This is a genomic window from Symbiobacterium turbinis, from assembly GCF_055383075.1.
The window spans coordinates 3,717,305-3,774,975 of sequence record NZ_AP042433.1; the positions used below are offsets into that span (position 1 = coordinate 3,717,305).

Genomic DNA, 57,671 nt, shown 5'->3' on the forward strand with positions numbered 1-57,671 from the left:
CGTGTCCGGGCGAGGGTCAGGTCCTCCAGGTAGCCGCCGAGCACGTACAGGTAGGTGACGGCGGCGGCCTCCCAGGGCTCGCCGATCCAGATGGCGCCCACCGACGCGATGGTGACGAGCAGGGGAATGGAGAGCTGCCGGTCCATCAGGCCGTTCCACGCCAGCCTGACCACCGGGATGCCGGTGAGGATGGCCGCCAGGGTCATCAAGAGGAAATGCTGCGACCTGATCGTCCAGCCGGCGATGATCAGCAGCGTGGCGGCCGCCAGCACGATCAGCTTGCGGTGCCGGTACAGCCTTGTGTGGAGCGTGGTGTGAACTGCGTTCATGTGGCTTTCCTCCTCGGGCCTCCGGGACGAGGCGCTCCGTGCTTGACTCGACTCCAGCATACCGCTTCGGCCCCGCCCGACGCCTTGACGCGCGTCAAGAGCGCGGAAAGGCCCGTACTAAATTCGCGGCAGATCGCTGAAACGGCGCGGACGTGTGCTCCGTCTGTCTCAGTGAAAAGGAGGTAAGCACCATGAAGCGTTGGAAGAAAACCGCTGCACTCAGCGCTCTGTTGATGACCGTGTCTGCTGCCCCCGCCCTGGCGGGCGATGCCGAACTGCCGGTGGAGATGCCGGTCGATGCGATTCCGATTTCCGCTCCGGCAGACGTTCTGCCGATTCTCGCCCCCGACGAGGCCCGGAACTTCCTGAGGCTGGTCGGCGTGGTGGAGTGGGTGGACCTGGAAGGCGGCTATTGGGCCGTGGCCGGCATGCGACTGATCGGCGACCAGGATGAGTTCGAGAAGCTGGCCGGCCAGGAAGTCGTTGTCGAGGGCACGGAGTTCACCGGGATATCCATCCAGATGGTCCCCGCGATTGAGGTGATGAGCATCCGGCCGGCCGGCGAGGTCGAGGCCATGGCCCCGGTGCTCTGGGATGTGGGCGCCGACGCCCCGGTGCCGAAGGAGATCCGGGTGTACGGCGAGCCCGTCTCCGGCGACCTGGGCGGCCCGGTGGTGGCCGACGGCGTGCTGTTCGTCCCCCTGCGGGCGATCGCTGAGGCGATGGGCGCCGAGGTGACCTGGGATGGCGAGCAGCGCCAGGTGCAGGTGGACCTGCCTGACCGCACGGTCATCTTCCACATCGGCCTGCAGGAGGCGGAGGTGCTCGACGCCGCGGCGAAGTCCGACGACAGCAGCCGGGTCGCCATGGCGCAGCCGGCGCAGATCATCGGCGACCGGACCATGATCTCCGCCGACGCCATCACCACCGTACTGGGCCTGCGCCAGACGGAGGCGGAGGAGGGCGTCATGAACCTGGTCTCCGGCGCTGTGACCCACGTGAACGTCCCCGAGGAGCTCACCGCCCCCGACGAGGCGATGCAGGGGGAGCGGCTGGTCGGGACGATCAGCCAGGTGGAGGACGGGCGCTTCCTCCTGGAGGGGCCGCTCATGTCCAACGGCGATCCGATGCTGATCTGGCTCACCATCTCGGATGAGACGCAGATCACCGTCGGCGAGGGCGCCGGCACGGCCGCCGACCTGGAGGTGGGCCGAGAGGTGGTCGTGGAGCTCTCCGGCCCCATCCTGGAGTCGTACCCGGCCCAGGGCGGCGCGGCGAGCATCCTGGTCATGCCGGCCCCCAAGGCCGACATCCTCACCGGCGTGATCAAGGAAATCGCTGACGGGCGCATTCTGCTGGAGGGCGCGCCGATGGCCAGCGGTGAGCCCTTCCTGGCGTGGCTGGCGGTGGGCGAGGAGACGCCCATCACGGTCGGCGACGCCGAGGGCACGCTGGAGGACCTGAAGGTGGGCGTCCGCGTTGAGGTCGAGCTTTCCGGCCCCATGCTGATGTCCTACCCGGCCCAGGGCGGCGCGAACGCCGTTCGGGTGCTGCCGGCGACGGAGGTCGAGCCTGGCGACGCGGAGACGGCTCCCGACGAGGGGAAGGTCAGCGGCACGATCACCGAGGTGGGCGACGACCGCATCCTGGTGAAGGGCGGCGAGTTCCCGCTCTACCTCATCATCGGTGAGGAGACCGAGATCGTGAAGCGGACCGCCGACGCCGAGGAGGCGGCCACGGCGGCGGATCTGCAGCTGGGGCTGCAGGTGGAGGCCTTCTACTCCGGCCCGATGCTGAAGTCCTACCCCGGCCGGGTGGGGGCCGACAAGATCGTCATCCTGGCCGAGCGGCCGGCGCAGCTGTTCCGGGGCGAGATTGAGGAGATGGAGGAGGGCCGGATCCTGGTGGCGGGAGCCCCCATGGAGAACGGCGAGCCCGAGCGGCTCTACCTCTTCATCACCGAGGAGACCCGGATCGTGAAGGTGGTCGACGGCGCTGAGGAGCCGGCCACCGCGGCCGACCTGGCGGTGGGTCAGCAGGTGGAGGCGGTCTACTCCGGTCCCATGCTGCTCTCCTACCCGGGCCAGGTGGGTGCGGACACGGTGCGGATCCTGAAGTAGCGCCACAGCGGGCATAACCGCATACGAGAAGCCATCGGGGCCGGGGAGCACTTCTCCGGCACTCGATGGCTTCTCTTGCTGTATGCGGTCCTGGGAGCGATGCCGCCAGGCTGTCAAACGGGCAGGCCCTGGGTTCGGGTCACCGCCGGGTTGACCAAAGGCCAGATCCGGGCACCCGAACGGGGTGCCCGGATCTGGCCAGGCTGCTGCGTCCTGCGTGGCTGACCGCTCTAGCAGGTGCTCATGCCGTTGTCGACGTTCAGGATGGCGCCGTTGATGTGCCTGGCGTCGTCGCTGCAGAGGAACAGGGCCGCCCGGGCGATGTCCTCCGTCTCGCCGTAGGCGTTGCATGGGAACTTGCCGGTGATGTCGATCAGGAGGCCCATGCCCTCCGGATGGTACTTGCCGCCCGAGTTCGTCTCGATGTCGGTCTTGATGCCCCCGGGGTTGATCTGGTTGCAGCGGATGCCCATCTTCGCGCAGCCGCAGGCGATGCTCATGGTGAGGCCGGTGAGGCCGTGCTTCGCCGCGCTGTAGGACGGGCCGTGGTTGCCGCGCAGGGCGGCGTAGGAGCCGATGTTCAGGATGACGCCCTTCACGTTCCGCTCCACCATACCCTTAATGGCCCGGCGGCTGATGCGGAACGGGGCCTTCAGGTCGATGTCGTGCACCCGGTCCCACATCTCGTCGCTGGTATCGAGCAGCGGGTAGCAGAGATCGTTGATGTCGGCGATGTTGCAGACGATGTCCAGCTTGCCGAACCGATTCTCCGCCTCGGCGATCATGCGCTCGATGTCCTCTTCCTTCGTGATATCCGCGTGGATGGGGGTCACCCGCTCGACGCCTTCCCACTTCGCCAGGCCCTTCTCGTCGATGTCAACGGCGATCACTTCGGCCCCTTCCTCGGCGAACAGCTTGGCGGTGGCATAGCCCATTCCGTTGGCGGCCCCGGTGATCAGCGCGACCTTCCCGCTCAACTTGCCCTTCGTCATCTATCTCGTACCCCACTATCCGCTTGTGAACGTGAAAACATGCACAAACTAGCTTTTGGCTATAAGATAACATGTGTGTTACAGACCATAGCGAGGAGGTACTTTCCTGGTTGGGGACAAGTGCCCACGAGCAAGTAGGACGAGCACTCTAGACGGGCGTGGGATTGGCGGTGAGCATCGTGTAAAATGTATGACGAACCCGCACCGCTCCGACATACGTCTCATATTTAATAGGCCATGAGACGGACCAGAACAGGAGGACCCGGATGTACAAGAGCGTAGTGAAGATGCTGGAGGACCGCGGCGTCACGCTCAGGGAGATCGCCGAGGTCGTTCATGAGATTCAGAAGGGGTACTACGATTCGCTTCCGCTGGAGGAGTGCCTCGAGAGCGTGGAGGCGGTGGTGAAGAAGCGGGAGGTCCAGAACGCCATCCTGACCGGACTGGCGCTGGATATGCTCGCGGAGCAGGGGAAGCTGCCCGAGCCGCTGCAGTCCATCGTGGCCGGAGACGACTTCCTCTTCGGCGTCGATGAGATCGTGGCGCTCTCGATCACAAATATCTACGGCTCCATCGGACTCACCAACTTCGGCTACCTGGACAAGACCAAGCCGCTGGTCATCGGCCGGCTCAACTCCAGCAAGAACGGCCAGTGCCACACGTTCCTGGACGACCTGGTCGCGGCCATCGCCGCGGCGGCCGCCAGCCGCATCGCCCACGCCCGGCGGCCGGCCAACAACGAGGACTGACATGCCTACGACAACATGAGCCACCGGGAGAGCCCGCCTTCCGGTGGCTTCTGCGCGCGGCCTGCCTACTGCCGGCCCGCCCGCGCCTTCCACTCCCGGATCTTCCGCGCGGCTGTCGTCTGGTGGATCCCCAGCACCCGGCCCACCTTCACCGAGCTGCCGAACCGCCGGTACGCCTCCCCGACCAGCTCCAGCTCCAGCGCGGCCACGGCCTCCTTCAGCGGCACGATCTCCCGCACCTGCACCGGCGACCCCCCGGCGGCGGGCAGGGGCAGGTGCTCGGGCCGGATCTCCCGGTCGTCCAGGGTCACCACCAGCCGCTCCACCAGGTTCTCCAGCTCCCGCACGTTGCCCGGCCAGCTGTAGGCCACCAGCCGCGAGACCGCCTCCGGCGTGAGGGTGCGCTCCACCCGGTACCGGGCGCAGAACTTGTCCAGGAAGGCCCGGGCCAGGACGGGGATGTCTTCGGGCCGTTCCCGGAGGGGCGGGATCGTGACCGGCACCACGTTGAGCCGGTAGTAGAGGTCCGCCCGGAAGCGGCCCTCGGCCACCATGGCCTCCAGGTCCCGGTGCGTGGCGGCGACGATGCGGATGTCGACCGACTTGGGAGTGACCGCCCCCAGCCGGATGATGCGCCGCTCCTGGATAACGTGCAGCAGCTTCACCTGCAGCTCCAGGGGCACGTCGCCGATCTCGTCGATGAAGAGCGTGCCGCCGTGCGCCTGCTCGATAAGCCCCGGCTTGCCCTCCCGCCGTGCGCCGGTGAAGGAGCCCGGCGAGTAGCCGAACAGCTCCGATTCCAGCAGGCTCTCGGGCAGCGCCGCACAGTCGATGCGGACGAAGGGCCGCCCGCGGCGCCGGCTCAGCCGGTGGATCTCGGCCGCCAGCACCCCCTTGCCGACCCCTGACTCCCCCAGCAGCAGGATGGTGGAGTCCACCGGCGCGACCCGGCGGATGAGGTCCAGCACCCGCTGCATGGCCAGGGAGGAGCTGACCACCTCGGTGCGCCCCGCCTGCACCGCCCGCAGCCCGGCCAGCTCGTGGTGGTACCGCTCCCGCTCCTGGGTCATGCGCTCCACCTGGCGTTCCAGCCGGTCCAGCTCCGTGATGTCACGGGCCGTGGCGACCACCCAGCCCTCCGGCAGCGGGAGGGCCGTGAGGGCCAGCCGCCGCCCCGCCCGCTCCAGGATCATGGCCTGCCTCTCCCCGGTCTCCAGGCACCGGCGCAGCACGGGAGGGAGCCAGGTCTCGCCGGCCTCCAGCTCCGCCGGCATGCGGTTCAGCAGCTCGGCCTGGGGCCTGCCCAGCAGCTGCGCCATCGTGCCGTTTGCCAGCCGGATCCGCCCGTCCGGCGAGACGGCCAGGACGCCCTCGGCCAGCCCGTCCAGCATGGCGCTGATCATCGCTTCAGGCAGCGGAGCCATGCGCATCCCTCCTACGCGAAACACTAATCATAATTCTCTGGAATGCAAACTATTCCTGCTTACCTGCCTAAGCAAGATTGCTTTGGCCCCGCATCCCGTCCCTGGTGCGGCCCGGGGGGCCATCGGCGCGCCTTGGGGCGCCCACCGGGGTAAGCGGGGGCGCTTAGGTTCTGTACCCGATGGGCGCATCCGCTCTGTGCCTCCCTGAATGGTTCAGGGAGGCACAAGCCTTTCAGGGAGCGGGCTGCCGCCGGCCGGCCGGCCTTTTTCCAGGCAGCCGGAGGGGAAGCGGCCCGGGCTGGCACGCCCCTTGCGTAAAGAGGGCCTGCAGGAAGGAGGAGTGCGATGCAGATCGAGCTTGACCGGCCCCAGTGGCGGCCGGACATCGAGCGCATCGATCGGGAGGAGCTGGCGCGGCTGCAGGCCGGGCGGCTCCGGGCGCAGGTGGAACGGGCCCTGGCATCGCCGTTCTACCGTCGGCTCTGGCAGGGGGCCGGCCCTGTCGACCCGCTGGACTTCCGGACGCCCGCCGATGTGGCCCGGCTGCCCTTCCTCCACAAGTCTGACCTGGTGGACGCGCAGCTCCGGGAGCCGCCGCTGGGCGACCTGCCCATGAGCCCGGCCGAGGAGCGGCGGGAGGTCTACCCGGTGCACGTGGTTGGCGGGTCGCTCTACACCGTGTACGGTGAGCGGGACCTGGCCCGCACGGCCGAGATTGGCGCCCGCATCATGTGGGGGCTGGGGCTCCGGCCCGGCGAGCTGATCCACAACGCCTTCGGCTACGGCCTCTTCGCGGGCGGCATTTCGTGGCACCGGGCTGCGCGGGCCATGGGGGCGGCGCTCATCCCCATCGGCACCGACTCGGTGAAGCGCCAGGTGGAGATGCTGTTCAACTTCAAGCCCGTGATGCTGATCGGCGCGCCGTCCCACTGCCTCTACCTGGCCGAGCGCATCCAGGAGCGGGGCCTCTCGCCCCGTGACATCGGGCTGCGCTACGGGCTGTTCGGCGGCGAGCCAGGCGCCGGGGAGCCGGTCACCCGGGACCGGCTGGAGCGGCTCTACGGCTGTGCGGCCTTCGACTTCTACGGCATCACCGAGGTCGGCCCGCTGCTGGCGGGCGAGTGCCGGCTGCAGCAGGGGCTGCACTGGGCTGAGGACCACGTGCTGGTGGAGGTGATCAATCCGAACACGATGCTGCCGTGCGCGGAGGGCGAGACCGGCGTGCTGGTGCTGACCGACCTGACCCGGGAGGACCTGCCGCTGCTGCGGTACTGGACCGGGGACATGGCGACGCTGGTCACCGAGCCCTGCGGCTGCGGCCGGACGCTGGCCCGCTCCCCCGGCGGGGTGCGGGGCCGGCTGGATGAACTGGTCATGATCCGCGGGGCCAAGTTCTACCCGGTGCAGGTGGAGCGGGTGCTGTCGAGCTACGGCAGCCTGGGGGACGAGTACCGGATCGTGCTGGAGCGGGACCCGGTGACCTGGCTGGACCGCTGCAGGGTCGAGGTGGAGGCGGCGCCGGGGGAGCCGCCGTCCCCGGCCCTGGAGGAGCGGATCAGCCGGCGGCTCACCGATGAGCTGACCGTGGACGTGTCGGTCCGCGTTCTGCCCTTCGGCACGCTCGAGCGGTCGCCCCGCCGGGTGCGGATCGTCGACCGCCGGGCCGAGGCCGGGGGGCTGTGACGACGACGGCCTGCGCGGTGGGGGACGGTGAAGGCGCAGGCCTGCGAAGTCAGGGGTTGCAAAAGGAGGTGGCTCAGGGTGAGCGAGGTGCATCTGGCCGTCGAGGACGTGGCCATCGGATTCGGCGGGGTGAAGGCCCTCGACGGCGTCTCGCTGACCGTGCGCAAGGGCTCGATCACCAGCATCATCGGGCCCAACGGGGCGGGGAAGACCAGCCTGATCAACTGCATCTCGGGGCGCTACATTCCCCAGCAGGGACGGATTCTGTTTGAGGGGCGCGACATCACCCGGATGCCGCCCGCCAGGCGGGCCGAGCTGCGCATTGCCCGCACGTTCCAGAACATCGCCCTCTTCAAGCACATGACCGTGCTCGACAACCTGATGGCCGGCCGCCACGCCCTCATGCGCTCGGGCCTCCTGGCCTGCGGGCTCTGGTGGGGCCCCGCCCGGCGGGAGGAGATCGAGCACCGCAAGGCGGTGGAGGAGATCATCGACTTCCTGGAGATCGCGCACGTCCGGCGCAAGCCCGTCGGGATGCTCTCCTACGGCATGCAGAAGCGGGTGGAGCTGGGCAGGGCCCTGGCGCTGGAGCCCCGGCTGCTGCTCCTGGACGAGCCCATGGCCGGCATGAACACCGAGGAGAAGGAGGACATGGTCCGCTTCATCCTCGACATCAACCAGGAGCGCGGGGTCACCTGTGTGCTGATCGAGCACGACATGGGCGTGGTGATGGACATCTCAGACTGGGTGACGGTGCTGGACTTCGGCCGCAAGATCGGCGAGGGGACGCCGGACGAGGTGCGCCGGAACCCGGACGTGATCCGGGCCTACCTGGGCGACAAGGACCTGGCGGTTTGACAGGGGGTGGTGGGGTGAGCGCAGAGCGCTTGGATACGCTGCCGAAGCGGCTGCAGGCGATGGCCGCGAAGTACGGCCACAGCCGGGTGGCCCTCCGGGAGAAAGACTACGGCATCTGGCAGGAGTACACGTGGCAGGACTACCTGGACCGGGTGCGCGACTTCTGCCTGGGCCTCGTCTCCCTGGGGTTCCGGCGGGGCGACAAGATCGCCATCGTGGGGGACAACCGGCCGGAGTGGGTCATCGCCGAGCTGGCCGCGCAGTCGGCAGGCGGCACGTCGGTGGGCATCTACCAGGACTCGCTGGCCCGGGAGATGGCCTACGTCATCGACCATTCCGACGCCACCTTTCTGGTGGTGGAGGATCAGGAGCAGGTGGACAAGATCCTCGAGGTCCGCGACCTCATCCCCAAGGTGCGGTACCTGATCTACTACGACCCCAAGGGGCTCCGCACGTACACCGACCCGTGGCTGCTGTACTTTCCCAGGGTGCTGGAGATGGGCCGGGAGTACGGCCGGGAGCATCCGGGGCTGTTTGAGGAGATGGTGGCCGCGGGCGACGGCGAGGACACGGCGATCATCTGCTACACCTCGGGCACCACGGGCAACCCGAAGGGGGCGATGCTGAGTCACCGGAACCTGCTGGCGATGGGCGACACGATCCAGACGGTGGATCCGCTCTCGCCCGACGACGACTTCCTCTCGTTCCTGCCCCTGGCCTGGATCGGCGAGCAGATGACCGCCCTGGCGATGCACCTCTCCATCGGGTTCACGGTGAACTTCCCCGAGGAGCCCGACACGGTGCAGGAGAACATGCGGGAGATCGGCCCGCACGTGATGTTCTCGCCGCCGCGCATCTACGAGGACATGGTGACCCGGGTGCAGGTGAAGATCCAGGACGCGGGCTGGCTGAAGCGGAAGCTCTGGGAGTTCTTCCAGCCCATCGGCCTCCGGGTGGCCGACCTCCGGTTTGCCCACAAGCCGGTCCCGCTGATGGTCCGCGTGCTCTACGCCCTGGGCGAGCTCCTGGTCTTCAGCGCCATCAAGGACCACCTGGGCCTCTCCCGTCTGAAGCGGGCGTACACCGGCGGCGCGGCCCTGGGTCCCGACGTGTTCCGGTTCTACCACGCCCTGGGCGTGAACCTGAAGCAGATCTACGGGCAGACGGAGATCGTGGGCATCGCCGTGCTGCACCGGGACGACGACATCCGCTTCCACACGGTGGGCACGCCCCTGCCGGGTGGCGAGATGGCCATCTCGCCGGAGGGGGAGATCCTGCTCCGGAGCCGGGCGGTCTTCCAGGGCTACTACAAGATGCCCGAGGAGAGCGCGAAGACCCTGGCCGGCGGGTGGCTGCACACCGGCGACGCCGGGTACATCGAGGAGGAGTCGGGTCAGCTGGTGGTCATCGACCGGCTGAAGGACGTCATGCGGCTCAGCACCGGGGAGATCTTCTCGCCGAACTTCCTGGAGAACAAGCTGAAGTTCTCCCCTTACATCAAGGAAGCGGTGGCGGTGGGCAACGGCCGCACCCACGTGGTGGCCATGATCAACATCGACCTGCAGTCGGTGGGCCACTGGGCGGAGAGCCAGGGCATCCCCTACACCACCTACCAGGACCTGTCGCAGAAGGGGCCGGTGCTGGACCTGATCGCCGGCGAGATCGAACGGGTCAACGCCGACCTGCCCGAGGCCGCCCGCATCCGGTCGTTCGTCATCCTCCACAAGGAGCTGGACGCCGACGACGAGGAGCTGACCCGCACCCGCAAGCTGCGGCGGGGCTTCGTCTACGAGAAGTACGCCCCCGTAATTCAGGGGCTCTACGACCGGGTGCAGGAGATTCCGGTGCAGAGCCGGGTGCGCTATCGGGATGGCCGGGAGGCCGTCATCGAGACGGTGCTGCAGGTGCGCGAGCTTCTGCCCGCGCCGGAGCAGCCGCAGCCGTCTGAGGAGCCCGAACCGCGGGCGGCGGGAGGAGGTGGAGCGGGATGAGCAGCGACTTCGGCTTCTTTCTCAACCTGCTGGTGAACGGCATCGTCGTCGGGGCCCTGTACGCCCTGGTGGCCCTGGGCTTCGTGCTGATCTATAAGGCCAGCGGCGTGATCAACCTCGCCCAGGGCGAGCTGGTGCTGCTGGGGGCATACATCGGCCTCACATTCACCACCGAACTGAAGATTCCGTTCGCCCTGGCCCTCCTGCTCACCATCGGTGTCAGCGCGCTGGTGGGCGTGGGCATCGAGCGGGCGGTGCTCCGGCCGTTCATCGGCGAGCCCCCCATCTCGATCATCATGGTGACGATGGGGATCTCCTTCCTCGTCAAGGCGCTCATCAACGCGATCTGGGGCACCGACATGCGCTCGTTCCAGGGGCTTTTCCGCAGCCAGCCCATCATCATCGGGCCGGTGGCCATCTCCGAGGTCTTCCTCTGGGGCCTGGTGGCGGCCCTGATCCTGCTCCTGCTGCTCAACGCCTTCTTCAAGTACAGCATGCTGGGCATCGCCATGCGGGCCACCGCGGACGACGAGCAGGCGGCGCTCTCGATGGGCATCTCGGTGAAGCGGGTCCTGGCGGCCACGTGGGCCGTGGCGGCCATGGTGGCCGCGGTGGGCGGCATCTTCCTGGGGAACATCGCGGGCGTCAACCCCCTGCTCACCTCGTACGGCCTGAAGGTGCTGCCGGTGGCGATTCTCGGCGGGCTGGACTCCATTCCCGGCGCCATCCTGGGCGGCTTCATCATCGGCATCCTGGAGGCGCTGACCGGCGGCTACCTCGACCAGTACCTGACCGGCGTGAAGGAAGTGGTGCCGTTCGTGGCCATGATCATCATCCTGCTGATCAAGCCTTACGGCCTGTTCGGCAAGGAAATCATCGAAAGGGTGTAGGTCTGTGCTGAAACTCTTGCGCTACCCCTTTGCCATGGAGTGCGGGGTCTACATCACCACCTATGAACAGGACCACGCCCTGCACCAGACGCCGCTGGCCGTGGCCCGGGGCTGGCTCCTGGTGGCCCTGCTCTACGCGGTGCCGCTCGTCCTGCCCAACTACTACCTCTCCATCCTCAACATGGTGGCCATCTACACCATCGCTGCGCTGGGGCTGAACCTGCTCACCGGCGTGACCGGGCAGATCTCGGTGGGCCACGGCGCCTTCACCGGGATGGGCGCCTTCACGGTGGGCTACCTGATGAAGCAGGGGCTCTCGTTCTGGATCGCGATGCCGCTGGCCGGGCTGGCGGCCGCCGCGGTGGGGGCGTTCTTCGGGCTGCCCTCCGCCCGGCTGAAGGGGCTGTACCTCGCCATCGCCTCGTTGGCGGCGCAGGTGATCCTCTCGTTCTTCTTCGTGCGGGCCGACTGGTTCACGGGCGGCATCCACTCGATGTCGGTCAGGCGGCCCAGCCTCTTTGGCTACACCCTCTCGGGTGAGCTGAGCTACTTCTACCTGGGCCTCACGGTGGCCCTGCTGCTGGGGCTCTTCGCCCAGAACCTGCTCCGGACCCGGATGGGGCGGGCCTTCATGGCGGTGCGGGACCGGGACCTGGCCGCCGAGGTGATGGGCGTCGACCTGTTCCGCACCAAGGTGACGGCCTTTGCGCTTTCGGCCTTCTACGCCGGCATCGCCGGGGCGATCTGGGCGCCGTACGTGATGATTATCTCGCCGGAGCAGTTCGAGATCCACCTCTCCATCGAGCTGCTGGCGATGATCATCATCGGCGGCATGGGCTCGGTGATGGGTTCGGTGTACGGCGCCGCCTTCATGACGGTGCTGCCGATCGTGGTGCGCGAGCTCTCGATGGCCCTGGGGCCGATCTTCCCGTCCATCGGCACCAAGGTGCTGCTGTTCCGGGACGCCGCATTCGGCGCCGCGATCGTGCTCTTCCTGGTCTTCGAGTCTGAGGGGCTGGCGAAGCTGTGGCGGAACGTCAAGGATTACTTCCGGCTGTGGCCCTTCGGATACAGCAGGTGAAATGGGTCGTGAGCGGTGAGATGTGAGCTGTGAGGTAGGTCGTGGGCTGTGAGATGTGCGCGGTGAGACGGGTCGTTGGTCGTGAGGTGTGAGCTGTGAGATGGATTGTGGGCTGTGAGATGTGAGCTGTGAGGTAGGTCGTGGGTCGTGAGATGTGAGCTGTGAGGTAGGTCGTGGGTCGTGAGATGTGAGCGGTGAGATGGGTCGTGAGCGGTGAGATGTGAGCGGTGAGGTGGGTCGTGGGCTGTGAGATGTGCGCGGTGAGACGGGGCGTTGGTCGTGAGGTGTGAGCTGTGAGATGGATTGTGGGCTGTGAGATGTGCGCGGTGAGATGGGTTGTGGGCTGTGAGATGTGAGCAGTGAGGTAGGTCGTGGGTCGTGAGATGTGAGCTGTGAGATGGGTCGTGAGCGGTGAGATGTGAGCGGAGAGATGGCTCATGGTCTATGAGATGTGAGCGGTGAGAGGCCGACGGTTTGGGGCAGAGGGCACCGGCGAGTCGTCCGACGGGGCCGTGGCGCCGGGCCCCGCGGCCGGTGGGGCGTGCGACCTGAGCTGCCGGCAGTGGGCGAGCGAGGGGAGACAGGGCCCCGGCAGCCGCCCGGATACCGTTGCTGCCCACAGCCGCCCACGGCTCACAACGTACCGCTTACCGCAGACCGTTGACGCCATCTGCACCCACGCACCACTCACGACAGACTGTCGATGCCATCTGCACCTACGCACCACTCACGACAGACTGTCGATGCCATCTGCACCCACGCACCACTCACGACAGACTGTCGATGCCATCTGCACCCACGCACCACTCACGACAGACTGTCGATGCCATCTGCACCCACGCACCACTCACGACAGACTGTCGACGCCATCTGCACCCACGCACCACTTACGACAGACCGTTGGCGCCACTTTCACCGGCTCACCGCTCACCACGCACAGCTCACCGCACAGTACATCAGAGGGGGTTGGGGACAGATGCGGAGGCACAAGAGGTTCCTGATTCTGATGGGGGCGCTTCTGATTCTGGCTGTGCTGGCCGGCTGTGGGGGCCGGGGTTCAGGCGCCGGCGGTGGGGGCGCCGGCGGGCAGGCTTCGCAGGCGCCGATCAAGGTGGGCGGCATCTTCGACATCACCGGCGCGACGGGCGACGTCGGCAAGCCCCACGCCGAGGGCGCCCGGGCCTGGTTTGACTACCTGAACAACGAGCTGGGCGGCGTGAACGGGCGGAAGGTGGAGCTGGTCTGGGGCGACTACGCCTACCAGGTGCCCCAGGCGGTGGAGCTCTATAAGAAGTACGTCAACGAGGACAAGGTTGTTGCCGTCCTGGGCTGGGGCACCGGCGACACCGAGGCGATGAAGGAGATGATCGCGCAGGACAAGATCCCGTACCTCTCCGGCTCCTACGCGGAGAGCCTGGTGGATCCGTCCGTCACCCCGTACAACTTCATCATCTCGTCCACCTACTCGCAGCAGGCCCGTGTGCTGCTGGACTGGATCAAGGAACAGAAGCCCGACGCCAAGGTGGGCATGATCTTCCACGACTCGCCCTTCGGCCAGGCGCCTTTGGAGGACGCCAAGGCCTATGCCGCCCAGATCGGCCTGACCTGGGTGGGGGAGGCGGCCCTGCCCGGCGCCGCGGCTGACGCGGTGACGCAGGTGCTGGACCTGAACAACAAGGGCGTTGAGTTCATCATGATCCAGAACGTGGTGAAGGGCACCGCCCAGGTGCTGAAGGCCGTGCAGCAGCAGGGCCTGAGCGGCAAGATTCAGGTGGTGGGCATGACCTACTCGGTCGACGAGACGCTGCTTGCCGCGGCCGGCGACGCGGCCGAGGGCTTCGTCGGCACGCCGGCCTTCGTCTTCCCGTACGACGAGGGGCCGGGCATCGATGAGGCCGTGGCCTACGCGGAGAAGATCGGCCTGAAGCGTGAGGACCTCACACAGAAGTGGCTGCAGGGCTGGGTGTTCGGCCGCGTGCTCACCGAGGCCATTAAGCGGGCAGGCGACGAAGTCACCGGCGAGACCCTGAAGGCGGCCTTCGAGACCTTCAACGAGGTCGATCTGGGCGGCATCGGCGCACCGCTGACCTTCACCCCCACCGACCACGGCGGGACCGACAAGGCCCGGATCTACCAGGTGCAGAACGGCCGCTTCGTGGCCCTGACCGATTTCGTGGAGCCGAAGGGGCAGTAAGAGTGAGGTGGTCCGGTGCTCGTTCTGAATAACGTCGAAGTGATGTACGAGCGCGTGATCCTCGTGCTGAAGGGCATGTCGCTGAAGGTGCCGGAGGGGCAGGTGGTCGCCCTGCTGGGCGCGAACGGCGCCGGCAAGACCACGACCCTGAAGGCGATCTCCGGCCTGCTGAAGTCGGAGAACGGCGAGGTGACCGACGGCACGATCGAGTTCATGGGCGAGCGGATCAACAACCGGGAGGCCGCAGAGATCGTGCGGAAGGGCATCTTCCAGGTGATGGAGGGCCGGCACGTCTTCGAGCACCTTACGGTGGAGGAGAACCTGCTTGCCGGGAGCTACACCCGCACCGACCGGAGCAACGTGCGGCGCGACCTGGAGATGGTCTACCACTACTTCCCCAAGCTGGTGAGCCGGCGGCGGCAGAAGGCCGGGTACCTCTCGGGCGGCGAGCAGCAGATGGTGGCCATCGGGCGGGCCCTCATGGCCAGGCCGAAGCTGGTGCTGCTGGATGAGCCGTCGCTGGGGCTCGCCCCCCGCCTGGTGCGGGAGATCTTCGACATCATCAAACGGCTGAACGAGGAGATGAAGACCACCTTCCTGGTCGTGGAGCAGAACGCCATGGTGGCCCTCTCCATCGCCCACTTCGGCTACGTGATGGAGAACGGCCGGATCGTGCTGGAAGGACCGGTGGAGACGCTGCTGAACAACGAGGACGTGAAGGAGTTCTACCTCGGCCTCAGCGAGGTGGGGCGGAAGAGCTACCGGGAGGCGAAGGCCTACAAACGCAGGAAACGGTGGTTGGCATGAACGGCTTGGCAGCAGGGGGCGGCGCCGGCGGCCTGAGCCGCTGGGTGCCGCCCGGCGGAGAAGAGCGGTTGCGGATGGTGCTGGCGGCAGCCCGGGAGGGCAGCGCGGTCTGGCGCGAGCGGCTGGATGCCGCCGACATAGGGTTCGATGGGGCCGGCGTCGGGTTCGAGGGAACCGGCGGTGCGGCCTGGCTGGCGCTGCCGGTGCTCCGGAAGGAGTCGCTGGGCAGCGTGCAGGCCGAGTCCCCGCCGTTCGGCGGGCTCCTGGGGGAACCGGTGGAAAACCTGGCGCGGATCTTCGTGAGCCCCGGCGACGTCTACGACCCCCAGGGCACGGATCCGGACTACTGGCGGTTCAGCCGAGCCCTCGCCGCCGCAGGGTTCCGGAGAGGCGACCGGGTGCTCAACTGCTTCAGCTACCACCTGACCCCGGCGGGATTCATGTTCGATGCGGCCTCGCGGGCGCTGGGCTGTGTGGTGGTCCCCGCCGGCGTGGGACAGCAGGAGCTGCAGATTCGCATCGCCAGGGCGGTGGGCGCTTCGGGCTACGCCGGCCTGCCGTCCTACCTGCTCGCCCTGCTGGACCGGGCGGCCGCGGCCGGCACTCCTCTGCCGATACGCCGTGCGGTGGTGACCGGCGAGCCGCTGCCCGAGACCCTGCGGGAGCGGATCGAAGCCCACGGGGTGAAGGCTTATCAGGCCTACGGCACAGCGGATGTGGGGCTCATCGGGTACGAGTGCGGGCAGGGCGGCGGGCTGCATCTGGACGAAGGGGTCATCGTGGAGATCTGCGACCCGGACGGCCGTCCGGTGCCCCTGGGCGAGGTGGGGGAGGTGGTCGTCACGTCCCTCCAGGAGACCTACCCGCTCCTGCGGTTCGGCACAGGCGACCTCAGCGCGATGATCGCGGAGCCCTGCGCGTGCGGCCGCCCTGCGCTGCGGCTGAAGGGATGGATGGGCCGGGTGAGCGAGGTCGCCAAGGTGCGGGGAATCTTCCTCTACCCCCGGCAGCTGGAGGCGGCGATGGCGGAACTGGCCGGCAGCGTGGAGCGCTGGCGGGCGGTGGTGGAGCGGGATGCCGACCACCGGGACGTGCTGCGCATCGAGTTCGCCGGCCGGGCCGACCCCCGGGCCGTGCGCGACGCGGTGCAGGCCGCCGTCCGGCTGAATCCGCAGGTGGTGGTGGTGCCGGCCGGGGCCCTTCCGGCAGAGGGCCCGCTCTTTCAGGACAGGCGCAACTGGGATTGAACGCGAGACGCCCCCGGGGCTAGCCCGGGGGCGTTTCGGCTGCCAGGGGCGACTGCAGCCGCGCCTGTACGATCAGCCGCATCTCGTCGGTGCCGGGGGGGTCGCAGGTGGTCAGGGTGAGGGAAGGGTAATCGGTGGGGGCGATGACGGAGAGGTCGTACGGGTCGGTGATGAAGACCCGCTCGACGACGAAGGTGAGGCTGCGGTCGGGATACTCGATGTGCAGCAGCTCCCCTGGCTCCAGCGCATCCAGGTCGTAGAAGAAGGACGGCCGCCCGAACCGGGTGCGGTGGCCGGCCATGGCCGCGTTTCCGACCTCACCGGGCAGCACCGTCTGCGGGTAGTGGCCCGGCCCCAGGTCCAGCACGGGGTTGTCGACCCCCTCGTTCACCGCATAGGAGACGCCGAGGCGGGGGATCGCGATGTGGTAGAGGGGGGCCGGAGGCCAGTCCCGGGTTGTGCCGCCCGTGGCCGGATCCGAGAACGGTTCCGCACCTGCGCCTTCTCGGGCCCCGCCTCCGCTGCCGCCACCGGCGCCTTCGCCTGCGCCCTCGCCGGCGCCGTCTCCACTCCCGTCGGCCGGGCCGGCCCCAGGGGGTCCGCTCGGTTCGGACCCGTCTGCACCCGGTTCTCCGGGCCTGGCGAGCATCACGGGCGACGGCGGGAGGGCCTCGGCCATCTGACGGCGGTGGTCGATCTCATCGCGCAGCCACCGGGCAGCCGGCAGCAGCACCAGGAGCGCCCCGATGAGCAACAGCAGGTTGCCGAGCCAGATCCAACCACCCCGCACGGTGACCACCTCCTTTTCACAGCAGGAGCTGCCCGGCATGGGGGCGAACGGTATGCGAATATACGGGTGTGATCATGATGTGGGGGAGGACGCCGCATGGGCTCACTTCAACGCCTGTTCCTGTTGGTAGCAGCCGTCGTACTCGTCTTCACCGTACTGAAGTGGGTCCGGATTCTGCGGCGGGTGAACTTCGCCGTCCAGGCGGCCCAGGAGGCTGCCCGGAAGAACCGAACGTACGAGGCGGAGCGTCGGGATGGCTGATGCGCGACGTCAGGCGGGGGCGGACAGGCCGCCCCCTTCTAGTTGGATTCGCCGTCCTCGGCCCCGGTCATCCAGCGCTGAATGTCGGCCAGTTCCACGGGCTTGATCTTCAGGTCAAGGTCCTTGCCGATCACGACCCGTGCCCGTTCGGGCACGGCGAAGAGGATGAAGGTCCGGTCGCCGACGGTCACCTGCCGGAAGGACTCCAGGTGATTCGGCGTCAGGGTGATTTCAATGCCGCCGGCCTGCATTTTCATGCGGGTCGGCTTTTCCGCATTGTCGCCGCCGAAGAGCGAGTTGTACGCAGGGCGGTAGGACAGGTCGCCGAACGTCGATTCCCAGCGGGCCTGGAAGCCCAGCCGGTCGACGCCGTGCCCCACGGCCTTCTCCATGCTGCGCACCACCGAGTCGGCGCTGAGCCCGTCCTCGGCCTCGTCCAGCAGGTCTGCGCCCATGCGCTGGAAGAGGTCATGGGGCACCTCTCCGGTGGCGTTCTGCTCGGTGATCATGCGGAGCAGGGCCTGCCCCTCCCGGCGGGGGCTCATGCGGCGGGTGACCTCCAGCGCCTTGAACCATGCGGCGGCGCCGCTGCCGGCGTACACCATGAGGTCTGCGGTCTCGCGCCCTTCCCCGTCAAGGCAGGGGAAGAAAACGGCCCGGGAGACGGCGGTCCGCTTGATGACGTTGTTCAGCACCTGGGTGACGAAACTGCCGGTCTGCTCGTCGAAGAGCGCCTCCTCACGGTCGTCGAGGTCCAGCACCGTGGCGAAGCTGAAAGCCATTGGCGCTGCGCCCAGCTCGGGCACCATCTGGAAGCGCAGGACGGCTACCAGGTGGTTCTTGATGGCGCCTGCCGCCATCACCTTGTACGCCAGCACGTTGCCCAGTTCCACCAGCGCCTGGGGCTGGGCATCCGCCATGTCCCGGATGGCCTCCAGCACTTCCACCGAAGGGCGGTTGTGGAGCCGGTCGTATTCGGCCGAGGCCACCTTGTCGACGGCGAGGACCTCTCCCGTGTACATGCAGGGGAAGTTGACCTCACCCGGGGCCCCCTCGATGGCCTGGTACAGGTGCTGGGTCAGGATCGCCCGGAGCTGTGGATCGAGGTCGTTCCACTTGTAGGCGTCGGCGTGGGCGAGGAGCTTGCGGTCCTCTTCACGCTTTATATGGCCGAGGTATACATCGGTGACCGAGATCGCGCCTTCCCGCGCCACCAGCTGCAGCTTCTGAAGCAACGATTAGCCCTCCAAACCGTGGATGTATAGGCCGCGTAAGAGACGGCAGTCCTATCGTATCACGCCTCCAGCTTCCTGCCCATCCTGCGCAGCTGCCAGCCCGCCACGAGCAGGAGGCCGCCTGCGATGTAGTAGCCGACGTGCGGAGGTGCGGTCAGCCCGTCGCCGGTGCAGGCCAGCGTGAAGTCGGGCGCGTTCACCGCTTGGCCGGGCAGCACGATGACCTGCTGCGAGACGGCGGGGTCGCCGGGGTTCTGCAGGGTGAGCGTCCAGGTGCCGGGGGTGAGGCCGGCAAGCTCGTAGTTCAGCCACACGCCGATCCGGCCGGTGGCGGCCACGACGGTGGCGACCGTCTCGCCGGATTCATTGGTCGCCCAGACCCGCGCCGCACCCGTGCGCGGTGCGCACACGCGTCCGGCGATGCCGCCCGGCGTGAGGTCGATCGCCGGGTCGGGCTCCTCCCAGATCAGACGGATCGTGACAACCTGATCGGGCCGTTCCTCCGTCAGCCGGGCCCGGGCCAGACTGCTCCGGCGCGGGCCGTCCGGATTCTGGGGATCGCCTGCCTCGGCGAACACGGCGTACTCACCCAGAGGCAGGTCGGTGAAGCGCAGCTCGCCGGACTGGCCTGTGAATCCGGCCCGGTCGCCCACGTGGACGATGGCACCGGAAATGGGACGGTCGACGCCTTCGTTACGCGGGCTGGCATCGAGGACCCGCACGGTGAGGGAGCCGGTAGGCCTGGAGGGCTCGGGCTCCGGCTGCTCCTCCTGCGGCGGCGGGACGGGGCGCGGGGGCCACGTCAGCACGATGGTGATAAAGGCCTCGGGTTCCTCGGCCGTAATCTGCGTGGCACCGGTGCCGGTCAGCGGGTCGGCTCCGGTGAGCGGGTTGACGGCCGTGGCCATTGCCGTATACGTCCCGAAGGGGAGCCCGTCGAAGATCACCTGACCGTGGGCGTCGGTGTTGGCGACAAACTCCGCCAGCTGAACCTCGGCGCCTTCGAGGGGCGTCAGCTCACCGCTGCCCGCACCGTCTCCGAGCACACGGACGGTGATCCTGCCGGACGCCGGGACCGGGGGTTCGCTTTCGGACGTGGGCGGCCGTTCGGGCGGGGTTCTGCCGCCACCGCCGCCGTTGTTGCCGCCACCGCTGTCACCGCCGCCATTGTCACCGCCGCCATTGTCTCCGCCACCGTTGTCACCGCCGCCGTTGTCACCGCCGCCATCGTCACCGCCGCCCGGCGTGCGGATGGGCTTGACGCGCAGATAGACGAAGAGGGTTCCCTGCTCGCCCTGGTACGTGTTGCCGGCGGTCAGGGGCACGTCGTAGTCGATCGTGATGGTGCGGGTTTCATCGGCAGCCAGGTCTTCCATGTTGTGGTAAGCACCGTCATATGCGTAGGAACTGTTATCGTCTTGAATGGTGAGCAGCATGGGATCATCGCCGGAGAACAGCGCGCCATCGACCAGGCCCTTGATCGCGAGCTGCACGGGCTGGGTGCCGCCGTTTTTCACCTTGTAGATCCCGACGAGGCCGGAGTCACCGGGCGCCAGGTTCTGCATGTCCGGGCACTCAATCGGCAGCGAGTAGACCCGCTCCTCCGTCAGCGGGGGGATCGTCAGCTCGTAGGTGATGGAACTGCACTCGGGTCCCCCGGTGCCCACCCATTCCGAGTCTGCCGCTTCCATGGCCAGGAGCCAGGCGGCATGCTGTTCCGGCTCCCGGGCAAAAGCCGGAATGGCGGCCACGGTCAGCCCCGCCAGGGAGAGCAGCACGGCCAGCAGCGACTGCAGCCGGCGCATGACGTGGCGCTTCATCGTCTCCGTCCTCCCTCCAGAAAAGCGAACCTGCTGGAAGTGTAACATCCATTGAGGCTCACAAAGGGGTGAATCTGTGGGTGGTTTCGCGGGGTGGGAGTCGCCCGCGCGGGTGAGGTGAAGGGTGAGCCGGGAGGAGCGCTCGGGTGAGGGGCCGGAGGGGACGTGCAGCCAGACGCGGCAAGAGGGAGCGGCGAGGCGCTCCCTCTTGCAAAGGGGTGTCCCGTCACTGGGTGACCTCGACCGTCATGGTGACGGAGGCGGTGTTGCCCGCGAGGTCGGTGACCGTGAGCGTCACGGTGTAGGTGCCGGGACTCGTCCAGCGGTGCACCACCATCGGCAACTGCGTCTGCGTGCCGTCGCCCATGTCCCACTCGTAGCGGAGGATCTGCGAGCTGGAGGTGGATTTCAGTCCGCTGAACTTGACGAGCTGGTTCGGCTGCACCGAGGAGGGCCCGTCGATCACAGCATTCGGCCCTGCAGACTCATGCTGGCCACCGCCCACCACCACGTCGAGGGTCGTGGTGGCCGTGTTGCCGTTCCGGTCGGTGACCGTCAGAGTGATCGTGTAGGTGCCGGCCTCCTTGTAGCGGTGCGCCACCGTGCGGCCGCGCTGGATCCTGGAACCGTCGCCCATATCCCATTCGTAGGAGATGATGGGCACATCGGAGGCGGATCCGTGCGCATCCCACCGGCTGTTCCTGTTGACCTCGACTTCGGTGGGACCGGTGATCACGGCGACGGGGCCGCCGGGCTCGGCGGGATCGGGCTCACCCGGATCGGGCTCGCCGGGGTCAGGCTCACCCGGATCGGGTTCGCCCGGATCCGGCTCGCCGGGATCCTCATCCTCCGGGAGGACGATGGTCAGCGTGCCCGGGGCGGTCGCCCGTGTGGTGTTGCCGGCGGCGTCCATCGCCCGGAAGCGGACGAGGGCCTGCGGCATGCTCATGTCGTCGGGAACGGTGAAGGTGCCCTCGTAGCGACCGGGCTCCGTTTCGGTCATGGCGATCTCGCCGGGCTCCAGGCCGAACGAGGCGTCGTCGCCTGCGGCGGAGCCGCCGCCCAGGTTCGCCACGATGCTGAACGCAGCGAGCGCGAGACCGGGCTCAGACTCGAAGGAGACCGTCAGGGTGTCGCCGGCCGTGAGGGTCAGGTCGGCGTCGGGCTGCAGGTTGGTCAGCTCGGGTGCGGTGCTGTCGACCGTCATGGTTACCGAGGCAGAGGTGGCATTGCCTGCCCGGTCCACGGCGGTGACGGTGACGAGGTTCTCACCCTCGCGGACGATGATCTCGGCGGTGAACCGGCCGTCAACATCCACCTCAGCCGCGGTGCCGTTCACGTCGACCCCGGCCAGGTGGAGATCCAGGGCCTGGCCCGCAACGGTGAGGAGCCGGTGGTTCTGCACGGCGCCATCCTGCGGCTCGTCGATGGTGAGCTCGGGGGCGGTCAGGTCGACGGTGACCCGGACCGGAGCCGAAGGATCGGTGCTGTCGCCGTCCGCGGTGGTGGCCACGGCGGTCAGGGTATACTCGCCCTCATCCAGCGTCAGCGTGGCGGAGAAGGTACCGTCCGCTTCGGCCGCGGTCTCGGCCGCAAGCTCATCGTTGACGTAGATCGTTACCGACGTGCCCGCGGAGCTCCGGCCCTCCACCAGGACCTCGGTCTCGTTGGTGAAGGTGCCGTCGGCCGGACTCAGGATAGCCGGCGGCCCGACTTCGGTGGAGACCAGGGCCCGGATCATGGCGTTGCTCGGCTCGGTCCAGGGACCGAAGACGCCATCCACGACCTCATAGGTGCGGCCCTGATCGACCGTCTCGTCGAAGGCCAGGCCGGGCACGTTGGGATAGTCGGCGGCCTGAATGACTGCCACGTAGAAGTCGCCCTGCACCGTGATGCCGTAGGGCCGCAGATCCACCTCGTTCCAGGCGCCCCTGACGGCGTCCTCCACCAGCACGGGACCCAGCAGCAGATCGCCGGGCGAGCCGTCCGGGCGGCTGCCGTAAACGGCCACCATGAAGGTGTTGCCTCCGGGAGTGGGCCAGGTGGTATCCCACAGGTAGACCCGGGCGCCCGTCACCATCACGGTCTGACCGGGTTCGGGCGACATGCGCACGGCCCAGCCGTTGCCGGCGTCGTACATCGCCCAGGCGGTCTCGGCGGTGCCGTCGTCATAGGCCAGCTCGCCGGGGATCCCCGCGAAGGGCCGCATCACGATCGAGAGCTCGGTGGTCTGGTTGCCGGGCACGTCTACCGTGATTTCCTCCATGTAGTGGCTCCGGTGGGAGACGCGCAGCGTGTAGGAGCCCTCCAGGAGGTTGAGGCTGAACCGGCCGGCCGCATCCGTGGTGGTCGGTGCGACGCGGGCGTCGTCGAGGACCTGCACGCGGGCGCCCTCGATCGGCTCGCCGGTCCGGGCGTCGGTCACGGTGCCGGCCAGCAGGCCGCGCGGGATCTCCTGCAGGAGGAAGTTGACGGTCAGCTCCTCATTGGGGCCGAGGTCAACCTGGCGGGTCTGCGGGTAGTACCCGTAGGACTCGGCCATGAGGGTGTAGGTGCCGGCCGGGAGCGCCAGCGAGTAGGAGCCGTCGCCCGGGTTGGTGCGCACCACGCGGCCGTTCTCGAGCACGGTCACCGTGCCTTCCATGATCGGCAGCGCCGTGATGCGGACCACCGGCTCCTCCGTCTCGACCCGGTATTCGGACTTGGCTGCCCTGGGAAGCTGGTGCCGGAGGATGACCGTCTCGGCGGGCTTCTCATCCTTCGGGGTGATGCTGTCGCCGGGCTTGGAGAGGCTCACCGGGGCGGGCACAGCTTCGGCTCCGGCCCCGGCCTCTGCGCCGGACACGATTACGTCATCGATGTACCAGCCGGGATAGCTGACCGAGCCGTCGGAGGTGTGGCGGAAGCGGACCTGCACGGTCCCGCCCACGTAGTCCGTCAGGTCGATGAGCGGGGTTTCGGGGCCGACAGGAGCTCCGCCCGAAGCCGGCGAGGTGTAGATGGCCAGCTCCGTCCAGGTTTCGCCGCCGTCGGCGGTGACTTCCACGCGGCCGTAGTCCCAGTTGCGCTCAAGCCGGTACCAGTGGGTGAACGCCAGCGCGGCGGAGGAGAGACCGCTCAGGTCGATGGGCGGCGAGATCAGCGAAGCGTCGGCGTTGTTGGGATAGTTGCCGGCCAGGTTCGTCGCCCAGAGGTTCTCGCCGGAGAAGGCCTCGCCGGGGCCGCTGGTGGGCACGCCCCACTCCCAGGAGTTGTTGGTGCCTGCAGTGGTCCATTCGCCGGGCCCGGACTCCATGTCGTCCCGGAAGCGGATGACCACGTGAGCCGCGGTGGCAGATGCCTCGGCGGAGTACTCGCTCTCGTTGCCGAAGAAGTCGCTGACTGTCACCACGTAGTAGTAAGTGGTGCCGCTTTCCACGTCGAAGTCGCTGTAGGCCGGGTCGGTGGTGGTGGCGATCGGCGCGTAACCCTCGCCCGAGGTGGTGGACCGGTAGACCGTGTAGTGGTCGAAGTCGCCCGCGTCGGTCGCGTCCCAGGTGAGGGCGATCGAACCGAGCGGCGTAGCCTGTGCGCTGAGGTTGGTCGGAACGGCCGGGGGCTCGTTGTCCACGTAGATTTCGACGTCGTCGATGTACCAGCCCTCACGCACGACGCTGACGTCGGTGTCCAGGACGAAGGCCAGGAAGAGGTTGGACAGCCCTGCGTAGGCAGACAGGTCGATGACGGCTTCCTGGTACGCGCCGTTGGTGCCGGTGTAGGTGGCCAGGATCTCCCACGTCTCACCGTAGTCGGCGGTGATGGCCACGATGCCCAGGTCGAAGTTGGTCTCCATGTTGTACCAGTGCCTGAACCGCAGCGCGGCAGCCCCGTCCCGCAGGTCGATGGGCGGCGTGATCAGGAAAGCCTGCGCGTTGCTGGTGTACTCGCCGTCCAGGTTGGTGGCGGCCACGCGCTGGCCGGAGTACGCGGCGCCCGGGCCGGAGGTCGGCTCACCGATCTGCCAGAGGTCTGCGGGCTCCCCGCCGGTGGACCAGCCGACGATGCTGCCCTCAAAGTCCTCCAGGTAACCCGGCTTCACGCCGTCCAGCATGGTGATGACGTGCGGGTTGTTCCGGGTTCCGCTGAAGGCCCGGTTGTTGCCGAAGTCGACCGCTTCAATGTAATACTCCATCGTGTCGGTGGTGGAAAGCTCGGCCGGGATGGTGCCCACGAAGGTGCCGCCCGTGTGGTCGCCGGAGGTCTGGGTCATGTCCACGATGCCCCACCAGTTGAGCCCGGGCTGGCGGAAACGCAGGTACACTGCGCTGAGGGACACGTCGTCGGTGATCTCGGCCTCAATGGTTGTTGGTGTGCCCTTGAATCCCTGAGTGACAGGGGTATGGCGGATCGTCGGCCCGATCAGGTCGTCGCCCTCAGCCAGCAGCCGGCCGGAGATGCGGCCTTCGGCCAGGCCGAGAGCCTGGGCGACGGCCTTGTAAGCGTTGACGATGCCGTGCCCGTAGCCGTTGTTGGGAACGGTCGCATATTGGGCATCCGTCATCGGGTCAGCCGTGCTGGTGAGAATCGCCTCGATCTCATCGACGGTCAGGCTGGCATCCACCTGCCGGAGCAGGGCCGCCGTGCCGGCCACGTGGGGGGCCGCCATCGACGTGCCCGTGCCGGCGCCGTACATGCCGCCCGGCAGGGCGGAGCGGACGGCGGTGCCGGGTGCGGAGACCTCGGGCTTGATCTCACCGTACGGGCTGGGACCGCGGCTGGAGCCCGAGTTCAGGGTGTCGTCCTTCGTGACGTTGCCCACGCCGATGGACTCGGGGTAGTTGGCGGGCACGCCCACCGTGCCGGCGCCGGGGCCGCTGTTGCCGTTGGCGAAGACCGGCACGATGCCTGCCGCTCGCCAGGCGACGACGACGTCCCGGAACCACTCGTTCATGCCGGAGCTGCCGCCCCAGGAGTTGTTCACGACGTCAGGCGCGTTGGCCGGGTCGCCGCCGGGGGCCATGATCCACTGGCCTGCCTGGAGGATCCAGCTGGTGTACCCGCTGCCGAACTCGTCCAGCATCTTGGCCGCGATCCACTTGGCGCCGGGCGCCACGCCGATCTGGTTTTCGCCGTCGGGGGTGCGGCCGACCATGGTGCCCGCGGTGTGAGTGCCGTGACCCTCGTCGTCGTAGGGTTCCGGACGCCCGTTGACCGCGTCGAACCAGAACGCGCTGTGGTCAGCCGCGCCGACCCCCCGGTACTGCTCAGCCAGGGCCGGGTGGTCGGGATCGACACCGGTGTCCATGCTGGCGACCACCACGCCGGTGCCGTCGATCTCGAACTGGCGCCAGACGGCCGGGGCGCCGATGCGCTCGATGTTCCACTCGGGCGCACCGGAGAGTGTTTCAACAGACTCCTCGATGGTCACGATGTCGGACTTGATGAGGTGGACCTTTTCGTCCTCGTAGATGGCCTCAACTTCGGGACGGGCGGCGATCTTCTCCAGGGTGGCCTTGTCAGAGGTCACCGCCACCATGTTGGTGATCCAGAACGGTTCGAACGACTCGACCTGTCCCATGGACTGCGCCTTCTCCAGGAAGGCGACCAGGCCGGCCTGAGACAGGTCGGCGGCCTCCTGCAGGCTGTGGATGACCGCGCTGCGGGCGGCCAGTTCGGCGGCTGCCGGGGTTGCGGCCCGCTGCCGCGCTGAGGCCGCGGCGCCTGCGACGTCGGCCTGAAGCTTCAGCTTCACCAGGTAGCGGGCCTTATCGCTGTGCTGGAAGGCGTCGAGTACGGAGGGCTGGATCTTGGCCTTGACGGTGGCCGCAGAGTAGAGGGACACGGAGACTGCGGCAGGCTTTCCGGGTCCCGCCTTGATGGGTCCCGGGCGCACGCCGGTCCCCACCATCGCCAGTGCCTGCGCGGGTATGGCGGCGGTGAGGAGCAGCGCCAGCCCGGTGCGCATCAACCGGGAATCCAGGTGTTTGGGCCGGGAACGGATCCCTGATCGCATGGACGCTCCACCTCCGAACAGGATTCGAGGTCGGGGCCCCTGTCCTCGTGGGAAAGACGGTTCTTCCTGTTCGGTCTGGGATCCTGCTATTTTCCGAATTTACACATAAATAAGCTGTGGGCGAAACGGGTAACGTGTGGCGCGGATCTGCCCACCGAAACACAGTCTGGCGAGACCCTCCCGCATAGACTGGAGTACGACCAGTGCACCCTCCCGGGTGCGCAGCGAGGAGGGGGGAGGAGCATGGCCTCGACGTCTCAGCACGACTGGAGCCTGCACCGGAAGGGTCCTATCGACCAGGCGCGGCACCATGAAAAGGTCAAGGAGGCGATCAAGGAAAACCTGCCTGAGATCATCGCCGAGGAGTCCATCATAACCTCCGACGGTAAGCGACTGGTCAAAGTACCCATCCGGACGCTGGAGGAGTATCGCTTCCGGTTCAACCCCAACCAGGGGAAGCGCGTGGGACAGGGGGACGGCGATTCGAAGGTGGGCGACGTGATCGGCCGCGCCCGGGGCGGGGGCAAGGGCGGCGGGGCCGGCGGCCAGCCGGGCGACCAGCCCGGAGTCGACTACTACGAGGCGGAAGTGACCGTCGACGACCTGGCGGAACTCATCTTCGAGGACCTCGGCCTGCCCAACTTGAAGCCGAAGTCCACGCAGGAGATTCCCACCGAGGAGGTCCGCTTCACCGAGGTGCGGAAGAAGGGGCCCATGGCCAACCTGGACCGCCGGCGGACGATCATGGAGAACCTGAAGCGGAACGCGCGCCGGGGAATGCCGGTTCTCGGCAACATCACCAACGATGACCTGCGCTTCAAGGTGTGGGAGCAGGAGATGCGCCCCAGCAGCAGCGCCGTGGTGATCGCCATGCGGGACGCATCGGGCTCCATGGGAGAGTTTAAGAAGTATATCACCCGGAGTCTGTTCTTCTGGATGACCCGTTTCCTTCGCACGAAATATCAGGACGTGGAGATCGTCTTTATTACCCACCATTCAGACGCGCAGGAGGTGGATGAGGAAGCGTTCTTCAAGATGGGCGAGAGCGGGGGCACGCGGGTCTCCTCGGCCTACCGGCTGGCCCTGGAGATCATCCAGGAGCGGTACGACCCGGAGCGGTGGAACATCTATCCCTTCCATTTCAGTGACGGCGACAACTGGAGCGACAACGACAACAAGCTCTGCGTGGAGCTGGTGGGCAAACTGCTGGAGGTCTCGAACCTGTTCGGGTACGGGGAGATCCGGGACGGCGGGTATACCAGTTCGCTCATGAGCGCCTTCTCGGCGATCAAGGACCCGAAGTTTGTGATCGTGACGATTACGGAGAAGCGGGACGTGTACCCGGCGCTGCAGAAGTGGTTCAGCCGCGGCGGGGTGGCGGTGGGGTGAAAAGGAGGAGGGTCCGGCGAGACGGCTGGATCCTCCTCTTCGTGCGTCCCCGGCCCGCCAGCCAGCAAGGGTGTCCGCTTTTGCAGGCTGCTTCTCCCGGACAGGCAGGCGCGTGACGTACCCGGAACTGCCGTGCAGGAATGTCAAAGCGGTGAACAGAAGCAAGGGGTGGAGCGGCATCCGGACCTCGACCGGTCATGTGGCGGGCGGGGGGATGTGGCGCACGAACGGAGGGGCATGCGATGCGCGAGATGAAATGCGTGTACAGCGATGCGCACGTTAAGGTGTTACGCAGCGGGGGCGAGGCGCCGGGTTCAGACAGGCTGAATGCGCCCTTCTACCGCATCCGGGTCGGAGCGGTGGAGCTGACCTACGACGTCGGGGCAGGAGCCTGGTACGTCTACATGCCCGGCCGGGAGCGGATGCAGACACCCGTGAGAAGCCACCCCTACTACCTCTCGGAGCAGGGCTTCACAATGGTGAACATCGACTGGGACCACACGGAGAGTCAGGTGTTCGGCATCGAGATCCTCGGCGGAAGTTCCCGGGAAGCCCCGCTCATCATCGACGTGCCGGAGCCCGAGGAGGAATCGTCACAGGAACGGGGTGGGCATCTGCGGGTGATTCGGCCGGAAGACAAGTGAGCGCGCCACAGCGGCCGCTGTCCTCTCGCCTGGAGGTCAGCGGCCCCTTCTTCACAACCTGTTGACCGACTATTCAGACCGTGGTAGAACAGGAGGCAGGATCTCCTGTCGGAGGTGGCCGTAAGTGCGGCCTGGTGGAGGTGGGGCGGCCATGCGCGTGGCCATCGTCGGAGCCGGCCAGACCCGCTTTGGGGAGCACACCGGCAAGAGCATCAGGGAACTCTTTGCAGAAGCCGTGGCCGATATGGCCCGCAGCGTAGACCGCGGCTGGAGCCCCGACCGGGTCGAGGCGGTCTACATCGGCAGCCTGAGCGGCGGGCAGGGGATGCAGCTCGGCAACCTGGCCCCCGCCCTGGTCGAGTACGCCGGCCTCCCCCCGGTACAGGCGCTCCGCGTGGAGAGCGCCTGCGCCTCAGGGGGGTTCGCCCTCCTTCAGGCTGTCCTTGCGGTGGCGTCGGGCCAGGTGAAGGTGGCGCTGGCCGCCGGGGTTGAGAAGATGCGGGACGTCTCCGGGGAGATGGGCCGCTACTGGCTGGGCATTTCCGGGGACACCGAGTACGAGCGGCTGGCCGGGCTGACCTTCGCCGGCGTGTTCGCGCTGATGGCCAGCCGCCTGATCCACGACGGCGCCATCACCCGCACCGACATGGCCCGGGTGGCGGTGAAGAACCACCGGCACGCGGCGCTGAACCCCAAGGCGATGCTCCGCCGGCCGATAACGGTGGAGCAGGTGCTGGAGGCGCCGATGGTGGCCCACCCGCTCACCGCCCTCGACTGTTGTCCGACCTCTGACGGCGCCGCTGCGGTGCTGGTGGTGGACGCGGATGTGGCCCGGGACTTTTCGGACATGCCGGTGGGGGTGGCCGGCTTCGGCGCCGCCTCCGACACCCTGGCTGTTCACTCCCGGCCGGACATCACCCGGCTCCGGGCCGTCCATCAGGCGTGTGCGGCCGCCTACAAGATGGCCGGCATCGGCCCGGAGGAGCTCGATCTGGTGGAGCTGCACGACTGCTTTACGGTGGCCGAACTAATGGCCTACCACGAACTGGGGCTGTGCGACATTCGCGAGGCAGGCGCCCGGCTGGCCGCTGGCGAGTTCGAACTGGGCGGCCGCCTGCCAGTCAATGTTTCCGGCGGCCTGAAGGCCAAGGGGCACCCCATCGGTGCGACCGGCGTCGGCCAGGTCGTGGAGATCTTCCAGCAGATCCGCGGCGGTGTCTCCGAGCCCGACCGGCAGGTGCCCCGTGCTGAGGCCGGCCTGGCCTGCAACATGGGCGGCTCGGGCGCCAGCGCCACCGCCTTCGTCCTGCGGAAGGGGGTGGTCCGGTAATGGCCATCGCACTGCGCCTCTCCGTGCACACCTCCGGCCGGCCCGCGTGGGACGAGGATGCCCTCACGCTGATGCTCGAGGCTGGCCGGCGCATCCTGCGGGACGGCCAGAGGCCGGACCGGCTGGCCATCGCTTCACTGTCCCTTCCCTACAGCCGGCGAGTGCAGGCCGGGCTGGTGGCGGAGGCCCTGGACCTGCCGCACTCCACCTTCTGCCTGGAGTGCACCACGTCCGCCCGGGCGGCCACCGAGGCGATCCGGGCCCTGGGCACGGGGCTGGTGCTGGCCGCCGATGGGCGGTACGGGGCCGCCGCGCTGCTGCTGGAGGGCAGGAGCGCGGCCGGGACGACGATTCTGGCGGCGCAGAGCGCCCTGGCGGAGTACCCGGGGCTGGAGTTCACGCCCGCGGGAGAACGAGGCGTCCGCGATGTGGCGGTCCCGGGCTATGCGGAGGCGGCCTACCTCGACCTGGTGGCCGTGGCGGCGCGCGGCCTCCAGGCCGACTGGCTGGCCTTGAACCCGCCGCAGGCCAGGCTTGCGCGCAGGGCGGCTGCGCACCTCGGCTTTCGCACTGCCGTGCAGGCGCCGACGGACTCCGGGGCCGCCGGACCGCTGGTCGCGCTGTCCGCTGCGCTGGAGCAGGCGAGGCCGGGTCAGCGGATCCTCCTGGTGAGCTACGGCGCCGGCAGCGCTGCAGATGCGCTGCTGGTGCAGAAGGGAGGCGCCTAGGATGGGCGCACACGTATCGGTCCCCATGTACCGGCGCTCGCTTCCACAGCGGCTCCGGCTCGAGGGGCGGCGCTGCGCTGCCTGCGCGGCCGTGCACTTCCCGCCGCTGGCCGTCTGTCCCCGCTGCCTGGGAACAGAGCTGGAGCCGTTGCCGTTGAGCGGCCGGGGTGTGATCGAGGCCGTGACCGAGATCGCGCCGGCGGGCGCCCCGCCCGAGTTTACGGACCAGGTTCGCGCCGACGGCGGCTACTTCGTGGCGATCGTCTCCCTCGCGGAGGGGCCGAGGATTACGGCGCAGCTGACCGGCTTTGCATCCCTGCCGCCCATCGGAACGCCGGTGGAGGCGGTGATCCGGCGGCTTTACGTTCAGGAAGGGGTTGTTCGCTACGGTTTCAAGTTCCGGCCCCGGCCGTGATCGTGCGGGGAGCCAGGAAGTGCGTGAAAGATGAGGGGCCGTGCCGAGCGTGGGGTCTAGAGCTCGGCAGGCCCCGCGTAACTTGCCAGCGCCTCAATCGATCGAAGCACAGCTGGCGATATGGATGGCGGTCCGGCCATCACCCGGTAAATCTCAGCCGAGACCCGGGCGATCGCCGCATCGGCTTCTTCCACCGGCGCGCCGCCTGTGAGCACGACCAGGACGTATGGCCGGGTGGTGTAGACGATGCCCGAGTCGTGGTAGTTGCCGTCGTAGGAGCCGTACTTGTGCAGGTGGGGCACGCCCTGCGGCAGGCCCGCGGTGATCCGCCCCCGGTAGGTCACCTCCCGGAGCGGCCCGACGATCAGGTCCGCCATATCGGGGTCTTCCTGCGACAGGCGGTGAAGATGTTTCCACCAGTGCAGCACGGTCACGGCGCTGGCGCGCGGGAGCCGGTTTTCGTGAACCAGGCGGCCCCCAATGGTCTCTGTCCAGAGCTCGATGTTCCCCCATCCGAAGTGCCGCCCCAGCATGTTGACGGCGACGTTGTTGCTGTAGATCAGCGATCGGTTAACCAGGTCTTCGATGGGATAAAGCTCGCCGAACTCAGCCGTTTCGAACGCGCCTGCGCCCGGCGTCTCGTAGTCTGCGGGGGTGTATTCGATGAGGTCCTGCCAGCCGATCTTGCCCGCCCGGTACTGCTCCAGGGCGTACAGGGCCACGGGGAGTTTCAGCGTGCTGGCCGGGTGGTAGAGCCTGTCGGCGTTATGGAGCCACAGCTGTCCCGTGGAGAGGTCTTCCAGCGCGATGCTGTACTCCCCGGGGAAGTCCGCCATGGCCCGGTTCACGGCCTCGGCGATGCGCTCGTATGGGACCGGGCCCGCGGCGATGGCGGGTGGATAAACCATCGCCTGTGCTGCCGCCGGAGCCGGCAGCGTCACGAGGGCAAGCATGGTCAGCAGTGCCCACACTAGGGTTCGGGTGCGCACGTCTGTCACGCTCCTTCGTCCGTGAATAATAACGATGTGGGCGGACGAAAGTTACGAAACCGCGCGGCAGAGAGCAACAGGCGCCGAGTGCAACTGCGTTGACACGAGCGCCCCCGAATCGTATGATTAGCGCGACGACGAGGAGGGGTAAACAGATGTCCGCAGGAAGCTTCCGGCTGTACATCGGCGGCGAATGGCGCGACGCAGCGGGCGGGCAGCGGTTTGAAGTGACCAATCCCGCCACCGGTGAAGTGGTGGCCACCGTTCCCGATGCCGGTGCCGAGGATGCCCGGGCGGCGATCGAGGCCGCCCACGGCGCCTTTGCCGGGTGGTCGTCTCTGCCTGCACACGTGCGGGCCCGGTACATGCGCAAGGTATACGACCTGATCGTGCGGAACGTCGAGCGGCTGGCCCGCGTGCTGACCGAGGAGAACGGAAAGCCCCTGGCCGAGGCCAGGGGAGAGGTGCTGAACGGCGCGGAGTACCTGAACTGGTATGCCGAGGAGACCCGGCGCGTTTACGGCGAGGTCATTCCCAGTTCGTCCCGGCGGACCCGCATCTGGGTGCTCCGGCAGCCGGTCGGCGTCGTCGCGGCGATCACGCCCTGGAACTTCCCGTCCTCCATGGTCACCCGGAAGATCGCGCCGGCGCTGGCGGCCGGCTGCACGGTCGTCCTGAAGCCGGCAGAGCAGACCCCGCTGAGCGCGCTGCTCATCGCGGAGATCATCCAGGAGGCCGGCCTTCCGCCGGGCGTGGTCAACGTCGTGACAACCCGGGACCCTGCGGCCGTGGGCCGGGAGTTCCTGTCGAACCGGCTCGTCCGGAAGATCTCGTTCACCGGCTCCACCGAGGTGGGCAAGTACCTGGCGCAGGGCGCGGCTGCGCAGATGAAGCGCGTGAGCATGGAGCTGGGCGGGCACGCCCCCTTCATCGTCTTCGAGGATGCCGACCTCGACGCGGCGGTGCAGGGCGCCGTGATCAGCAAGTTCCGCAACGCCGGGCAGACCTGCATCTGCGCCAACCGCATCTACGTGCAGGAGTCCGTGGCCGACGCCTTCGCCGAGCGGCTGGTGGAGGCCGTCCGCCGTCTGCGGGTGGGCAACGGCCTGGAGGACGGCACCAGCGTGGGACCGCTCATCGACGAGGCCGCATTCATAAAGGTAGAGGAACACGTCAGCGACGCCCGCCGCAGGGGGGCCAGAGTGCTGACCGGCGGCCACCGGATGAGCGGGCCGGCCTTCGACCGGGGCTTCTTCTACGCGCCTACGCTGCTTGATCAGGTCAGCGATGACATGCGGATCGTGCGGGAGGAGACCTTCGGCCCGGTCGCGCCGATCATGACGTTCCGCAACGAGGACGAGGTGATCCGGCGGGCCAACGACACCAACTACGGCCTGGCCGCCTACATCTTCACGCGCAACCTCGGCCGCACCGTGCGGGTCAGCGAGGCGCTGGAGTACGGGATGGTGGCCGTGAACGACTCCCTGCTGGCGGTGCCGCAGGCGCCCTTCGGGGGCATCAAGGAGAGCGGCGTGGGGCGCGAAGGGGGCCGCCACGGACTGGATGATTACCTGGAGTACAAGTACCTCTCGGTCGTCCTCGATGGTTAGGGCATAGTGTCATGTCACCCGCCCGACAACCGGGCGGGCTTATCGTGGAGCGAATGCGTTGAAACTATGTTCAGATGTATAATACACTTCATACATAATACGCCTGAGCCGAGTGAAGGTGGGGTTAGGATGGATCGTGGCAGAAGCCTGGGCCGCACCGGCGCCGGCGCGGCGGTTGGCCAGTGCGCGGACGAGGTGGTCGCCCTGCTAGGGGCGCCGCAGGCGATTGCAGCGGACGGGACGGAGTGTGTGGCAAACCTGGCGCATCGCTGAATGGCAGGGGGCCGGTCAGTGGCTGCCGTGATGGCGGTACCGCGACCGCACGGGGCACCGGAGGCGCGCTGTTACTCGTTTGTAACTCTTCATTCATACACTGATGTTAAAGGAATAGACCGTGCATTTCAGGCGGATTGATGTGGCAACCTGCTTCAGCCTGGTCGCTACTCGGGGAGGTTCATCCATGCGGCCGAAGATGCGCGTCAGTATCCTCATCAAGATGCTCACCTCGCCTGCGGTGCTCATTGTCTTCCTCGCGATCGTCGGTATGCTGAGCCACCTGTCCATCGGTCGGGTCCTGGCGGATCTGGACCATTCGGGCCGGCTGGAGGAGCTGGCCCGGAGCAGCCAGGCCGTTCGGGCGGATACGATGCGCCAGGCCATCCATGTTCGCAACTACATCATGTTCTCCCGGCAGCAGGACCTGGACAGCCTGGACGAGATCTATCAGAGCCTCACGGCCACGCTGGACCACATGATGAACCTGGCCCCCGATGACGAACTGCGGGACCAGCTGAAAGCGCTCCAGCAGAAGCAGGAGGAGCACCGCCAGCTCGTCGGCCGCATTCAGAAGCACACTCTGGACGGCAACCAGGGGCAGGCCATCGCCGTTCTGGAAGCCGAGCTGATTCCCAGCATCAGCTGGACGATTGAGGAGGCCGAGCGGATCGTGTCGGCCATGGAGGAGGACGCCGCCCGGGGCCTGACAGCCATGCGCGAGACCGCTGCGCAGGCCAGGGCGATCATCGTGGGCGCCGCCGCGCTCGCGGTGATCGTCGGCATCGTGGTCGCCCGTGCGCTGGCCGGTACCCTGGTCCGCCCCATCCGCAGTCTGGCGGCGGCTGCCTCCGCGATCGCGGACGGCAACCTCAGGATGGAGCCGCTCCGGGTGACCACGAGGGACGAGATCGGCGACACGACCCGGGCCTTCAACGAGATGCTGCTGAGCCTGCGGGGTGTGGTGCACGGGGTGAGCGCCACTTCGCGGTCGCTCCTGGAGGCCTCCCGGCAGCTGGCCGCGGCGTCCGACCAGGCCGCCGGCGCGGCGTCGGGCTCGTCCCAGGCCATCGCGCAGGTGGCCGCCGGGGCATCCGAGCAGGCGACCCGCACGGCCGAGGTGAATGCCACCGCCGCGCAGCTTCAGCAGGCCATTCAGCAGATCGCTGCCGGCGCCAGCAGGTCCGCCGCGGAGGTGCAGGAGGCCGCCAACCTGCTGGGCGAGATGGCCCGCGCGCTGGACGACATGGCGGGGACGGCAGCCGGTACGGCCGAGGCATCGGGCCGGGCCGTGGAGCGGGCACAGGCAGGCGCCCACGTGGTGGAGCGCACGCTGCAGGAGCTTCAGGAGATCGGCCGGATGGTGGTCGCCTCCGCCGAGCGCATCAAGGCCCTGGAACGGTACTCCGGGCAGATCGGCGCGATCACCGACGTGATCTCGGGCATTGCGGATCAGACCAACCTGCTGGCCCTGAACGCGGCCATTGAGGCCGCGCGGGCCGGCGAGCATGGCCGCGGCTTCGCCGTGGTGGCCGACGAGGTGCGAAAGCTGGCCGAGCAGTCTGCTGCGTCGGCGCAGGAGATCACCGAGCTGATCCGCAACATCCAGCAGGGCACGGCCGCAGCCGTGGAGGCGATGGATGCCGGCACCCAGCGCGTCGCTGCGGGCAACCAGCTGGCGGCCCAGGCGGGCGAGGCCCTGCGCGAGTTGCTGACGGTCGCACGGCAGACGGCCGCGGAAATGGACGAAATCGCCAGGAAGGCCGGCCTGGTCAAGCGCTCCGCCGCCCGGGCCGTACAGACCTTCAACGACGTGGCGGCCCTGACCGAGGAGAACACGGCCGCCAGCGCGGAGATGGCGGCCGGCGTGGGCCAGGTGACCGAATCCGTCAACCTGATCGCGCGGGTTTCCGAGGAGAACGCTGCCGTGTCGCAGCAGGTGTCGGCTGCCGTGGAGGAACTGACCGCCGCATCCGAGCAGGTGGCCTCGCTGGCCAGAAGCCTGGCCGATACTGCGCGGGAACTGCAGAGCAAGGTCGAACGGTTCCAGGTGTGACCCTGCCGCTCGAACCTCCGCTGACGCCGAGCGCCCGACGGGACGGCCCGTCGGGCCTTCTCCAATGGGGGGGCGCCTCGACCAGCGCTGGGGAGGGGGAAGCCGGGGCAGCAGGTGAAAATATTCACGAATGGCAGATTTTATGTTCTGACATATCATAATGCGCACATGCTTGAACATTCAGGTGGCGTTATGATACCTTATTTAGAAGTATGGTGGGGCATCGGCGGTGGCTGAGGAGGGTTTCACAGTGAAGTTCAGTGTCCAAAATAAGCTGCTCGCCGGATTCTTATCCATCGTGATCCTTCTGGCGGGTGTGACGGCCGCAGGTTTTGTCGGCCTCAACGAGGTTGTGGCGCAATACGAGGACCTCTCGGGGCGCATCCAGCAGATGCAGCTTCAGGGCCGAATGGTTCAGCTGCTGATGACGGATCAGGCCAGAGCATTGAATGGATACCTGCTGACGTCAGATCGCGCCTACGAGGCGCAATACGAGGAGGCTGCCGCGCAGCTGGAGGCGGTTCTGGCTGACATGGCGGAAATGCTGCAGACGGCAGAGAGCGAGGAAATCCTCCAGCGGGTCCGGGAAAGCAAGGATGCTTACCAGGCCACGGCCGTCCTGCTGTTCGGCCAGCAGACGCTGTCGCCCGGCGTGGTGGAGTCGATGGTCTCGAGCACCCTGCCCCAGTTGCGCAGCCGGTTTCTCACCGCCGTCGAGGATCTGATCGCGCTGGGAGACAGGTACGCCCTCGAGACCCGGCAGCGAGTCCAGCAGGCAGACCTCCAGGCCCGGATGATTATGGGTGTGGCGGCTGTGGTCGCGGCGGTGGGCGGTGTGGTCATCGCGCTCACGATGGGCAGGCAAGTGGCCATCCCGGTCCGGGCGATCGCCAGCCATGCCGCGCGCATGGCAGAAGGCGACCTCACGGTTGAGCCCCTTTCGGTGAAGAACCGCGATGAGCTGGGCGATATGGCCCAGGCCTTCAACCGTATGCTGGCCAGTATGCGGTCGATGCTGCAGCGGGTAAGCGTCAGCACCGAGAGTGTGCTGAGCGCCTCGCAGGAGCTCTCGTCCGCCGCGGAATCCTCGGCGCAGGCCGCCTCAGGCTCCGCGCAGGCCATCGCGCAGGTGGCTGAGGGCGCATCCGAGCAGGCGAGCGCCACGGCCCAGGCCAACGGGACGATGGCGCAGCTGAAGGAAGCGATTCAGCAGATTGCCGCAGGGGCCACCCGCTCGGCGGTGGAGGTGCAGGATGCCTCCACGCTCCTCCACGAGATGGCGCAGCACCTGGATGAGATGGTGGAGGTGGCCACCAGGACCGCGGAGCGGGCCGCCACGGCCCTGGAGCGGGCGGAGGCCGGAGGCCGGGTGCTGAACCGGACGCTCCGGGAGATCGCCGACATCGGCGAGGCCTCCATGCGCACGGCGGAGCGGATCAGGGAGCTGGAGCGGTTCTCCGGGCAGATCAGCGCCATTACCGAGGTCATCTCCAGCATCGCCGAACAGACTAACCTGCTCGCGCTCAACGCCGCGATTGAGGCGGCCCGGGCCGGAGAGCACGGCCGCGGCTTCGCTGTGGTGGCCGAGGAGGTGCGCAAGCTGGCGGAGCAGTCGGCGGCATCCACCCAGGAGATCAGCGTGCTGATTCAGCAGATTCAGGTCGGCACCGCAGAGGCGGTTCAGGCGGTGGAGGAGGGGACGGAGCGGGCCACCCAGGGCAACCAGATGGCCGCGGAAGCGGGTTCGGCCCTGTCGGAGATCATGGCCACCCTGAACGAGGCGGCCGAGCGGGTGAGCGGAATTGCGCAGGCTGCCGCCCAGGTGAAGCAGGACTCCGAGCGGGTTCTGCAGACCTTCAACGACCTGGCTGCGCTGACGGAGGAGAACACGGCAGCCACCGAGGAGATGGCCGCCGGCGCCGGCGAGGTGACGCAGGCTGTGGCACGCATCACCGAGGTGGCCCAGAGCAACGCCGCCGCGGCGCAGGAAGTGTCGGCCTCGGTGGAGGAGCTGACCGCGACGGCCGAGGAGATTGCTGCCTCGGCGCAGAGCCTGGCCGCGACGGCCAGAGAGCTGCGGGCGCAGGTGGAGATGTTCAAGCTGTAGCGTGTACGCGGAATCGAAGGCCCGGCCACTGCGGTGGCCGGGCTTTTTCTGGATGAGACTCGCTCGACGAACCTGGCCGCAACGATCTCCGTGTGCTGCAACTCGCGCCTGACTGGGCTGAACGCCCGGGCCCCCCCGGCCAGGGGCAAGGAGTAGCAACCACAGTGCTGTTCGGCCTCCCGCCCGGCATAAGATGTATGAACCCCATCGGGAGGGAGGAGACAGCCCTATGGAAGACCGTGACCTGCCGGTCCTGGAAGAGGCGATCGGGGAGATCTGGGAGACGGCGCGGCGGCTGGGCCTGGATCCGTTCCCCACCCACTTTGAGATCGTGCCGGCGACCATCCTTTATGAGTTCGGCGCCTACCTGCTGCCCGGCCGCTTCAGCCACTGGACGCACGGCAAGGCGTACTACAGCATGAAGGCGTCCTACGACTACGGCCTCAGCAAGATCTACGAGCTGGTGATCAACGCCAACCCCAGCTACGCCTTCCTGCTGGAGACCAACTCGCTCCTGCACAACAAGTTCGTGGTGGCCCACGTCTTCGGCCACACCGACTTCTTCAAGCACAACATCTGGTTCGCGTCCACCAACCGTCAGATGCTGGAGACGGTGAGTCAGAACGCGCAGCGCATTCGTCAGTACGGCATCGAAGAAGGAAGCCTGGAGGTCGAGCGTTTCCTGGATGCCGTGCTTTCCATCTCTGACCACATCGATCCCTTCCCCCGGCGTGAGGCGCCGGCGCCCGAGCGGGAGGTTCCCCAGAGTTCGGGTGAGGCGCCGTACGCCGACCTGTTTCGCCGGGAAGAGACCGACGCCCGGAAGGAGAAGGCGAAGCCCGCGCGGCCCGCGCGCAGGAAGGTGCCGCCTGCCCCGGAGAAGGACCTGCTCCTCTTCCTGCTGGAGCACGCGGATCACCTGGAGGACTGGCAGCGTGACATCATCGCGATCGTGCGGGAGGAGTCGCTCTACTTCGTGCCGCAGATGCAGACCAAGATCATGAACGAGGGTTGGGCCTCCTACTGGCATATGCGGATCATGCGGGAGCTGGATCTGACCGACGAGGAGTTCGTGGAGTTCGGCAAGCTCCACTCGGCCGTCTGCACGCCGGGAAAGACGCGCATCAACCCGTACTACGTGGGGCTGAAGATCTTCGAGGACATCGAGAAGCGGTTCGGACGCGACAAGATCTTCGAGGTGCGCGAGATGGAGAACGATGTCTCCTTCCTGCGCTCCTACCTCACCGAAGAGCTGTGCAGGGATCTGGACCTGTTCGTCTACGAGCTGCAGGATGACAGCTGGAAGATTACCGACAAGCAGTGGGAGCGGGTGCGCGACACGCTTTGCGACGCCATGACCAACTTCGGCCACCCGTACATTGTGGTGGAGGACGGCGACTATAAGGGGAGGCGGGAACTGCTCCTCAGGCACCAGCACGACGGGCGCGATCTCGATCTGCCCTACGCCGAGAAAACCATGCAGTATCTCTACCAGATCTGGGGGCGCCCGGTGCACCTGGAGACAGAGGTGGAAGGCAAGCCGTTGCGGCTGACCTGCGAGGGCGATAAGGTACGGCGGGAGAAGCTGTGAAGACGGGGCGGCGAAAGCCGCCCCTCTGGGTGGAGACGACGGCATCATGCCACGCAAGGAGTCTTTCCGGGCAAGTAGTCCTAAGGTCCACATGTTCAATCTCTTTTTGTCGGGACGTACCCCTATATTCGTACGACTGGTCTATTGAGCGACTCGGAAGAGATATGCAACGATATTGATGGCTGTTTGTTTAGCCTGGGGGTGAAGTCTGCACTTATAAAATTACCGAATTGTGATTGGATGGAGTGAGACGCCGGGCCAGACCTGTCGGTTAGGAGATGAAGGAGGCGGTTGGCTCTTGTCTTCCGTTCAACTCGCACAGATCCCATCAGATATTGCAGCAAGGTTACAGGCCGTGCAAGATGGCTTGGCGGAGTTGGCCCAGGCGCCCCTCTGCGTCTTGGATGGTGAAGGCCGGCCCCTCACCATTCCGTCCAATCCGTCCCTGATCTGCCACCGCGCGAAGTCCACGGAAGCCGACCACTGTCTACAGACGCTGCACAGGCGGATGCAGGAGGCCGCGCTGCAGGCGCGTCCGCTGACATTCCGGTGTCACATTGGACTGACGAGCGCGCTCGTTCCCCTGGGGGTGGCCGAAGACGGCGTGGAGGCGCCGAAAGCATTTCTGTGGATCGGGGGAGTCCGTCTGGAGCCCGATGAACTCGACCCCATGGCGATGGTCACGGGGGGGTTGGCCGCGCACCCGGCCGACGCCGGGATAGCCGTCCGCGCGCCCGTCCAGTTTCGGCAGGTGATTCACGCCATCGGGACAACCTTCAACCTCTTCTTCCTGTTATCGACCACCGGCGCCCTGGAGATGGACGGGGCGCCTCCCGACCCCGCGGAGGTGGTTCACCGACCGCAACTGACGAGGCGGGAGGAGGAGGTGGCCCGCCTCGTCGGGATGGGCCTTTCGAACCGGGAGATCGCCCGCAAGCTGTTCATCAGCGAGAAGACGGTGAAGTCGCACATCACCAACATCCTTCGCAAGTGGCGGCTCTAAAGCCGGACCGAGCTGGCGATTTTGATAACGCGTGGTTAGCCTGACATTCCGAACCGGGAGAAGGTGGTGTGGCTCATGCCCGGAAGGAACTGTGTGCTGCTCGCGGCAGACGACGCATCCCATGCGGCGATTGTGCGGGAGGTTCTGGAACAGGCTCACTATCGCGTTCTGGTGGCCGGTGACGGGCTGCAGGCGCTGGAGATCGCTCACGCCGAAAGGCCCGACCTGCTGATTCTGGGGGTCACGCTGCCGTCTCTGAACGGCTTTGAGCTCTGCAGCCGGCTGCGCAGCGATCCTGAGCTGCGCACGCTCCCGATCATCATGCTCACCTCGTTCAACGAGCCCCCTTATCGAATCCGGGCCGAGCAGGTCGGCGTGAGCAGGTTCATGGCGGCTCCCTTTGACCGGCATGAACTGCTGACCACGGTGCGCACCCTGCTGGACCGGCGGAAGTGGCAGGCCCAGCTGGTTCCCTTTCAGGAGACCGTCCGTTGCCTGTTAATTGCCCTTCAGCATCGTGCGCCCGAGGTGTTCTCGCACTCGCAGCGCGTCGCCTGCCTGGCCGGGGACGTCGGCCGGAGCCTGCTCCTGGATGAGGAGCAGGTGCAGGAGCTGGTGCTGGGCGCGCTGTTGCACGACATTGGCAAGCTGGGGCTGACCGGGGACGGCACAGACTCCTGGGAACCCGTCTACCACGCCGTCATCGGCGCACGAATGCTGTGCAGGTTCCGTCGTCCGACGCTATGCGCCGTGGTCCGGTCTCACCACGAGCACCTCAACGGGACCGGAGGGCCGGACGGGCTTGCGGGCGAGGACCTCGCCCTGCCCGTCCGCATCGTCGCAATCTGCAACCGCTTCGATCGGCTGACCGGGGGAACGCCCGGTCGACAGAGAAAGGCCAGGGAAGGGCTGGAGGCGCTCAAGATCGAGGTGGATGCGGGCCTGTGGGACCCCCGGGTTGCGGAGCATCTGAGAGAAGTCGTCCTGCGCTCTGCACGTCTGAGCGAAGCTGTGGCCGCCGCCGGCCGCAGATGACAAGAAAAGACCAGGGCCGAGTTCCCTGGTCTTTTCTTCCGATTCGTTGGTCAGTCCGCCGCTTCCACGGTCCCCGTGGCGCGCTGGCTGGCGCGCCTGCTGACCATGAAGAGCAGGCCCAAGGCTGCCCAGACGGCCACGATGATCCACTCCTGTGTATTCAGGGCCGCCGGGCTGAACGGAAGCACGAGCAGCCCGATGATCGTTGCACAGGCCAGGATGGCCAGGACGATGCCCACCCTGCCCAGCGGCACCGTGTAGGGCCGGTGCAGATCGGGCTCGGTGTAGCGCATCTTGAGGCAGGCGCAGGAGACCATGAAACAGCCGATGATGAACCCGAGGGAGCTGATGTTGGTCAGCGGAACCAGCATGTTCGGGCCGAGGAACGGACCGGCCAGTGCGAGGATGGCCAGCAGGATGTTTGCAGCGGTTGGGGTCTTGTACCTCGGATGCAGCTCGGTGAAGACGGCCGGCAGCTGCCCCTTGCGGCCCATGGCCAGCATGATGCGGGTTGTGGCGCCGAAGAAGGAGTTCATCGGGCCGAGCGGGGAGACCATAGCCACAGCCATCATGAACTTGCCGAACAGCCCCAGCCCGACGACGCCGAGAACGGTGAGTGCAGGGATGTTATAGGTGACGAAGTCCTGCCAGGGGATGAACGAGCCGAACCCGTAAATGGCCATGACGTAGAACCCACCGGCAGCGAGCAGCGCCATCGAGATGATCACGCCGAACTTCCGCCAATCGAGCCCTTCAGCAGCCTCTTCCGCCTGCTGCGGAATGGTGTCGAACCCGGCGTAGAAGAACGGCGTCATCACCAGAACCGGGAGAACGCCCATCCACAGACTGCTGGCGTTCTCTGTGGGCGTGAACACCGGCATGATGTGCGACGGCGAGCCCTTGATGAAGGACAGGAGGATCGTGAGGCCCATGCCGCCCAGGAGCAGCTTGGTCAGGAAGCCCTGCAGCCTGGCGGCGCTGGCGGCGCCCTTGAAGTTCAGGTAGATGACGTAGACGGCGCCGAGACAGCCGACCAGAAGTGTGGGCAGGTAGATGGGCGCGCCCATGACTTCGTAGAGCTTGACCGTCTTCAGGAAGGGCATCAGCTCGCCGGCCAGGTTGGCAATGGCGATGCTCTCCCACGGCACGATGATGGCGTTGCCCAGGGCCAGGAACCAGGCCGTCACGAACGAGGCAGTGCGGCCAAAGGTACGGTCAACGTACTCTACGGTGCCGCCGGAGATCGGAATGGCGGCGGTCAGCTCACCGAACACGGCGCCGACGGGTAGCAGAAAAACGGCGCCGATGACGAAGGCAATTGCAGCGGGGATCGGGCCCCCGCCAAGCTTCATCCAGTCGCCGACCAGCAGGATCCAGCCCGTGCCGATGATGGCGCCAAAGCCGATGGTGAAGAAGTTCCACAGGCTGAGTGACTTGACCATCCCGGTGTCGGTCTTTGCAGACATTCAGTCAGAACCCCCAATCGTGACGAGTATCAGGAGGGGGACAGGGGGACCACGGCCCGGTAGGCGTGGTCCCCCTTCCACGTCAGCCGCGACTTACTCACCGCGCACGAAGGTGCCTTCCTTCATGATCACGTCCATCTTCTCAACCGAGAAGCTGGCGATGTCTTCGAGCGGGTTCAGGTCGACGACCAGCAGGTCGGCGAACTTGCCCTTCTCCAGGGTGCCGGTGATATCGTCGATCTTCAGCATCTCGGCGCCGTTCTTGGTGGCCGCCATGATAGCCTCCATCGGCGTCAGGCCGGACTTCCACAGCGTGATCATCTCGCTGATGGCGTACTTCCCGTAAGGCGTGAGGCTGGAGCAGAACGAGTCGGAGCCCACCGTGATGCGGACGCCCATCCTGTTGGCGTGCTGCAGGTTGCTGACGATGCGGTTCAGCTCCTTCTCGGCCGTGGTCTCGCCCGGGTAGTTATCCAGGATCGGCCGATAGGGCGGCTCATAGACCGTGAACCACTCATAGAAGAACTGCATGGTGGCGCAGTAGGTGATGTCCTTCTCCTTCATGATCTCGAGGGTCTCGTCGTTGAGTTCCTGGCCGTGGATGATCGCGGAAACGCCGGCCTTGGCGGAATAGTAAGCGCCCTCGTAGCCCTCGGCGTGCGACCAGACGGGCAGACCGACCATGTTACACTCGTCGACCACAGCCTGGATCTCTTCGAAGCTGTAGTGCAGGTCGGCCTTCTTGTCATGCCGCCAGATGCCGCCGCCGGTGGACCAGATCTTGATGGCGTCGGGGTTGTCGTCGCGGATGCGGCGGCGGATGGCCTTGCGCAGATCCCACGGCCCGTCAACCCGCTCGGCCCACGGATGGCTGGCGTTGTTGTACTCCAGCGGCAGCATGTGGGAGTCGCCGTGTCCGGCGGTGCGGCAGAAGCCGAGGCCGGTGGTGACCACGCGCGGCCCGGGGATGACGCCGGCGTTGATCATGTCGCGGATATAGGGGCCGAAGCGGGAGATCTCGCCGACGGAGGTGAGACCGTGCTCGAGGGCCTCGCGGGCCTGCTGGACGGCCACAACGGCCTTCTGATACAAGGGCTCCAGGACCCAGTCGCTGTCGTTGTCCGTCAGGTTGCCCGAGAAGTGCAGGTGGGTGTCGATCAGGCCGGGCATGATCGTTTTCCCGGTGATGTCGTAGACCTTGTAGTCGCCACCGACATCGATCTTGCGTCCGGCGTACTCAATCTTCTTGTCTTCGACGAGGACGACCGAGTTCGCCACAGGATCCTTACCGGTACCGTCGATCAGGAGGCCGCCGACAAATGCGATCTTCTTTGCCACTGACTTTCCTCCTCAACAGTGATGAACTTATGGATCGATCGGGTCCAGCCTCAACGTAACACCGCGCCGGTCTGACTCGGAATTGGACTGGCGGTGGAAATTTCGGCTTCTGCGAGGAGGTGGTGGGCCAAGAGACGCAAAAAGACCGCCCGAAGGCGGTGTGGCACTGGACTATAGCTGAGGGTCTTAGGACGGTCGCGGCGACGACGGGCCTCGGCCGTCTCAAGGCGAAAAAGGGATCCCCGCGGCACTGTAGAACTAAAGGAAACTGTCAGATGGGCACGACTTGAAACTGCAGGGGAGGGGTTCGTGTGGAAGAGGTCGTGATTCTCGGCGGCGCCAGAACGCCCTTCGGAAGCTTCGGCGGGTCGCTGAAGGATGTCTCTGCGGTGGACCTGGGGGTGGCCGCCGCCCGGGCCGCGCTGGAGCGCACCGGGGTGCCCGCCGCCGCCGTGGACGAAGTCGTGGTGGGCAACGTGATTCACACGGGCAAGGACGCGCCGTACCTCGCCCGCCACATCGCCCTGTACGCAGGCGTTCCCGTGGAGACTCCCGCCCTGACGGTGAATCGGCTGTGCGGGTCGGGCCTTCAGGCGGCGATCTCGGCCGCCCACACCATCCGGGCCGGCGAGGCCAGCGTGGCGCTGGTGGGCGGGGCCGAGTCCATGAGCCAGGCGCCTTACGTGCTGCGCAACCGGTTCGGTTCCGGCATCGGCACGCCCGAACTGGGCGATGCCCTCTGGGAGACGTTGACGGACACCTACTGTGGCTGCGGCATGGCGATCACCGCGGAGAACATCGCCGAGCGGTACGGCGTCAGCCGCGAGGCGCAGGACCGGTACGCGCTGCTCTCGCAGCAGCGGGCGGCTGCGGCGGCAGAGCGGCTGGCGGAGGAGATCGTGCCGGTGGACCTGCCGCGGAGGCGCGGCGAACCTGCCCGGCTGGAGCGGGATGAGCACCCCCGGCCGGACACGACGTACGAGGCCCTGGCCCGCCTGCCCGCGCGCTTCAAGCAGGGTGGCACCGTCACGGCCGGCAACGCGAGCGGCATTAACGACGGCGCGGCCATGCTGGTGCTGGCGGCGGGCAGCCGCGCGGAAGCCGAGGGCTGGCGCCCGCTGGGCCGGCTGGTGAGCTGGGCGGTCGCCGGCGTCGATCCGCACTACATGGGCATGGGACCGGTGCCCGCCAGCCGGAAGGCCCTGGAGCGGGCGGGGCTCACGCTCTCGGACCTCGACCTGGTGGAGGTGAACGAGGCCTTCGCCGCCCAGCACCTGGCCGTCGAACAGGAGCTGGGCCTGGACCGGGAACGCACCAACGTGAACGGCGGCGCCATCGCGCTGGGCCACCCCGTGGGGGCCAGCGGCGCGCGGCTGCTCCTCACCCTGGTGCTGGAGCTGCGCCGCAGGGGAGGCCGCTTCGGGCTGGCCACGCTCTGCATCGGCGGGGGCCAGGGCATCGCTGCCGTCGTCGAGGCCTTCCCGGTGTCATGAGCGTGCGGTCAGCTTCAGGCCGACGATGCCGGCGAAGATGAGGAAGATGCAGAGCAGCCGCAGCGGGTCCCGGGGCTCGCCCAGGAGGACGATGCCCACCAGCGTGGAGCCCAGGGCGCCGATGCCGGTCCACACCCCATACGCCGTGCCCAGCGGAAGCGTCCTCATGGCCTGGCTGAGCAGGACCACGCTGCCCGCCATGAACGCCAGCGTCGCCACCGACGGCCAGAGCCGGGTGAAACCCTCAGAGTATTTCATGGCGGCCGCCCAGGCCACTTCCATTACACCCGCCACCACCAGGTAGACCCAAGCCATTACCACCCATCCTCCATCTCCAAGTCGTCTTGCGCACGCAGCTGTGTCCGGCCCTGAACGGGGCAAACGAAAAGCCCGGGAGAATCACGCAGGTGATTCCTCCCGGGCTGTGTCGCGCCTTCTACGCAGCCTGCCTGCGTGCCGGCAGTATTGTAACCTGACCGGAGCTTCCGGACAAGGGCGCGGGAGCGCCGGCGCACCTACTCCGGCAGGGGGCCCGGCCGGCCCACGTGGAAGCCCTGGGCGGCATCCACCCCGCATTCCCGCAGCATGCTCAGGGTGCGGTCGCTGCTGACGTATTCGGCGACGGTCTCGATTCCCAGCCCGCGGGCCATGGTCACCATGGCCTTCACCAGGTTCTGGTCCACAGGGTTTTCGGGCAGCTGCTCGATGAAGCCCCCGTCGATCTTGAGGGTCCGCACGGGCAGGCGTTTCAGATAGAGGAGCGACGAGAAGCCGGCCCCGAAATCGTCCAGCGCGAAGTCGCAGCCGAGGTCGGACAGGGCCGAGATGCAGGACGCCGCCTGCTCCAGATCGCTTACCGCGGCAGACTCGGTGACCTCGAACCGCAGGGACCCGGGCCGGATCTGGTATCTGTCGATCAGCCCGCGCACGAAGGGTACCAGCCCGGAGTCCGCGAGGGCCTGTCCGGAGAGGTTGACCGACAGGGCGATCTGCCGGCCTCTGGCCTGCTCGCGGGCGATGGTCTCGGCGGCCCGGCGGATGACCCAGCGGTCGATTTCGGGCATGAGGCCTGCCGACTCTGCTGCCGGCAGGAACTCGCCGGGCAGAATGAGCCGCCCGTCGGGCCCCACCATTCTGAGCAGGGCCTCGTACTGGGTGACCTCGTTCCGGCGGAGATCCAGGATGGGCTGAAACAGCAGCGTAAAGCGGTCCTCCGAGAGGGCTGCGCGGATGCGGCGCTCCCAGGCGCCCTGCTGCTCGTGCCCGCCCGCCGGATCGACGGGGGAGTAGATGCGGTAGCGGTCGCCCCCGCTGTTCTTGGCCCGGTACATCGCGTGGTCCGCGTGACGCATCAGCGACTCCGCCGTGCGGCCGTGGTCCGGGTAGAGGGCGATGCCGATCGAGACGGTTGCGGCCGCCGGGCACTCGTGGACGGACGCGATCTGGGAGCGGACCGCGGCCAGCAGATCCTGCGCCAGGGTCTCGGCCTCCGCCGCGTCAACGCCTGGCACCAGCACGCCGAACTCGTCCCCGCCCAGGCGGGCGATCGAGCCGCGGCCCCCCAGTGTGGTGGTCATCAACTGGGCCAGAGAGCGCAGCAGGTTGTCGCCGGCCAGGTGGCCCAGGGTGTCGTTGACGAACTTGAAGTCGTCGAAGTCCAGGAAGAGGAGGGCGCCGCGGGGCGTCGCAGGATCGGCCAGGGCGGCCTCCAGCAGGCGGTGGAAGAAGCGCCGGTTGGCCAGGTTGGTCAGGGGGTCATGGTGGGCCAGGCGCCGCAGCTGTTCCTCGGCCTGCCGGCGGCCGGTCACATCCATGACCTGCGCCACATAATACCGCGGGGCGCCGTGCGGGTCCCGGACCAGGGCCACGCTGACGGAGACCCACAGGGTCTTGCCGTCACGGTGGAGGCACCGCTCCTCCAGTGTGCAGTTTCCCATCTCTCCGTCCCGCACGGCGTGCAGGAGCGATTCCTGGACCTGCGCGTCGTCGGGATGGGTAATCTGCCCAAAGCTGACGCCGGTCAGTTCACCGGGGTTGTAGCCCAGCATGGTATGCAGGGCCGGGTTGGCCCGCATGATCACCAGGTTCAGATCCACCAGGGCGACGCCGATCGGCGCGTGTTCAAACGCGGTGCGGAACCGCCCCTCGCTCTCCACCAGTTCGTCCCGCTGCGCACTGAGCGCCATCGCCTGCTCGACCAGCATGCGATGCTGCCGGAGCAGCTCATCCTGCTGCGCCGCCAGGGTCTCACGCTGGGCGGCGAGCTCCTCGTTGGCCTCCTGCAGCTCGTGGTTCTTGCGGGCCAGGTCCCGGGAGGCCGCGGCCAGCTGGTAGAAGAGAGACCGGTGCGCCGTTGCGGCGTGCACCCACGCGGCGCCGATCATGGCCAGAAGCAGCAAGCCCGTCACGTAAAACAGCAGGGGGCGCGGCGACGCCTCCGGAAGCAGCAGGTGGGCCAGAATCAAGGTGGTGAGAACGGCCCCCAGCATGGCGTAGCCGCCCCGTCGCCCGCCGGTCACCGCGGCGACCATGGGAATGCCTGGCAAGATCGGCAGAAGTGCAGGGGCGATCGCCGACCGCAACATGAGGCTGATGGCGATGCCCAGGAGGAACAGGAGCATGTTGAGCCTGACCTGCGAGCTGAGCCCCAGCGAGCGTCCCCAGTAGGAGAGCAGCTGGCCGCCGCCGATCAGCAGCACGAAGAGGGCGGCGTTGGGCAGCGCGGCCTTCGCCTCGTCGCCGAGCAGCGCGGCGATGCTGACCACCAGCAGGACGAGAAGCCAGCAGACGCTCTCGGTGTGGGTCAGGGTCTGGGTGGCCCATTGTTCGCCCGGGTCTTCGTCCGCAGCATGTCCGCCCTCTTTCCCGGCGGCCGAGCGTGACGCACCGCGCAGCAGGGTGCCTGCGCCCAGGGCCGCCCACAGCAGCACGCCGGTCCACGCCCCGGAAAGCCAGAAGGTGTACACCATCATCGCCGGCAGGACTGCGCCGAACCGGTCGGCCCACGGCCGCAGGCCCGGCGAGAGCCGCTGCCGCATGAGGAGGAGGGTGCCGCTCAGGAGGCCCAGCGCGCCCAGCGCGGGCAGGATGGGGCGGATCGGGTCGAAGGCCGGGGAGGCCAGGACGCCCGGCGCCGCGAGCAGGAACAGTCCGACGGCGGCCTGAATGGCGCCCAGCGCGAGCGGGAAGGGTTCGGCCACCTCTGTCCATCCGATGACGATGAGGCTGACGGCCAGCAGGGCATAGGCGACGGCGCCGGTCAGACCGCCGGACTGCAGGATCACCCAGGCCAGCACGGCGAGGGGGAGGGCGGCCAGCACCAGCAGCCACCGCAGCACCGCGCGGCGCGGGGAGTAGCGCAGGGCGAGGCTGAGCAGGATTCCACCGGTCAGCAGCGCGGTAGCCATGCGAGCGGTCACCGGGGCCAGCGGCGCGTAGAGCACGGACGGGAACTCTTCTGGGAACGCGAAGAGGCAGACGCCCGTCGCGACCTGAATGAAGATGATGACCATGAAGAGCCGCGCGCTGCCGATGGGTGACATCAGGAGTCCCCCCTGGTCAATTTATGCCAGAACCTTTCTAGCTATCGATCGGCAACTCCTTCCCCCAGATACTCATCCAGCGCACGGCATCTGCCATTGCCCGCTCTGAGCGATAGAGGAAGTGGCCTTCCTCCAGGTAGACGCGCCGCTCCACCGGACCCGGGAAAGCGGCACGCAGCAGTTCGGATTCCAGGGGGGGAACCACGCCGTCGGCTGCGCCGTGCAGCAGCAGCACGGGCACCGCAACCTGCCGGGCGGCGGCTGCGGGATCAAACTCGCTCACGGCCAGGAAGCGGCGCAGATTGGTGACGATGCGCCGGCCACCGATGTCGGTCTCCGCGACGCTCTCTCCGGCCGCAATGCGATCGCGCACGGCCTGCACCTGCGCCTGCCACTGGCGGATGCGGAGCTGGACAACCCGCTCCGACAGGCCCCGGCTGGCGGCGAGGCGGCGCACCTGTTCGCTGTACCTGGCCTCGGCTGTGCGCGCGCCTGCGGCCAGCAGGATCAGCCCCTGCACCTTGCCCTCGGCGGCGAGGCGCAGGGCGAAGCCGGCGGCGTCCGCCCAGGCCACCGCGGCCACGCACCTGACCTCGGGCTGGAGCGCCAGCATCTCGGTTGCTGCCACGGCGTCGTCGTAGAGGTCATCCCAGTCGGCATCCTGGTACAGCCCCGTGGACTCGCCGCTGCCCCGCTGGTCGTAGCAGAGGCAGCCCAGGCCGACCGCGCCGAAGGCCTCGGCCCAGCGGAGCGGCCAGTTCTTCGTGCCACCCTGCCCCGTGCGCTCCAGGGGCAGCGGGTCGGGTCCGCCGATGACGACGGCTGCAGGCACCGGCGAGTCGCCGCTGGCGCCTTCCGGCAGGACGAGGGTTCCGGCGAGAGTGTGGGTGTCCGACGCGATGGAAACGGGATAGGTGTGCACGGCAGGTTCGCTCCTCTGTCGCAAAAACTCGCCACCGATTGTATCACATTTTTGCCGGGAGCCGATGGGTTGGCGGATCCCTTCATTAATATATAGAGACCCCGACTGCGCCGCGGCGGCGCAGTCGGGGCTATGGATGTCAGGGCAGGCTTACTTCATCGCGCGCGTGACCACCAGCTCGGCCTGGCGGGCCAGGTCGATGGAGTCCGCGATGGTTTCAAGGAACTTCTGCGGGTTGTGGAAGCCGAAGGAGTTCTCGGCTGACGCCAGATCCCAGTAGAACTGGGCCTCGCGGTGCAGGGCACGGGCCTCGTTGATGATCTCCTCGTCCACACCGGCGGCGATGGCCTTCTCGATCGCCAGAATGGCGTCCTGGTTCGCCATGCCGGCCCGGTCCAGGGCCTCCTTCACGCGGTCCTGCGTGTGCAGAACCCGCTGGCCCATCTCTTCCTGGCTCTCCCTGTGGCACTGCGCACAGGACTGCTCGAAGGTGCGGAAGGGGGAGGTGAGCCAGTGCGAGGAGATCTTGGTGTTCCCCTGCGTCATGTACGGCATGTGGCAGTCGGCGCAGGAGAGGCCGGCCCGCTGGTGGGCGCTGCCCTGGAACATTTCGTACTCGGGGTGCTGAGCCTTCAGCATGCCGCCGCCGGTCTGGGGGTGCACCCAGTCGGAGAAGCCGATCTCCTCGTAGTAGGCGTACATGTCTTCCGGCTCAAAGCCCTTGTCCCACGGGAAGTAGACCCGGTTGGCGTCGTTGGGGTTGAAGAAGTACTCCACGTGGCACTGGGCGCAGACGAGGGACCGCATCTCCTGGCGGGTGGCCTTCTCCACGGGCCGGCCGATCCGCTCCATGGCTTCGACCAGCGCCGGGCGGGTGATGCGCAGCTCCATCGTCTGCGGATCATGACAGTCGGAACAGGAGACAGGATGCTTGAAGAGTTCGGTGTTGTTGTCGGCCAGGAGCTTCGTGTTGTAGAAGGCATCGCCCATCTGCTCGATCAGCTGGGGCGTCTGGGCCGACTTGCAGTACATACAGGTGAGGTTGGTGTTTTCGTTGATGCGCTGGGTGGGCTCGGTTCCGTTGCCGCCGATCACGTCATCCAGCACGTACATGTGGCCGCGGGCCTCGTTGTACTCCTTCGAGAACCCGTAGCCCGCCCAGAGCGTGCGCATGTAGGGGAACTGGTCGAGGCGGCTGTGCTTCTTCGGCGTGGAGCCGTACTTCAGCGCCGGCGGGTTCAGCTCGGCGTTGCGGGCCCAGGAATCGTAGTGCGCGGGATACAGCAGCTTGAAGGCCTCCGGATCGGTTTCGTCCGGCGAGATCGTAATGGCGGGACCCTCGACGGCCTCGCTCTTGTTGGAGACGAAGGTGAACGCACCCACGCCCACCAGGATGACCGCCAGGGCAGCCCCGATGGCGATGGTCCACTTGCGGTTCATGATTCGCGCTGCCTCCTATCCTGATCAATTACGGAGTGGGAGACCGTGCGTGGTCTCACGGTGACACTCGAAGCACATGAGTCCATCGGTCGGGTGGTCGGCCAGGGAGGTCTCGCGCAGCCATCCGGCGTGGCATTCGATGCACTGGGCCTGGATGATCTCGCGCGAAGACTGGGTGGTCATGATCACATCGGGGGTCGAGTTGGTCAGAAACACGGCCGCGTGGCGTGTGGCGGCCTTGACCTCCTCGATCGGTTTGGCGAAGAAGCCTGAGGGAATGTGGCATTCCACGCACGCGAGGTCGCGGTGGACCCCCCGTTCGAGGGAGAGCGCCTGATCGGTCATGACATGGCAGGTTCCGCACGCCGCAGGCGAACCGATCGTCTGGCCGATGGCCGGCACCTGCAGGGCGAACGCCAGGATCAGGAACGCGCCCCCCAGGGCGCCGAGGGCGATGAGGGCCCCCTTGCCCCATCTGTTCAGCATTGCATCACCTCCTTTCCCCTCACTTTCAGCGTAGCAGCGATTGATTACACGGGGCTTACACGGTTCTTGGGTTTTGATGAATCGCAAGAAAGCGGCGGGCGCTGCTAGTCAGCGCCCGCCGGATCGAACTTGTAGCCGATTCCCCATACCGTCTTGATCCACCTGGGCTCGGCCGGATTCTCCTCGACCTTCTCCCGCAGCCGGCGTATGCAGACGGTGACGGTGGACTGATCGGTGGGTGCATCGCCGTGCCACACACGGGCCAGCAGCGACTCCCGGGTGAAGGGGTGGCCCGGGTGGCTGGCCATGAGCCAGAGCAGGTCGAACTCCTTCGGGGTGAGTTCCGGAGTCCGGTCGCCCACGCGCACCGTGCGGGTGCTCTTGTTGATCTCCAGGGGGCCGAACCGCAGGGTGCGGCTCTCGGGCAGCGTGGGTAGCCGGCGCAAGATGGCGTGCACACGCAGCACCAGCTCGTTCAGGTCGAAGGGCTTGGTCACGTAGTCGTCGGCGCCCAGGCGGAAGCCCACCACCTTGTCGACGCTGTCGCCCTTGGCGGTGAGGAGCAGGATCGGCACCGCCGACGCGGCGCGGATGCGCCCGCAGACCGCAAAGCCGTCCAGCTTCGGCATCATGACGTCGAGAATGACCAGGTCCGGGTGCTGCGACAGGGCGAGATCCAGGGCCTCCTGGCCGTCGCTGGCCCCGATGACCTCGAAGCCCTCGGCCGTAAGCGCGTGTTCCAGGACCTTCAGCGTCTTCGGGTCGTCGTCGGCCACCAGAATACGGCGGGCTACGGACACTGCGGTTCACCTCCGTGAACGGGTATGGTGAAGTGGAACGTGGAGCCGCATCCCGGTTCGCTCTCCACCCAGATCCGGCCCCCGTGCAGCTCCACCAGGAGCTTCGCCAGGGCGAGCCCCAGCCCCGATCCCCCTGTGCGCTCATGGGCGGAGCCCCGCCGGAAGAGCTGGAAGATCACTTCCTGGTCCTCGACCGGGATGCCGGGGCCGTTGTCGCGGACCGACACCTGCACGAAGCCCTCGCAGGCCTCGGCCTGCAGGGTGACCTGGCCGCCGACCTGGGTGAACTTGATCGCGTTGCTGAGCAGGTTCAGCAGGATCTGCAGCACCCGCAGATCGTCCGCCGCCACCAGCGGCAGGTCGGCGGGAATGGCGCAGGCGACGGCGATCTCCCGCTCCCGGGCCAGAGGCCGCACGACGGCGCAGGCCTCCCGCGCCGCCTCGCTCAGGTCGACGGCGGCGATCGAAAGTCGCATCTGGCCCGCTTGCAGGCGCGACGCGTCCAGCAGGTCATTCACCAACTGGAGGAGCCGCTGCGCGCTTTCGAGGATGTCGGTGAGGTGATCGCGCTGACTCGGGGTGAGGGGCTCGCCCCCGGGGCTGAGGAGGAGCTGGGTGAAGCCGATGATCGACGTCAGCGGCGTGCGGAACTCATGGGTCATCGCGGAGTAGAACTCCGTCTGGCTCCGGTGCAGCTCCTCCAGGTCGGCGTGCGCCTCCTTCAGTTGGCGGGTGCGCTCCTCCACCTTCTGCTCCAGGTTCCGGTAGAGCGCCTGCAGTTCGTCTGACATGGCCTTGATGGCATCGACCAGGGGCGCAGTCTCCAGGTGGGCCCTGAGGTCGCGCACCTCCTCCTCGGGCACCTCCCACCTGCCCTGCCCGATGCGCCGGGTGACCCCGGCCAGGGCGGCGAGGGGGCGGGCCACCAGTTGGTGGTTCAGGAAGCCGATGAGGGCCAGCGAGAGCCCGGTCACCAGGGCGATGCCCGTCGCGCGGCTGCGGATGGCCTGGGTGAGCCGGGCTTCGAACCGCTCGGTGGGGATGGAGATCGACAGCGCGCCGGCCAGCTCTCCCACGACCAGCCCTTCTCTGGGGTAGCCGGCGATGTCCAGCACTCCCGCCGGGGGACCGTGGCACGGCAGGCACGACGGCTCCATCTTCAGGGGGACCATGTAGCGGAAGATCCGTTCGCCGCCTTCCTCGGTGTAGCCGACGATCTCCGCGAGGCCCGGGTCGCTGGCAAAGCGGCGCAGGGCATCCACCTCAAACGGGTCGGGCTGGTTCTCGGCGCTGCGCACTTCGAGCCGGGTCTGCTTGTACTGGTAATCCGACATCTCGGCGAAGATCTTGCCGACGCCGCGGCCGACGGCCGCGGGGTTGAGGTACTTGAACTCGAAATGGCCCTCGCTGTCCCAGTTGATCCGGTCCTGATTGCGGGCGATGTACTCCCGCATCGCGATCAGCTGGGTCGCGACCATGCGCGCCTGCTCCCGCAGGTCCTCTTCCGCCAGGGCCCGCTGGTGCCGGATGTCATGGCCCAGGTTGAGGCCCAGCACGATGACGAGCACGGCCGTGACACCGATCATGAACTTGGTCGCGATGCTGGTGTGCATGGGCTCACCTCCAGAGAGCAGTGGCACCCATGTTCCATGATAAAGTCCTTACAGATGTTTGCCTATGAAGCGGCGTGCCCCCTTTCGGTCGCAAAAAGGGCCTATTTTCGTGCTGAGTAATTCGTACCATTAACTATTTTGCGAGGCAACGCGGCGCCTTTATGGAAGGAGTTGTCCGGCGCGGCACGCCGCGCGGCGGCCGGGCGGGTCGTCCCGGGCAGGTGGTTGCCGCCGACTATAGGCATTTCGTCACAGTGCGAATCGACGGACGGCCTATCCTCCGAATCCGTCCCTGGATCCATAGCCCTTCATTGTCTGAACCTGTTAACGTTGTCGATAGCGGATGAACCACTGTTCGAGTCAGAGGAGGTTTGCCGATGCCAACCTGTCCCTCCTGCGGCCACGAAACCGCCGGCCGGTACTGCGACCTGTGCGGCGGCCGGACGGCGGACCCGCGCAAGGACTCCCGGCCCAGGGGCCAGCCCCGAGCGGCCGGACTCAGTGGCGGCCCTGTCAGGGCCCCGGGCCTGGGCAGACGCCCGGCCTATGTGACCGCCCTGGCGCTGTGCGCCCTGCTGCTTTTCGGCTCCGGCCTGGTCAGCGGCGCCTGGCTCGCGCGGAGCGCCGCGGTGACAGGCACCGGCCTCTACCCGACTCCGGGGATTGACCAGGCCGCCATCGAGGCCATGACCCCCCTGGCCCAGGCCAACTTCTTCCTGGAGACCGGCGTGAGCCTGCTCAACCAGGGCCACCGGTCAGCGGCGGTGAGCGAGTTCCGCAAGGCCATCACCGCCTTCAACACGGTGCTGCGCGCCGAGCCGGAGAACCTCTTCGCGGGGACCTACCTGGGCCTCAGCTACTACTACGCCGGCGACGCGGAGAAGGCGGAGGAAACCCTGCTCGCCGTGCTCGAACAGGACCCCAGCTACCTGTGGGCGATCTTCAACCTGGCCTGGGTGTACGAGGTGGAGGGGGAGACGGACGCCGCGGTGGCCATGTACCAGCGCTACCTCGAGGCGGCCCCCGCGGAGCGGGAGCACACGCTGAAGTACGCCGAGCAGCCGGAGCTCATCGACAAGCAGATTGGGGCGGCCCACGAGGCGATCGCCCGGCTGAGCGGGGGAGGGGATGAAGGGTGACGCGCTATCCCAGGTATAAGCGAGTGACCTCGGCCATCACGCTCGCGCTCGCGGCGGTCTGGTTGGGCTACCTTCTGCTCTGGCCCAACACGAACGCCACCGCATCGGGCGGGGTGCCTGTCGGCGGCGCCGCGCCCGATTTCGAGCTGAAGACGGTCACCGGCGAGTCGTACCGCCTTTCTGACCTGAAGGGGAAGGCGGTGCTGCTCAACTTCTTCGCTACCTGGTGCCGCTACTGTGAGGAAGAGATGCCGGTGCTGGAGGAGGCCCACCGGCTCTACGCGGACCAGGGCCTCGTGGTGCTGGGCATCGACCTGGACGAGACCGACCTGGCCATCACCGCGTTCCAGGAGGAGCTGGAGCTCACGTTCCCCATCCTCGTCGACCGGGGCAGCAACGTGGCCCGGCTGTACCAGATCGTGCCGCTGCCGACCACGTACTTCATCGACCGGGACGGCGTGGTGCGTGGCAAGTGGACGGGGGCCATCACGCGGGACCAGCTGCGTGAAGCGCTGGAGCTGCATTCTGTAGGAGGGGTGGACCGTGGACGAGCAGGGCGTGAAGCCGCAGAAGGATCTGCTGGACCGGACCTGGGATTTCTTCGCCTCGGTGCGGGTGGCCACGGTGCTGCTCTTCCTGCTGGCCGTCGCCTCCATCGGCGGGACGCTGATCGAGCAGGAAGGCATGTACGCCTCCAGTCTGCCTCCCGAGGAGTTCTACCCGCAGCGCTATGGCCCCGTGTTCGGCATGCTCCTGCTGCGTACGGGGATGACCCACGCGTACTCATCCTGGTGGTACCTGACGCTGCTCTTCATGATCGCCGCGTCGCTGGTGATCTGCTCCATTGAGCGGTTCGTGCCGCTGTGGCGGGCCGTGCAGCGGCCGAACCCGGCGCCGGACAAGGAGTTCGTCCGCCGGCTGAGACACGGCTTCACGTTCCCGGCGACGGGCGATGCGCCGTACGGGGAGCTGGCGGCGGCGCTGAAGGCCAGGCGTTACCTGGTGATCGAGCAGGAAGGCCGCCTGTACGCCGACAAGGGCCGCTTGGGCCGCTGGGGGCCGTACATCACGCACATCGGGCTCCTGCTGGTGCTGATCGGCGCGGGGATGCGCGCCCTGCCCGGGGTCTACCTGGAGCAGTTCATCTGGGTGCGGGACGGCGAGATCGTCAAGGTTCCGGGCAGCGACTTCTACGTGGAGAGCCTCGGCTTCGAGGTGGAGTACTACGAAACCGGCCAGCCCAAGAGCTACATGACTCACACCCGGGTGATCGACGCGAACGGCAACGCGGTCAAGACCGAGACCATCGCAATGAACGAGCCGCTGGCTCACAACAGGGTGGAGCTCTACCAGTCCTCGTACTACGCCGACTACGGCCAGGCGGAGATCGCGCTGGTGGACAGGCAGAGCGGGGCAGAGATCGACCGCTTCACGCTGGACCTCATCCAGCCGGACCGGGTGTATACCGTGGGCGGCTACCGGCTGGAACTGGTGTCCTATTTCCCCGACTTCGGCATCGACGAGGACGGCCAGCCCGCCACCCGCTCCAGCAGGGTCCACAACCCGGGGCTGGTGCTGCAGGTGACGCCGCCCGACGCCGACCCGTTCACCACGTGGTTCTTCCCGCTCTACCCCGGCGTGGAGTTCGATGACACGACCCCGGTCAGGTTCGTGACACAGGACGTCACGACGGTCTACACCTCGGGGCTGCAGGTGAAGAAGGACCTGGGGCTGCCGGTCATCTACATCGGCCTGCTCGTCATGACCGTGGGCGTATTTGCCACGTTCTACATCGCACA

At 67.3% G+C, this 57,671-nt stretch carries 43 protein-coding genes and 1 pseudogene (2 of these 44 running past the window's edge); 27 read left to right on the forward strand and 17 right to left on the reverse strand.

The features are described 5' to 3' along the window. A protein-coding gene (locus ACZ45O_RS17870; RefSeq protein ID WP_464854869.1) for a heavy metal translocating P-type ATPase crosses the window boundary here: on the reverse strand, window positions 1–329 show its beginning. 1,567 nt of this gene lie to the left of the window's left edge; the window shows 329 of its 1,896 coding nt (coding positions 1–329); it begins with the start codon at window positions 327–329; its stop codon lies off the left edge, out of view. 191 nt (window positions 330–520) lie between these two features. On the opposite strand from ACZ45O_RS17870, the gene ACZ45O_RS17875 reads away from it, so the two are divergent. After that, complete coding sequence (locus ACZ45O_RS17875) at window positions 521–2,449, forward strand: stalk domain-containing protein (protein ID WP_464854870.1); 1,929 nt, start codon at window positions 521–523, stop codon at window positions 2,447–2,449. A 230-nt stretch (window positions 2,450–2,679) separates the two neighbouring features. Here ACZ45O_RS17875 and ACZ45O_RS17880 read toward each other — a convergent pair whose 3' ends face one another. Then, the gene (locus ACZ45O_RS17880) at window positions 2,680–3,441 is read right to left on the reverse strand and encodes an SDR family NAD(P)-dependent oxidoreductase (RefSeq protein ID WP_464854871.1); all 762 of its coding nucleotides are present in this window, start codon (window positions 3,439–3,441) and stop codon (window positions 2,680–2,682) included. Window positions 3,442–3,707: 266 nt separating this feature from the next. On the opposite strand from ACZ45O_RS17880, the gene ACZ45O_RS17885 reads away from it, so the two are divergent. Continuing rightward, complete coding sequence (locus ACZ45O_RS17885) at window positions 3,708–4,190, forward strand: phosphatidylglycerophosphatase A family protein (protein WP_464854872.1); 483 nt, start codon at window positions 3,708–3,710, stop codon at window positions 4,188–4,190. Between the two features lie 65 nt (window positions 4,191–4,255). Here the strand turns inward: ACZ45O_RS17885 and ACZ45O_RS17890 are convergent, their stop codons facing one another. Next, window positions 4,256–5,614 (reverse strand): sigma-54 interaction domain-containing protein, encoded by a 1,359-nt coding sequence (locus tag ACZ45O_RS17890; RefSeq protein ID WP_464854873.1) that lies wholly within the window; start codon window positions 5,612–5,614, stop codon window positions 4,256–4,258. Between the two features lie 345 nt (window positions 5,615–5,959). On the opposite strand from ACZ45O_RS17890, the gene ACZ45O_RS17895 reads away from it, so the two are divergent. The 8 genes from ACZ45O_RS17895 to ACZ45O_RS17930 all read left to right on the forward strand — a co-directional run bounded on the left by ACZ45O_RS17895 (window position 5,960) and on the right by ACZ45O_RS17930 (window position 16,365). Beyond that, a complete protein-coding gene (locus ACZ45O_RS17895) occupies window positions 5,960–7,297 on the forward strand; it encodes a phenylacetate--CoA ligase family protein (protein WP_464854874.1) in 1,338 nt (445 codons plus the stop codon). Between the two features lie 78 nt (window positions 7,298–7,375). Further along, complete coding sequence (locus tag ACZ45O_RS17900; protein ID WP_464854875.1) at window positions 7,376–8,155, forward strand: ABC transporter ATP-binding protein; 780 nt, start codon at window positions 7,376–7,378, stop codon at window positions 8,153–8,155. Between the two features lie 14 nt (window positions 8,156–8,169). Next, window positions 8,170–10,146: an AMP-binding protein gene (locus ACZ45O_RS17905; protein ID WP_464854876.1), complete on the forward strand. Its 1,977-nt coding sequence runs from the start codon at window positions 8,170–8,172 to the stop codon at window positions 10,144–10,146. Beyond that, window positions 10,143–11,036, forward strand: a complete 894-nt coding sequence (locus tag ACZ45O_RS17910) for a branched-chain amino acid ABC transporter permease (RefSeq protein ID WP_464854877.1) — start codon at window positions 10,143–10,145, stop codon at window positions 11,034–11,036. Before ACZ45O_RS17905 ends, ACZ45O_RS17910 begins: the two co-directional genes overlap by 4 nt. A gap of 4 nt (window positions 11,037–11,040) precedes the next feature. Next, window positions 11,041–12,117, forward strand: a complete 1,077-nt coding sequence (locus ACZ45O_RS17915) for a branched-chain amino acid ABC transporter permease (protein WP_464854878.1) — start codon at window positions 11,041–11,043, stop codon at window positions 12,115–12,117. Between the two features lie 976 nt (window positions 12,118–13,093). Then, window positions 13,094–14,311: an ABC transporter substrate-binding protein gene (locus ACZ45O_RS17920; RefSeq protein ID WP_464854879.1), complete on the forward strand. Its 1,218-nt coding sequence runs from the start codon at window positions 13,094–13,096 to the stop codon at window positions 14,309–14,311. A gap of 15 nt (window positions 14,312–14,326) precedes the next feature. After that, entirely contained in the window at window positions 14,327–15,118 is a 792-nt protein-coding gene (locus ACZ45O_RS17925) for an ABC transporter ATP-binding protein (RefSeq protein WP_464854880.1), read from the forward strand. Then, window positions 15,115–16,365, forward strand: a complete 1,251-nt coding sequence (locus tag ACZ45O_RS17930; RefSeq protein WP_464854881.1) for a phenylacetate--CoA ligase family protein — start codon at window positions 15,115–15,117, stop codon at window positions 16,363–16,365. Before ACZ45O_RS17925 ends, ACZ45O_RS17930 begins: the two co-directional genes overlap by 4 nt. Window positions 16,366–16,384: 19 nt before the next feature. Here ACZ45O_RS17930 and ACZ45O_RS17935 read toward each other — a convergent pair whose 3' ends face one another. Next, a complete protein-coding gene (locus tag ACZ45O_RS17935; RefSeq protein WP_464854882.1) occupies window positions 16,385–17,155 on the reverse strand; it encodes a sortase in 771 nt (256 codons plus the stop codon). Window positions 17,156–17,251: 96 nt separating this feature from the next. On the opposite strand from ACZ45O_RS17935, the gene ACZ45O_RS17940 reads away from it, so the two are divergent. Beyond that, a complete protein-coding gene (locus ACZ45O_RS17940) occupies window positions 17,252–17,416 on the forward strand; it encodes a hypothetical protein (protein WP_464854883.1) in 165 nt (54 codons plus the stop codon). 38 nt (window positions 17,417–17,454) lie between these two features. Here the strand turns inward: ACZ45O_RS17940 and ACZ45O_RS17945 are convergent, their stop codons facing one another. The 3 genes from ACZ45O_RS17945 to ACZ45O_RS17955 form a co-directional block, all read right to left on the reverse strand. Further along, on the reverse strand, window positions 17,455–18,651 hold the full coding sequence (locus ACZ45O_RS17945; RefSeq protein ID WP_464854884.1) for a hypothetical protein: 1,197 nt from the start codon (window positions 18,649–18,651) through the stop codon (window positions 17,455–17,457). Between the two features lie 59 nt (window positions 18,652–18,710). Beyond that, entirely contained in the window at window positions 18,711–20,471 is a 1,761-nt protein-coding gene (locus tag ACZ45O_RS17950; RefSeq protein WP_464854885.1) for an MSCRAMM family protein, read from the reverse strand. A 226-nt stretch (window positions 20,472–20,697) separates the two neighbouring features. Next, entirely contained in the window at window positions 20,698–26,463 is a 5,766-nt protein-coding gene (locus ACZ45O_RS17955) for a S8 family serine peptidase (protein ID WP_464854886.1), read from the reverse strand. Between the two features lie 243 nt (window positions 26,464–26,706). Between ACZ45O_RS17955 and yhbH the strand changes: the two genes are divergently transcribed. The 5 genes from yhbH (at window position 26,707) to ACZ45O_RS17980 (ending at window position 30,969) form a co-directional block, all read left to right on the forward strand. Beyond that, a complete protein-coding gene (gene yhbH / locus ACZ45O_RS17960) occupies window positions 26,707–27,852 on the forward strand; it encodes a sporulation protein YhbH (RefSeq protein WP_464854887.1) in 1,146 nt (381 codons plus the stop codon). Between the two features lie 242 nt (window positions 27,853–28,094). Then, window positions 28,095–28,496, forward strand: a complete 402-nt coding sequence (locus ACZ45O_RS17965; RefSeq protein ID WP_464854888.1) for a hypothetical protein — start codon at window positions 28,095–28,097, stop codon at window positions 28,494–28,496. A gap of 151 nt (window positions 28,497–28,647) precedes the next feature. Further along, window positions 28,648–29,826, forward strand: a complete 1,179-nt coding sequence (locus ACZ45O_RS17970; RefSeq protein ID WP_464854889.1) for a thiolase domain-containing protein — start codon at window positions 28,648–28,650, stop codon at window positions 29,824–29,826. Then, complete coding sequence (locus ACZ45O_RS17975) at window positions 29,826–30,554, forward strand: hypothetical protein (protein WP_464854890.1); 729 nt, start codon at window positions 29,826–29,828, stop codon at window positions 30,552–30,554. The genes ACZ45O_RS17970 and ACZ45O_RS17975 overlap by 1 nt, the downstream gene beginning before the upstream one ends. A 1-nt stretch (window position 30,555) precedes the next feature. Continuing rightward, the gene (locus ACZ45O_RS17980) at window positions 30,556–30,969 is read left to right on the forward strand and encodes a Zn-ribbon domain-containing OB-fold protein (protein WP_464854891.1); all 414 of its coding nucleotides are present in this window, start codon (window positions 30,556–30,558) and stop codon (window positions 30,967–30,969) included. A 56-nt stretch (window positions 30,970–31,025) separates the two neighbouring features. Here ACZ45O_RS17980 and ACZ45O_RS17985 read toward each other — a convergent pair whose 3' ends face one another. Further along, window positions 31,026–31,922, reverse strand: a complete 897-nt coding sequence (locus ACZ45O_RS17985) for a serine hydrolase (protein ID WP_464854892.1) — start codon at window positions 31,920–31,922, stop codon at window positions 31,026–31,028. A 191-nt stretch (window positions 31,923–32,113) separates the two neighbouring features. Here ACZ45O_RS17985 and ACZ45O_RS17990 point away from each other — a divergent pair, with 191 nt between their 5' ends. The 7 genes from ACZ45O_RS17990 (at window position 32,114) to ACZ45O_RS18020 (ending at window position 41,633) form a co-directional block, all read left to right on the forward strand. After that, window positions 32,114–33,568 (forward strand): NAD-dependent succinate-semialdehyde dehydrogenase, encoded by a 1,455-nt coding sequence (locus ACZ45O_RS17990; RefSeq protein WP_464854893.1) that lies wholly within the window; start codon window positions 32,114–32,116, stop codon window positions 33,566–33,568. Window positions 33,569–33,697: 129 nt separating this feature from the next. Further along, on the forward strand, window positions 33,698–33,841 hold the full coding sequence (locus ACZ45O_RS17995) for a hypothetical protein (RefSeq protein ID WP_464854894.1): 144 nt from the start codon (window positions 33,698–33,700) through the stop codon (window positions 33,839–33,841). Window positions 33,842–34,028: 187 nt separating this feature from the next. Next, a complete protein-coding gene (locus tag ACZ45O_RS18000) occupies window positions 34,029–35,897 on the forward strand; it encodes a methyl-accepting chemotaxis protein (RefSeq protein ID WP_464854895.1) in 1,869 nt (622 codons plus the stop codon). A gap of 250 nt (window positions 35,898–36,147) precedes the next feature. Next, complete coding sequence (locus ACZ45O_RS18005) at window positions 36,148–38,004, forward strand: methyl-accepting chemotaxis protein (RefSeq protein WP_464854896.1); 1,857 nt, start codon at window positions 36,148–36,150, stop codon at window positions 38,002–38,004. Between the two features lie 229 nt (window positions 38,005–38,233). Continuing rightward, the gene (locus ACZ45O_RS18010) at window positions 38,234–39,595 is read left to right on the forward strand and encodes a SpoVR family protein (RefSeq protein WP_464854897.1); all 1,362 of its coding nucleotides are present in this window, start codon (window positions 38,234–38,236) and stop codon (window positions 39,593–39,595) included. 355 nt (window positions 39,596–39,950) lie between these two features. Next, on the forward strand, window positions 39,951–40,598 hold the full coding sequence (locus ACZ45O_RS18015; RefSeq protein WP_464854898.1) for a helix-turn-helix domain-containing protein: 648 nt from the start codon (window positions 39,951–39,953) through the stop codon (window positions 40,596–40,598). 75 nt (window positions 40,599–40,673) lie between these two features. Further along, window positions 40,674–41,633, forward strand: a complete 960-nt coding sequence (locus tag ACZ45O_RS18020) for a response regulator (protein ID WP_464854899.1) — start codon at window positions 40,674–40,676, stop codon at window positions 41,631–41,633. Window positions 41,634–41,683: 50 nt separating this feature from the next. Here the strand turns inward: ACZ45O_RS18020 and ACZ45O_RS18025 are convergent, their stop codons facing one another. Both ACZ45O_RS18025 and ACZ45O_RS18030 read right to left on the reverse strand, forming a co-directional pair. Next, entirely contained in the window at window positions 41,684–43,099 is a 1,416-nt protein-coding gene (locus ACZ45O_RS18025; RefSeq protein WP_464854900.1) for an APC family permease, read from the reverse strand. Between the two features lie 93 nt (window positions 43,100–43,192). Then, on the reverse strand, window positions 43,193–44,437 hold the full coding sequence (locus tag ACZ45O_RS18030) for a metal-dependent hydrolase family protein (RefSeq protein WP_464854901.1): 1,245 nt from the start codon (window positions 44,435–44,437) through the stop codon (window positions 43,193–43,195). A 311-nt stretch (window positions 44,438–44,748) separates the two neighbouring features. Here ACZ45O_RS18030 and ACZ45O_RS18035 point away from each other — a divergent pair, with 311 nt between their 5' ends. After that, the gene (locus ACZ45O_RS18035) at window positions 44,749–45,930 is read left to right on the forward strand and encodes an acetyl-CoA C-acetyltransferase (protein WP_464854902.1); all 1,182 of its coding nucleotides are present in this window, start codon (window positions 44,749–44,751) and stop codon (window positions 45,928–45,930) included. Here the strand turns inward: ACZ45O_RS18035 and sugE are convergent. The 7 genes from sugE to ACZ45O_RS18070 all read right to left on the reverse strand — a co-directional run bounded on the left by sugE (window position 45,925) and on the right by ACZ45O_RS18070 (window position 54,733). Beyond that, complete coding sequence (sugE, locus tag ACZ45O_RS18040; RefSeq protein WP_464854903.1) at window positions 45,925–46,245, reverse strand: quaternary ammonium compound efflux SMR transporter SugE; 321 nt, start codon at window positions 46,243–46,245, stop codon at window positions 45,925–45,927. The two genes, ACZ45O_RS18035 and sugE, sit on opposite strands and share 6 nt — an antisense overlap. 200 nt (window positions 46,246–46,445) lie before the next feature. Then, complete coding sequence (locus tag ACZ45O_RS18045; RefSeq protein ID WP_464854904.1) at window positions 46,446–49,472, reverse strand: putative bifunctional diguanylate cyclase/phosphodiesterase; 3,027 nt, start codon at window positions 49,470–49,472, stop codon at window positions 46,446–46,448. A gap of 37 nt (window positions 49,473–49,509) precedes the next feature. Further along, the gene (locus ACZ45O_RS18050) at window positions 49,510–50,394 is read right to left on the reverse strand and encodes an alpha/beta fold hydrolase (RefSeq protein ID WP_464854905.1); all 885 of its coding nucleotides are present in this window, start codon (window positions 50,392–50,394) and stop codon (window positions 49,510–49,512) included. Window positions 50,395–50,544: 150 nt separating this feature from the next. Continuing rightward, entirely contained in the window at window positions 50,545–51,834 is a 1,290-nt protein-coding gene (locus ACZ45O_RS18055; RefSeq protein ID WP_464854906.1) for an ammonia-forming cytochrome c nitrite reductase subunit c552, read from the reverse strand. Window positions 51,835–51,858: 24 nt separating this feature from the next. Continuing rightward, complete coding sequence (locus ACZ45O_RS18060; protein WP_464854907.1) at window positions 51,859–52,320, reverse strand: cytochrome c3 family protein; 462 nt, start codon at window positions 52,318–52,320, stop codon at window positions 51,859–51,861. Between the two features lie 104 nt (window positions 52,321–52,424). After that, window positions 52,425–53,120 (reverse strand): response regulator transcription factor, encoded by a 696-nt coding sequence (locus ACZ45O_RS18065; protein WP_464854908.1) that lies wholly within the window; start codon window positions 53,118–53,120, stop codon window positions 52,425–52,427. Then, the gene (locus tag ACZ45O_RS18070) at window positions 53,111–54,733 is read right to left on the reverse strand and encodes a sensor histidine kinase (protein ID WP_464854909.1); all 1,623 of its coding nucleotides are present in this window, start codon (window positions 54,731–54,733) and stop codon (window positions 53,111–53,113) included. The genes ACZ45O_RS18065 and ACZ45O_RS18070 overlap by 10 nt, the downstream gene beginning before the upstream one ends. Window positions 54,734–55,110: 377 nt before the next feature. Between ACZ45O_RS18070 and ACZ45O_RS18075 the strand changes: the two genes are divergently transcribed. From ACZ45O_RS18075 to resB, 3 genes and pseudogenes are all read left to right on the forward strand, one after another. Beyond that, window positions 55,111–55,872 (forward strand): tetratricopeptide repeat protein, encoded by a 762-nt coding sequence (locus ACZ45O_RS18075; protein WP_464854910.1) that lies wholly within the window; start codon window positions 55,111–55,113, stop codon window positions 55,870–55,872. Window positions 55,873–55,985: 113 nt separating this feature from the next. After that, a pseudogene (locus ACZ45O_RS18080) lies at window positions 55,986–56,375 on the forward strand (redoxin domain-containing protein); the annotation flags it as partial. A gap of 40 nt (window positions 56,376–56,415) precedes the next feature. Continuing rightward, a protein-coding gene (resB, locus tag ACZ45O_RS18085; RefSeq protein ID WP_464854911.1) for a cytochrome c biogenesis protein ResB crosses the window boundary here: on the forward strand, window positions 56,416–57,671 show its 5' portion. It continues 160 nt past the right edge of the window; 1,256 of the gene's 1,416 nt are visible here — the first part of the coding sequence; its start codon is at window positions 56,416–56,418; the stop codon falls past the right edge of the window.

Bases quoted from the DNA above. Each gene is read 5' to 3' on its own strand.
- ACZ45O_RS17975 (WP_464854890.1), top strand. From the start codon at position 29,826: ATGGCCATCGCACTGCGCCTCTCCGTGCACACCTCCGGCCGGCCCGCG.
- ACZ45O_RS17955 (WP_464854886.1), bottom strand. From the start codon at position 26,463: ATGCGATCAGGGATCCGTTCCCGGCCCAAACACCTGGATTCCCGGTTG.
- ACZ45O_RS18060 (WP_464854907.1), bottom strand. From the start codon at position 52,320: ATGCTGAACAGATGGGGCAAGGGGGCCCTCATCGCCCTCGGCGCCCTG.
- ACZ45O_RS18000 (WP_464854895.1), top strand. From the start codon at position 34,029: ATGCGGCCGAAGATGCGCGTCAGTATCCTCATCAAGATGCTCACCTCG.
- ACZ45O_RS17950 (WP_464854885.1), bottom strand. From the start codon at position 20,471: ATGAAGCGCCACGTCATGCGCCGGCTGCAGTCGCTGCTGGCCGTGCTG.
- ACZ45O_RS18010 (WP_464854897.1), top strand. From the start codon at position 38,234: ATGGAAGACCGTGACCTGCCGGTCCTGGAAGAGGCGATCGGGGAGATC.
- ACZ45O_RS18020 (WP_464854899.1), top strand. From the start codon at position 40,674: ATGCCCGGAAGGAACTGTGTGCTGCTCGCGGCAGACGACGCATCCCAT.
- ACZ45O_RS17995 (WP_464854894.1), top strand. From the start codon at position 33,698: ATGGATCGTGGCAGAAGCCTGGGCCGCACCGGCGCCGGCGCGGCGGTT.
- ACZ45O_RS17920 (WP_464854879.1), top strand. From the start codon at position 13,094: ATGCGGAGGCACAAGAGGTTCCTGATTCTGATGGGGGCGCTTCTGATT.
- yhbH (WP_464854887.1), top strand. From the start codon at position 26,707: ATGGCCTCGACGTCTCAGCACGACTGGAGCCTGCACCGGAAGGGTCCT.
- ACZ45O_RS17910 (WP_464854877.1), top strand. From the start codon at position 10,143: ATGAGCAGCGACTTCGGCTTCTTTCTCAACCTGCTGGTGAACGGCATC.
- ACZ45O_RS17930 (WP_464854881.1), top strand. From the start codon at position 15,115: ATGAACGGCTTGGCAGCAGGGGGCGGCGCCGGCGGCCTGAGCCGCTGG.
- ACZ45O_RS17980 (WP_464854891.1), top strand. From the start codon at position 30,556: ATGGGCGCACACGTATCGGTCCCCATGTACCGGCGCTCGCTTCCACAG.
- ACZ45O_RS18075 (WP_464854910.1), top strand. From the start codon at position 55,111: ATGCCAACCTGTCCCTCCTGCGGCCACGAAACCGCCGGCCGGTACTGC.
- ACZ45O_RS18055 (WP_464854906.1), bottom strand. From the start codon at position 51,834: ATGAACCGCAAGTGGACCATCGCCATCGGGGCTGCCCTGGCGGTCATC.
- ACZ45O_RS18070 (WP_464854909.1), bottom strand. From the start codon at position 54,733: ATGCACACCAGCATCGCGACCAAGTTCATGATCGGTGTCACGGCCGTG.
- ACZ45O_RS18045 (WP_464854904.1), bottom strand. From the start codon at position 49,472: ATGTCACCCATCGGCAGCGCGCGGCTCTTCATGGTCATCATCTTCATT.
- ACZ45O_RS18025 (WP_464854900.1), bottom strand. From the start codon at position 43,099: ATGTCTGCAAAGACCGACACCGGGATGGTCAAGTCACTCAGCCTGTGG.
- ACZ45O_RS17880 (WP_464854871.1), bottom strand. From the start codon at position 3,441: ATGACGAAGGGCAAGTTGAGCGGGAAGGTCGCGCTGATCACCGGGGCC.
- ACZ45O_RS17895 (WP_464854874.1), top strand. From the start codon at position 5,960: ATGCAGATCGAGCTTGACCGGCCCCAGTGGCGGCCGGACATCGAGCGC.
- ACZ45O_RS17965 (WP_464854888.1), top strand. From the start codon at position 28,095: ATGCGCGAGATGAAATGCGTGTACAGCGATGCGCACGTTAAGGTGTTA.
- ACZ45O_RS17890 (WP_464854873.1), bottom strand. From the start codon at position 5,614: ATGGCTCCGCTGCCTGAAGCGATGATCAGCGCCATGCTGGACGGGCTG.
- ACZ45O_RS17985 (WP_464854892.1), bottom strand. From the start codon at position 31,922: ATGCTTGCCCTCGTGACGCTGCCGGCTCCGGCGGCAGCACAGGCGATG.
- ACZ45O_RS17990 (WP_464854893.1), top strand. From the start codon at position 32,114: ATGTCCGCAGGAAGCTTCCGGCTGTACATCGGCGGCGAATGGCGCGAC.
- ACZ45O_RS17970 (WP_464854889.1), top strand. From the start codon at position 28,648: ATGCGCGTGGCCATCGTCGGAGCCGGCCAGACCCGCTTTGGGGAGCAC.
- sugE (WP_464854903.1), bottom strand. From the start codon at position 46,245: ATGGCTTGGGTCTACCTGGTGGTGGCGGGTGTAATGGAAGTGGCCTGG.
- ACZ45O_RS17875 (WP_464854870.1), top strand. From the start codon at position 521: ATGAAGCGTTGGAAGAAAACCGCTGCACTCAGCGCTCTGTTGATGACC.
- ACZ45O_RS17940 (WP_464854883.1), top strand. From the start codon at position 17,252: ATGGGCTCACTTCAACGCCTGTTCCTGTTGGTAGCAGCCGTCGTACTC.
- ACZ45O_RS17885 (WP_464854872.1), top strand. From the start codon at position 3,708: ATGTACAAGAGCGTAGTGAAGATGCTGGAGGACCGCGGCGTCACGCTC.